Origin of the sequence: Streptomyces sp. NPDC052107, assembly GCF_040680215.1 — a bacterium.
GTDB lineage: Bacteria > Actinomycetota > Actinomycetes > Streptomycetales > Streptomycetaceae > Streptomyces.
The window spans coordinates 1-55649 of record NZ_JBFAWG010000038.1 but is presented as its reverse complement, the minus strand read 5'-3'; the positions used below and the strand labels follow the sequence as shown (position 1 = coordinate 55649).

The 55649-nt window shown below is 71.6% G+C and carries 50 protein-coding genes and 5 pseudogenes (1 of these 55 running past the window's edge); 32 read left to right on the top strand and 23 right to left on the bottom strand.

Features of this window, described 5'->3' with window-relative positions; genetic code table 11:
* From AB0M27_RS30380 to AB0M27_RS30370, 3 genes and pseudogenes are all read right to left on the bottom strand, one after another.
* A protein-coding gene (locus AB0M27_RS30380; RefSeq protein WP_365726236.1) for a glutamate-cysteine ligase family protein crosses the window boundary here: on the bottom strand, positions 1–851 show its 5' portion. The gene continues 628 nt to the left of window position 1, outside the view; 851 of the gene's 1479 nt are visible here — the first part of the coding sequence; the start codon lies at positions 849–851; its stop codon lies beyond the left edge, outside the window.
* 1123 nt (positions 852–1974) lie between these two features.
* Positions 1975–2775: an SAM-dependent methyltransferase gene (locus tag AB0M27_RS30375; protein WP_365726234.1), complete on the bottom strand. Its 801-nt coding sequence runs from the start codon at positions 2773–2775 to the stop codon at positions 1975–1977.
* A gap of 99 nt (positions 2776–2874) precedes the next feature.
* Positions 2875–3042, bottom strand: a pseudogene (locus AB0M27_RS30370) (hydroxylase); the annotation flags it as partial.
* Between the two features lie 980 nt (positions 3043–4022).
* Between AB0M27_RS30370 and AB0M27_RS30365 the strand changes: the two are divergent.
* The 8 genes and pseudogenes from AB0M27_RS30365 (at position 4023) to AB0M27_RS30330 (ending at position 11921) form a co-directional block, all read left to right on the top strand.
* Positions 4023–4727, top strand: a complete 705-nt coding sequence (locus AB0M27_RS30365; protein ID WP_365726232.1) for an SDR family oxidoreductase — start codon at positions 4023–4025, stop codon at positions 4725–4727.
* A 148-nt stretch (positions 4728–4875) separates the two neighbouring features.
* Positions 4876–5178 (top strand): annotated as a pseudogene (locus AB0M27_RS30360) (ATP-binding cassette domain-containing protein); the annotation flags it as partial.
* A 104-nt stretch (positions 5179–5282) separates the two neighbouring features.
* Positions 5283–6023 carry a VOC family protein gene (locus AB0M27_RS30355; protein ID WP_365726230.1) on the top strand — a complete coding sequence of 247 codons (741 nt, stop codon included), beginning with the start codon at positions 5283–5285 and terminating at the stop codon, positions 6021–6023.
* 236 nt (positions 6024–6259) lie between these two features.
* Positions 6260–6601 (top strand): hypothetical protein, encoded by a 342-nt coding sequence (locus AB0M27_RS30350; RefSeq protein WP_365726266.1) that lies wholly within the window; start codon positions 6260–6262, stop codon positions 6599–6601.
* 126 nt (positions 6602–6727) lie between these two features.
* On the top strand, positions 6728–7714 hold the full coding sequence (locus AB0M27_RS30345) for an aldo/keto reductase (RefSeq protein WP_365726228.1): 987 nt from the start codon (positions 6728–6730) through the stop codon (positions 7712–7714).
* A gap of 119 nt (positions 7715–7833) precedes the next feature.
* Positions 7834–8802, top strand: coding sequence for a threo-3-hydroxy-L-aspartate ammonia-lyase (locus AB0M27_RS30340; protein ID WP_365726226.1), 969 nt, complete (start codon positions 7834–7836; stop codon positions 8800–8802).
* A 226-nt stretch (positions 8803–9028) separates the two neighbouring features.
* A pseudogene (locus AB0M27_RS30335) lies at positions 9029–9577 on the top strand (ATP-binding cassette domain-containing protein); the annotation flags it as partial.
* 97 nt (positions 9578–9674) lie between these two features.
* A complete protein-coding gene (locus AB0M27_RS30330; protein WP_365726224.1) occupies positions 9675–11921 on the top strand; it encodes a VCBS repeat-containing protein in 2247 nt (748 codons plus the stop codon).
* A gap of 557 nt (positions 11922–12478) precedes the next feature.
* Here the strand turns inward: AB0M27_RS30330 and AB0M27_RS30325 are convergent.
* Complete coding sequence (locus AB0M27_RS30325; RefSeq protein ID WP_365726222.1) at positions 12479–12964, bottom strand: SMI1/KNR4 family protein; 486 nt, start codon at positions 12962–12964, stop codon at positions 12479–12481.
* 114 nt (positions 12965–13078) lie between these two features.
* On the opposite strand from AB0M27_RS30325, the gene AB0M27_RS30320 reads away from it, so the two are divergent.
* Complete coding sequence (locus tag AB0M27_RS30320; protein WP_365726221.1) at positions 13079–14530, top strand: WGR domain-containing protein; 1452 nt, start codon at positions 13079–13081, stop codon at positions 14528–14530.
* A 206-nt stretch (positions 14531–14736) separates the two neighbouring features.
* Here AB0M27_RS30320 and AB0M27_RS30315 read toward each other — a convergent pair whose 3' ends face one another.
* Positions 14737–16317, bottom strand: coding sequence for a glycerol-3-phosphate dehydrogenase/oxidase (locus AB0M27_RS30315; RefSeq protein ID WP_365726218.1), 1581 nt, complete (start codon positions 16315–16317; stop codon positions 14737–14739).
* Between the two features lie 152 nt (positions 16318–16469).
* On the opposite strand from AB0M27_RS30315, the gene AB0M27_RS30310 reads away from it, so the two are divergent.
* Positions 16470–17666: an RNA-guided endonuclease TnpB family protein gene (locus AB0M27_RS30310; protein ID WP_365726216.1), complete on the top strand. Its 1197-nt coding sequence runs from the start codon at positions 16470–16472 to the stop codon at positions 17664–17666.
* 32 nt (positions 17667–17698) lie between these two features.
* Here the strand turns inward: AB0M27_RS30310 and AB0M27_RS30305 are convergent, their stop codons facing one another.
* Positions 17699–18298 carry a TetR/AcrR family transcriptional regulator gene (locus AB0M27_RS30305; RefSeq protein WP_365726214.1) on the bottom strand — a complete coding sequence of 200 codons (600 nt, stop codon included), beginning with the start codon at positions 18296–18298 and terminating at the stop codon, positions 17699–17701.
* Between the two features lie 121 nt (positions 18299–18419).
* Here AB0M27_RS30305 and AB0M27_RS30300 point away from each other — a divergent pair, with 121 nt between their 5' ends.
* The 3 genes from AB0M27_RS30300 (at position 18420) to AB0M27_RS30290 (ending at position 21451) form a co-directional block, all read left to right on the top strand.
* Entirely contained in the window at positions 18420–20012 is a 1593-nt protein-coding gene (locus AB0M27_RS30300) for an FAD-binding oxidoreductase (RefSeq protein WP_365726212.1), read from the top strand.
* Positions 20013–20061: 49 nt separating this feature from the next.
* Positions 20062–20943 carry a diacylglycerol kinase family protein gene (locus tag AB0M27_RS30295; protein WP_365726210.1) on the top strand — a complete coding sequence of 294 codons (882 nt, stop codon included), beginning with the start codon at positions 20062–20064 and terminating at the stop codon, positions 20941–20943.
* Between the two features lie 130 nt (positions 20944–21073).
* A complete protein-coding gene (locus AB0M27_RS30290) occupies positions 21074–21451 on the top strand; it encodes an NUDIX domain-containing protein (protein WP_365726208.1) in 378 nt (125 codons plus the stop codon).
* Positions 21452–21463: 12 nt separating this feature from the next.
* On the opposite strand, the gene AB0M27_RS30285 is transcribed toward AB0M27_RS30290, so the two are convergent.
* The gene (locus tag AB0M27_RS30285) at positions 21464–21835 is read right to left on the bottom strand and encodes a hotdog domain-containing protein (RefSeq protein ID WP_365726206.1); all 372 of its coding nucleotides are present in this window, start codon (positions 21833–21835) and stop codon (positions 21464–21466) included.
* A gap of 100 nt (positions 21836–21935) precedes the next feature.
* Positions 21936–23198 (bottom strand): molybdopterin molybdotransferase MoeA, encoded by a 1263-nt coding sequence (locus tag AB0M27_RS30280; RefSeq protein WP_365726204.1) that lies wholly within the window; start codon positions 23196–23198, stop codon positions 21936–21938.
* A gap of 180 nt (positions 23199–23378) precedes the next feature.
* On the opposite strand from AB0M27_RS30280, the gene AB0M27_RS30275 reads away from it, so the two are divergent.
* A complete protein-coding gene (locus tag AB0M27_RS30275) occupies positions 23379–25673 on the top strand; it encodes an FdhF/YdeP family oxidoreductase (RefSeq protein WP_365726201.1) in 2295 nt (764 codons plus the stop codon).
* Between the two features lie 43 nt (positions 25674–25716).
* Positions 25717–26553, top strand: coding sequence for a formate dehydrogenase accessory sulfurtransferase FdhD (fdhD, locus tag AB0M27_RS30270; protein ID WP_365726199.1), 837 nt, complete (start codon positions 25717–25719; stop codon positions 26551–26553).
* 201 nt (positions 26554–26754) lie between these two features.
* On the opposite strand, the gene AB0M27_RS30265 is transcribed toward fdhD, so the two are convergent.
* Entirely contained in the window at positions 26755–27684 is a 930-nt protein-coding gene (locus AB0M27_RS30265) for a LysR family transcriptional regulator (RefSeq protein WP_365726197.1), read from the bottom strand.
* Between the two features lie 492 nt (positions 27685–28176).
* On the opposite strand from AB0M27_RS30265, the gene AB0M27_RS30260 reads away from it, so the two are divergent.
* The 3 genes from AB0M27_RS30260 (at position 28177) to AB0M27_RS30250 (ending at position 32063) form a co-directional block, all read left to right on the top strand.
* A complete protein-coding gene (locus AB0M27_RS30260) occupies positions 28177–29115 on the top strand; it encodes a Dyp-type peroxidase (protein ID WP_365726195.1) in 939 nt (312 codons plus the stop codon).
* A 126-nt stretch (positions 29116–29241) separates the two neighbouring features.
* Positions 29242–31773, top strand: coding sequence for an ATP-dependent Clp protease ATP-binding subunit (locus tag AB0M27_RS30255; RefSeq protein WP_365726193.1), 2532 nt, complete (start codon positions 29242–29244; stop codon positions 31771–31773).
* A gap of 77 nt (positions 31774–31850) precedes the next feature.
* A complete protein-coding gene (locus AB0M27_RS30250; RefSeq protein ID WP_365726191.1) occupies positions 31851–32063 on the top strand; it encodes a hypothetical protein in 213 nt (70 codons plus the stop codon).
* A 9-nt stretch (positions 32064–32072) separates the two neighbouring features.
* On the opposite strand, the gene AB0M27_RS30245 is transcribed toward AB0M27_RS30250, so the two are convergent.
* On the bottom strand, positions 32073–32549 hold the full coding sequence (locus tag AB0M27_RS30245; protein WP_365726189.1) for a GreA/GreB family elongation factor: 477 nt from the start codon (positions 32547–32549) through the stop codon (positions 32073–32075).
* Positions 32550–32948: 399 nt separating this feature from the next.
* On the opposite strand from AB0M27_RS30245, the gene AB0M27_RS30240 reads away from it, so the two are divergent.
* Entirely contained in the window at positions 32949–34379 is a 1431-nt protein-coding gene (locus AB0M27_RS30240) for an NAD(P)/FAD-dependent oxidoreductase (RefSeq protein WP_365726185.1), read from the top strand.
* A gap of 194 nt (positions 34380–34573) precedes the next feature.
* On the opposite strand, the gene AB0M27_RS30235 is transcribed toward AB0M27_RS30240, so the two are convergent.
* Positions 34574–35896, bottom strand: a complete 1323-nt coding sequence (locus AB0M27_RS30235) for a DUF3533 domain-containing protein (RefSeq protein WP_365726183.1) — start codon at positions 35894–35896, stop codon at positions 34574–34576.
* Positions 35897–35961: 65 nt separating this feature from the next.
* Here AB0M27_RS30235 and AB0M27_RS30230 point away from each other — a divergent pair, with 65 nt between their 5' ends.
* Entirely contained in the window at positions 35962–36531 is a 570-nt protein-coding gene (locus AB0M27_RS30230; RefSeq protein ID WP_365726182.1) for a TetR/AcrR family transcriptional regulator, read from the top strand.
* Between the two features lie 220 nt (positions 36532–36751).
* Here AB0M27_RS30230 and AB0M27_RS30225 read toward each other — a convergent pair whose 3' ends face one another.
* The 4 genes and pseudogenes from AB0M27_RS30225 to AB0M27_RS30210 all read right to left on the bottom strand — a co-directional run bounded on the left by AB0M27_RS30225 (position 36752) and on the right by AB0M27_RS30210 (position 38479).
* Positions 36752–37069, bottom strand: a complete 318-nt coding sequence (locus AB0M27_RS30225) for a hypothetical protein (RefSeq protein WP_365726180.1) — start codon at positions 37067–37069, stop codon at positions 36752–36754.
* A gap of 9 nt (positions 37070–37078) precedes the next feature.
* Positions 37079–37264: pseudogene (locus tag AB0M27_RS30220) on the bottom strand (aldo/keto reductase); the annotation flags it as partial.
* Positions 37265–37409: 145 nt separating this feature from the next.
* Positions 37410–38015 (bottom strand): YdeI/OmpD-associated family protein, encoded by a 606-nt coding sequence (locus AB0M27_RS30215; RefSeq protein ID WP_365726178.1) that lies wholly within the window; start codon positions 38013–38015, stop codon positions 37410–37412.
* A 71-nt stretch (positions 38016–38086) separates the two neighbouring features.
* Positions 38087–38479, bottom strand: a complete 393-nt coding sequence (locus AB0M27_RS30210; RefSeq protein ID WP_365726175.1) for a DUF2267 domain-containing protein — start codon at positions 38477–38479, stop codon at positions 38087–38089.
* A gap of 181 nt (positions 38480–38660) precedes the next feature.
* Here AB0M27_RS30210 and AB0M27_RS30205 point away from each other — a divergent pair, with 181 nt between their 5' ends.
* The gene (locus AB0M27_RS30205) at positions 38661–39725 is read left to right on the top strand and encodes a YihY/virulence factor BrkB family protein (RefSeq protein ID WP_365726173.1); all 1065 of its coding nucleotides are present in this window, start codon (positions 38661–38663) and stop codon (positions 39723–39725) included.
* A gap of 48 nt (positions 39726–39773) precedes the next feature.
* Here AB0M27_RS30205 and AB0M27_RS30200 read toward each other — a convergent pair whose 3' ends face one another.
* Positions 39774–40523 carry an SDR family oxidoreductase gene (locus tag AB0M27_RS30200; protein ID WP_365726172.1) on the bottom strand — a complete coding sequence of 250 codons (750 nt, stop codon included), beginning with the start codon at positions 40521–40523 and terminating at the stop codon, positions 39774–39776.
* Positions 40524–40701: 178 nt separating this feature from the next.
* Here AB0M27_RS30200 and AB0M27_RS30195 point away from each other — a divergent pair, with 178 nt between their 5' ends.
* Together AB0M27_RS30195 and AB0M27_RS30190 are read left to right on the top strand one after the other, a co-directional pair.
* On the top strand, positions 40702–42012 hold the full coding sequence (locus tag AB0M27_RS30195) for a hypothetical protein (protein WP_365726170.1): 1311 nt from the start codon (positions 40702–40704) through the stop codon (positions 42010–42012).
* A 122-nt stretch (positions 42013–42134) separates the two neighbouring features.
* A pseudogene (locus AB0M27_RS30190) lies at positions 42135–42266 on the top strand (GNAT family N-acetyltransferase); the annotation flags it as partial.
* Between the two features lie 31 nt (positions 42267–42297).
* Here AB0M27_RS30190 and AB0M27_RS30185 read toward each other — a convergent pair.
* Positions 42298–42819: a CGNR zinc finger domain-containing protein gene (locus AB0M27_RS30185; protein WP_365726264.1), complete on the bottom strand. Its 522-nt coding sequence runs from the start codon at positions 42817–42819 to the stop codon at positions 42298–42300.
* A gap of 113 nt (positions 42820–42932) precedes the next feature.
* On the opposite strand from AB0M27_RS30185, the gene AB0M27_RS30180 reads away from it, so the two are divergent.
* Positions 42933–44138 (top strand): MFS transporter, encoded by a 1206-nt coding sequence (locus AB0M27_RS30180; protein WP_365726168.1) that lies wholly within the window; start codon positions 42933–42935, stop codon positions 44136–44138.
* Between the two features lie 19 nt (positions 44139–44157).
* Here AB0M27_RS30180 and AB0M27_RS30175 read toward each other — a convergent pair whose 3' ends face one another.
* The gene (locus AB0M27_RS30175; RefSeq protein ID WP_365726163.1) at positions 44158–44673 is read right to left on the bottom strand and encodes a GNAT family N-acetyltransferase; all 516 of its coding nucleotides are present in this window, start codon (positions 44671–44673) and stop codon (positions 44158–44160) included.
* A 102-nt stretch (positions 44674–44775) separates the two neighbouring features.
* On the opposite strand from AB0M27_RS30175, the gene AB0M27_RS30170 reads away from it, so the two are divergent.
* Positions 44776–45732 carry a hypothetical protein gene (locus AB0M27_RS30170; protein ID WP_365726161.1) on the top strand — a complete coding sequence of 319 codons (957 nt, stop codon included), beginning with the start codon at positions 44776–44778 and terminating at the stop codon, positions 45730–45732.
* A 138-nt stretch (positions 45733–45870) separates the two neighbouring features.
* On the opposite strand, the gene AB0M27_RS30165 is transcribed toward AB0M27_RS30170, so the two are convergent.
* Complete coding sequence (locus AB0M27_RS30165) at positions 45871–46518, bottom strand: hypothetical protein (protein ID WP_365726160.1); 648 nt, start codon at positions 46516–46518, stop codon at positions 45871–45873.
* A 242-nt stretch (positions 46519–46760) separates the two neighbouring features.
* On the opposite strand from AB0M27_RS30165, the gene AB0M27_RS30160 reads away from it, so the two are divergent.
* On the top strand, positions 46761–47618 hold the full coding sequence (locus tag AB0M27_RS30160; RefSeq protein ID WP_365726158.1) for an alpha/beta hydrolase: 858 nt from the start codon (positions 46761–46763) through the stop codon (positions 47616–47618).
* A gap of 50 nt (positions 47619–47668) precedes the next feature.
* Positions 47669–48157: a GNAT family N-acetyltransferase gene (locus AB0M27_RS30155; protein ID WP_365726156.1), complete on the top strand. Its 489-nt coding sequence runs from the start codon at positions 47669–47671 to the stop codon at positions 48155–48157.
* A gap of 32 nt (positions 48158–48189) precedes the next feature.
* Here the strand turns inward: AB0M27_RS30155 and AB0M27_RS30150 are convergent, their stop codons facing one another.
* Positions 48190–48516, bottom strand: coding sequence for an aldo/keto reductase (locus AB0M27_RS30150; protein ID WP_365726154.1), 327 nt, complete (start codon positions 48514–48516; stop codon positions 48190–48192).
* Positions 48517–48656: 140 nt separating this feature from the next.
* Between AB0M27_RS30150 and AB0M27_RS30145 the strand changes: the two genes are divergently transcribed.
* Together AB0M27_RS30145 and AB0M27_RS30140 are read left to right on the top strand one after the other, a co-directional pair.
* Positions 48657–49193 carry a hypothetical protein gene (locus AB0M27_RS30145; RefSeq protein ID WP_365726152.1) on the top strand — a complete coding sequence of 179 codons (537 nt, stop codon included), beginning with the start codon at positions 48657–48659 and terminating at the stop codon, positions 49191–49193.
* A complete protein-coding gene (locus AB0M27_RS30140; protein ID WP_365726150.1) occupies positions 49177–49305 on the top strand; it encodes a hypothetical protein in 129 nt (42 codons plus the stop codon). Before AB0M27_RS30145 ends, AB0M27_RS30140 begins: the two co-directional genes overlap by 17 nt.
* 39 nt (positions 49306–49344) lie before the next feature.
* On the opposite strand, the gene AB0M27_RS30135 is transcribed toward AB0M27_RS30140, so the two are convergent.
* On the bottom strand, positions 49345–50301 hold the full coding sequence (locus AB0M27_RS30135) for a MerR family transcriptional regulator (RefSeq protein ID WP_365726148.1): 957 nt from the start codon (positions 50299–50301) through the stop codon (positions 49345–49347).
* A 682-nt stretch (positions 50302–50983) separates the two neighbouring features.
* Here AB0M27_RS30135 and AB0M27_RS30130 point away from each other — a divergent pair.
* Positions 50984–52051: an IS110 family transposase gene (locus AB0M27_RS30130; RefSeq protein WP_365726146.1), complete on the top strand. Its 1068-nt coding sequence runs from the start codon at positions 50984–50986 to the stop codon at positions 52049–52051.
* A gap of 144 nt (positions 52052–52195) precedes the next feature.
* Here AB0M27_RS30130 and AB0M27_RS30125 read toward each other — a convergent pair whose 3' ends face one another.
* On the bottom strand, positions 52196–52594 hold the full coding sequence (locus AB0M27_RS30125) for an ACT domain-containing protein (RefSeq protein WP_365726143.1): 399 nt from the start codon (positions 52592–52594) through the stop codon (positions 52196–52198).
* A gap of 84 nt (positions 52595–52678) precedes the next feature.
* Positions 52679–53836, bottom strand: coding sequence for an erythromycin esterase family protein (locus tag AB0M27_RS30120; RefSeq protein WP_365726141.1), 1158 nt, complete (start codon positions 53834–53836; stop codon positions 52679–52681).
* A gap of 102 nt (positions 53837–53938) precedes the next feature.
* On the opposite strand from AB0M27_RS30120, the gene AB0M27_RS30115 reads away from it, so the two are divergent.
* On the top strand, positions 53939–54670 hold the full coding sequence (locus AB0M27_RS30115) for a TioE family transcriptional regulator (protein ID WP_365726139.1): 732 nt from the start codon (positions 53939–53941) through the stop codon (positions 54668–54670).
* Positions 54671–54674: 4 nt separating this feature from the next.
* A complete protein-coding gene (locus AB0M27_RS30110) occupies positions 54675–55490 on the top strand; it encodes an LLM class F420-dependent oxidoreductase (protein ID WP_365726137.1) in 816 nt (271 codons plus the stop codon).
* The last annotated feature ends 159 nt before the right edge of the window (positions 55491–55649 follow it).

Genomic DNA, 55649 nt, shown 5'->3' with positions numbered 1-55649 from the left:
AGGAGGGCGGGGAAGTAGCGCAGATTCTCCTCGAAGAGGTCGAAGACGCTGTTGATCCAGCGCTCCCCGAACCACACCCGGGGCCGTACGCCCTGCACCTTGATCTCCTCCGGGCGGGTGTCCGTGGCCTGTTCGAACAGCGGGATACGCGTCTCGTGCCACAACTCCTTGCCGAACAGGAACGGCGAGTTCGCCGCCAGCGCCACCTGGACCCCGGCGATGGCCTGGGCCGCGTTCCAGTAGGGGGCGAACTCCTCGGGAGACACCTGGAGATGGAACTGCGTACTCGTGCACGCGGCCTCCGGGGTGATGGTGTCCGCGTAGGTGCGCAGCCGGTCCATGCCGTCGACCTCGATGCGCAGGTCCTCGCCGCGGGCCGCGAAGATCTGGTCGTTGAGGATTTGGTAGCGAGGGTTCTCCGACAGGGTCTCCTCGCCGATGTCCTGCTGCCGCAGGGTGGGCAGGATCCCGATCATGATCAGCCGGGTGCCGATCGACCTGGCCCGGTCGTCCGCGTGGTTCAGCGCGGCGCGGATCTCCGACTCCCACGCGTCGGGTCCGCCCGCGGTCAGCCGCCTGGGCGGCACGTTGATCTCCAGGTTGAACCGGCCCAGCTCGGTGGACCAGGCGGGGTCGGAGATCGCCTTCAGCGCATCGGTGTTGCGCATCGCCGGCTCGGCGTCGTCGCCGACCAGGTTCAGCTCGATCTCCAGGCCGACCTGCGGCCGCTCGGACTCGAAGCGTGCCTCGCGCAGCATCTGCGCCAGCGTGTCCAGGCACGCGTGCATCTTGATCCGGTACCGGCGGCGGTCCTCGCGGGTGAAGACGAGCGCCGGGACGTCGCGTCCCATCGGCCCTCCAGGATGCCCCTCGTCGCAACCTCCATCACCCAGCGTCGCACCAACGCGCGAGCCTCACCAGGCGCCGCCCGCGGCACCACCGCCGGGTACGAGCATGGGCGCACGGGCCCGCCGACCGGTTGGGTGCGTCCGGCCGGTCCGTCAGCGCCGTCGCCTCTCCAGGATGAGCGGTCCTCAGATGCGGCCGGGGACGGGGGCCGTGCGGTCGCGCGCCCCTGGGTCTCCGGGTGAGCCAGATCGTAGTCCGGGTACGCGGCCGTGCACGGTGCGTGGCGATTCCGGATGCGGTCCGTGAGCGGAGCTTTGCTGTTGAAGTGGGCGGCGATCGTCACCCTGGCGTCCGGATCCGCCAGGACCGGGCGGGCGTGCCTCCGGTGTGGCCGAAGGCGCGCGGTGAGCGGTGCCGGCATCAGCTCCAAGCCGCACCACACGGGCACGCCCATGGCAGAGGAGGAGGGCGCAGGTCTCCTCGCCGAGCAGCCGTCCGCCGTCGTGGAGACCACCGGTGCGGTGCCGCTGCGGCGGACGATGATCTCGGCGATAGGCAGATACCCGGCATGGCCGAGACAGCCCGCCACTCGCACCGGAACCCAGCCGGGATCGGCGTCCGTGGCACAGATCAGTGCGAGCACCGTGGCCCAGCCCCGGTCGAAGGCGCCCTCCGCGGCCGGTCGGCGGCCCACGGCGCCGCGGTGCGGCTCCACAGGTGCCGGACGCAGATCCGGAGCGTGGCCGGCAGTCCGGACGCCGACAATTACGGCATCACCGAACCCGTCGTCAGCGGAACGCCCGGCGCCTCCTGACCGATGGAGACGTCCATGACCGTCCGGCCCTGGGCAACACCCGCACCCGCGCCCCCGCACAGGTGCCGGCATGTGACCGCTTCCCCGGCGACAGCACGTGTATCCGGCATGGACCCGATCCCAAGGCCGACCGTGCGTCGACCGGGCCGTGAGTATGAAGGCGCCGGCCGGGGGGAAGTTCAAGGGGTTGGGCGGGCAAACACAACACCGCGCCCTGCGCGACCGGCCCCGGAGGCCGGGTGCGCGGGGCGCGGTGGCGGGGTGAGGGAAGGGGCAGGTACCGGGGGAGGCCTCTGCCCCAGATCCCGGCTTCAGGCCTTCTTGCGGGCCACGCCACCGTAGAAGCCGATCGCTTCGGAGCCGGGCGGCGGGGTGGAATCCGGGCGCCAGAACGGAACCTGGGTCAGGCCGGGCTCGACCAGTTCGAACCCGTCGAAGAACCGCTCGACCCGGTCGCGGGACCGCAGGTTCATGGTGGCGGTCGCGCTGTTGTAGACGGCCTCGGCCTCGCTGCGGTCGTCGGCGAAGTCGCCCGTCGCATGCGAGAGCACCAGGAAGCTGCCGGCCGGAAGCGCGTCGCGCAGGGTGGCCACGATCCGCTCGGGCTCGTCCGCGTCGCGGATGAAGTGAAGAATGGCGACGAGGAACAGGGCGACCGGCTGTTCGAAATCGATGATCCGGCGCACCTCGGGATGATCGACGACGGACTGCGGATCGCGCAGATCGGCGAGCACGATGCTGGTCGTGCCGGTCCGGCTGAGCAGCGCGTCGGCGTGCGCCTTCACGATCGGGTCGTTGTCGACATAGGCGACGCGCACGTCCGGAGCCACCTCCTGGGCGACCTCGTGCACATTCGGCGAGGTGGGCAGCCCGGTGCCGATGTCGAGGATCTGGCGGACGCCGCTGCCTGTGACGTACCGGACCGCACGGTGCAGGAAGGCGCGGTTGGCCCGTACGGAGATCCACACCTCGGGCGCGGCCTCGGCCAGTTGGTCGCCCGCCAGTTGGTCCACCTCGTAGTTGTCCTTGCCGCCCAGGAGGTAGTCGTAGATCCGTGCGGGATGCGGTTTGCTGGTGTCGATGTGCACGGCCCGGCCGCCGTCCTGAGTCACACTGTGCTCCTCTCCACGACCGTCACGGCCTCGGTCCGCAAACGGTTGGCCAAAGCTTGCCACATCAACTATCAGGTGTGCGTGTGGAGTTCCCGGAGCTCAGGAGGCCGCGATGCGGCGCCTGGCGGGGAGCGGCCGCGGATCGGGTCCCGGTGCCACGGTGTTGGACACCTGGCCGATGCCGTCGACCGTGAGGGTCACGGTGTCACCGGGGCCGGTGCCCGAGCCCAGGACGTCCCAGGGACGGACCCAGGTGCCGTGCGCGGCCTCGTGCACCGGGCGCGTTCGGCCCGGCCGTGCTCGCCCGGTCTCCGGGCGTGTCTCATTCGGCGGGCCCGAACCATGCGCCCGGGCCCACGCGTCACTCGGTCGGTCTCCCCCCTGCACATCGGACGCACTTCACGGGTCGGGCGTACCTCCGCGCACCGGACTCATCTCACGGGCCGGGCCCGCCCCGCCCCGCACACCGGGCGCCCGTCACCCGGCCGGCTCGCCTCCGCTGGCCTTTGCGTCTTCGGCGTCGGATGGTCGGAACAAGATCGGTGAGTCGAAGCTTCGTCCGACCGGTCGCGGGTCGTCCCTCCGTGTCCGTGACGAGGCGGGCCGACGCGCCGGGGGCGGGGAACGGTTAATCCATGCGCTCGGGTCGTTCCCCGCCTCTCCCGCCTGTCCTGCTCTCCAGCCCCCTTGCTCCGGCGCAGCCGGGCCTCGCCGCTGTCGCCCCGTGCGAGCCGGACCCGCCCATGAACTCCCGGTAGTTGTGGGTCGTGCGGGCCAGGGCGTCGATGTCGAACCGGGGGTGTCTTGTGGGCCACCACCCCGACGCGGCCCGGGAAGCGCTCCATCTCGTGGGGAAAGCCGGCCGACGGGTTGAGGGCGCGACAGCCGGCGTCTTCCAGTGCCCGCGCCACCGTACGGGCGGCTCGCGCTCCCCGGCGAGGTCGGGGTGGTGCAGGCTCACCGCCGCGGCGTCGTCCGCTCCCGCCTCCAGTCGCACCGCACGCCGCCACTCCGCGTCGATGCTGGGCAGCTTCCGGTCTGCTGCTTCCCCGGCGGTGTCCTAGTCGGCCGTGCCGCCCCTCCCCGTCGGAGTTGGAATTCCAAACTCGCTACGCCGTTCGGTCTGGGCGTCCGGGCAAGGGATGTCTTCACGGGGTGGGCCGGACCCGGCCGGTGCGCGCTTGAAGTTTGAAACCGATCGGTTTACGGTGCTGTAAACCGATCGGTTTCCTACTCTGGAGATGACCATGACCTCGATCAAGGACGCTGTCGTACTGGTCACCGGCGGCAGCCGTGGCCTGGGCAAGGCGCTGGTGGAGGAGCTGTACGCGCGTGGCGCCGCCAAGGTGTACGCCACGGCCCGCGACCCGCGTACCGTGACCCACCCCGATGCCGTGCCCCTCGCCCTGGAGGTCACCGACCCCGCATCGGTCGAGGCCGCCGCGGCGCAGGCCCAGGACGTCACGATCCTGATCAACAACGCGGGCGTCTCGCTGGGCGCGCGCTCCTTCCTCGACGCCCCCGTCGACGACGTACGCCGCGAATTCGAGATCAACTTCTACGGGCCGCTGCTGGTCACCCGTGCCTTCGTCCCCGTCATCGAGCGCAACGGCGGCGGACACCTCCTCAACGTCCATTCCCTGCTCTCCTGGCTCGGCGTGGCCGGCTCCTACAGCGCCACCAAGGCCGCCCTGTGGTCCCAGACCAACTCCCTGCGCCTTGAACTGCGTTCGCACGGCATCGGGGTCACCGGACTGCACGTCGGTTACATCGACACCGACATGACCTCGAACATCGACGCGCCCAAGTCCACGGCGGGTGACATCGCCGCCCTGGCACTGGACGGAATCGAGACCGGGGCGTACGAGGTGCTGGCGGACGACCGAACCCGGGATGTGAAGGCGGCACTCTCCGGGGATCTGGCGGTGCTGTATCCGCAGCTGACCGAGTAGGTGCCCGCGGGGGCGGCCGACCAGTGAGACCTCACTGGTCACAGCCGTCGCGAGCACCGGCGTTTCGGCCACGCACCGCCGCCGCGGAAGCCTTGTGCCCCTGCGACCGAGCGTTCCCCGGTTCGACTCCGCCTGGAGCCGGAACGTACTCGTCCCGCAGGACCTCGCCTGCCGGCCCCTGCGCGCCAGGGAGAGCATCACGCTCGGCCGCCGCGCGCCCGTGACGACGGCCCGGTGTGGGAGGCCATCGACGCGGTCGGCAGGCGTGAGGCGGTCGAGCGGCTGCCCCACGGACTCGACACCCTGCTCGCGCGCGAGATCTATGGCGGCGCCGAGCTGTCCGGCGGACAGTGGAAGCGCCTGGCCTGTGGGCGTGCCCCTGTACCGCCGTACACCCCTGCTCATCCTGGACGGGCCGCCGTCACAGGTGGATCCGCGCGGCGAGGCTGAGCGCTCTGGTCGGGCGAGCTGAGCAGTGCGGCTGGTGAGCGAGTTGATCTCTGTTTGGGCGTCGGTGCGGATGTCGTTGCAGAGCGGGTGCATAGGATCGCCGGCATGGCACTGCGACCTGTGATGGCGAACATAAAGGCTCTTGATCACTCGGCGGTCGGCCGGTTCTGGGCGGAGGCGCTCGGCTGGAGTGCTTACAGCCCCGGCGTGACCACCTACGTGGGACCCGCCGGCGGCCTCGTTTGGCCGGACCCGGTCGCCGTCGGCGTCGACGTCGTTCCCGTCCCGGAACCCAAGACGACGACAAAGAACCGTGTGCACCTCGATCTCGCCACCACCTCTGCGGCCCATCAGTCGGAGTTGGTCGCGCGCCTCCAGGCTCTCGGTGCGACGCCCGCAGACGTGGGCCAGGGCGACGTGCCGTGGACGGTCCTCGCCGACCCGGAGGGCAACGAGTTCTGCGTGCTGCAGCCTCGGGAGATCTACCGGGACACCGGGCCGATCGCCGCGGTGGTGGTCGACTGTGCGGATCCGCGGGCCATGGCGCGGTTCTGGGGCGAGGCGATGGACTGGACCCTGCACGAGGTGACCGACGATCATGCGGTGTTGCGCTCCGCCAAGGGTGTCGGCCCGTATCTCGAGTTCCTCCGCACGCCCGACGTGAAGACCGTGCCGGACCGCGTCCATCTTGACCTGCTGCCGTACCCCGGTGACGACAAAGAAGCGGAGGTGGCGCGGCTGCGGGCCCTCGGGGCCACCGACCTCGACCTCGGCCAGGGCGACGTCCCGTGGACGTGCCTGGCCGACCCGGAGGGCCACGAGTTCTGCGTCCTCGCCCCGTCCTGACGCGGAGCCTTGACGACACCCCCGAAACGTGAGCCTTGTGTGCTCGTGCGCCGTGACCCGGGTGGGGTGGGCTGCGGCGCCTCGGGCGTCTCGGGCCCATGGAGCCGGGGGCGGGCCCGCATCCGACAACGCATGGCGCCGCTCTCGCCGCGAGCCTCCTGGGGCAGGTCGCGATCGTCGCCGGGCTCGCAGATCTTCTCCGACACCCATGCCGGCGCAGCCTTGTTCACCACGGCGTGCACCAAAGACATCCGGACGGCAGTCAGCACTTTGTCGATCCGACGCTCGCCCCGCACCGGCTTCGTGCCCGGCCCGGGCACCACCACCCGCCGCTGACCGCCAAGTCCCGGGGTCCAACGGCCTCGGCGTACGCCTTCGTCGTCGGCTGCGCCCGCGCCGGGCCAAGCTCAACTCTCGTAGGAAACGGTCGGTCCTCGATCCCCCCGGAGAACATCCGCCTCGCGGACCGGATCGTCGTCCTGCGGAGTGGCCGCGTCGTCGAGCAGGGCAGTTACGACGACCTCGTGCACACCGGCGGCCTCTTCGCCGAACTCGTCGCCCTGGCCGAAGACCGGTGACGGCGGCGGGGGCGTCGTACGACGGCTCGATACGATCATGATCAGGCTGACGGACAAGGCCCGCCCGGCGCCCGGGCCATTGCCGTGCTCACCGGGCGGGACCACACCGACGAGGGGAATCGAACCATGGAGTACGTCAAGCTCGGCACGAGCGGCCTGGAGGTCTCCCGGCTGGCGCTGGGCTGCATGAGCTACGGCGTTCCCGACCGGGGGCCGCACCCGTGGACCCTGGACGAGGACGCCGCCCGTCCGCTCATCCGCCAGGCGCTGGACGCGGGAATCACGTTCTTCGACACCGCCAACAGCTACTCCGCCGGCACCAGCGAGGAGATCGTCGGCAAGGCACTCGGGGAGATGGTCCGGCGCGAGGACGTCGTGATCGCCACGAAGGTCTACTTCGCGGTGGCGGACGGCGCGGCGCGCGGCGACCGTCCCAACCGGTCGGGGCTGTCCCGCAAGGCGATCATGACCGAGATCGACCACAGCCTGCGCCGGCTCGGTACCGACCATGTCGACCTCTACCAGATCCACCGCTACGACCCGCACACTCCGGTCGAGGAGACGATGGAGGCGCTGCACGACGTGGTCAGGGCGGGCAAGGCCCGCTACATCGGGGCGAGTTCGATGTACGCCTGGCAGTTCGCCAAGCTGCAGCACACCGCCGAACGGCACGGCTGGACCAAGTTCGTGTCCATGCAGAACCACTACAACCTCCTCTACCGGGAGGAGGAACGGGAGATGCTGCCGTTCTGCGCCGACCAGGGCGCCGGCGTGATCCCCTGGAGCCCGCTCGCCCGTGGCCGGCTCACCCGCGACTGGGAGACCGCCAGCGTCCGCAGCGAGACGGACGCCTACGGCCGCACCCTGTACCAGCCGGACGACAAACGGATCGTCGACGCCGTCGCCGCGATCGCCGAACGCCGTGGCGTCCCGCGGGCCCAGGTGGCCCTGGCCTGGGTCGCCTCCCGCCCCGGCGTCACCGCACCGATCGTCGGCGCCACCAAGCCCATCCACATCCCGGACGCGCTCGCCGCACTCGAACTCCGGCTCACCGAGGACGAGATCCGGGAACTGGAGGAGCCGTACACGCCCAGGGGGATCGCCGGCCACTGAGGCCGACCGCGCGCCATACCCTCGCGAACGCCCGTCTGGCCCTTTCCTGGACAGACGGGCGTCACGGTATCTAGGGTTCTTGTCCAACAATGGAAAATCAGTCCACGTTGGAGACCGTCATGGCCGCCGCTTCGCCCGTAACGTTCGACGACGTCCGTGCCGCCGCCGTACGCCTCGAAGGCGTCGCCCATCGCACCCCGGTCGTCACCTCGCGCACCCTGAACGCCCTCGTCGGCGCCGAGGTGTTCATCAAGTGCGAGAACTTCCAGCGCGTCGGCGCCTTCAAGTTCCGCGGCGCCTACAACGCCGCCGCCCAGCTCTCCCCGGACCAACTGGCCAAGGGCATCGCCGCCTACTCCTCCGGCAACCACGCCCAGGCCACCGCCCTGGCCGCCCGCGAACTCGGCACCAGCGCCGTCATCCTGATGCCCGAGGACGCCCCGCGACTCAAGCGGGAGGCGACCGCCGGATACGGCGCCGAGATCGTCACCTACGACCGCTACACCGAGGACCGCACCGCGCTCGGCACGGCCCTGGCCGAGGACCGCGGCCTGGCCCTCATCCCGCCCTACGACCACCCCCATGTCATCGCCGGGCAGGGCACCGCGACCCTGGAACTCCTCGACGAGACCGGCCCGCTCGACGCCCTCCTCGTGCCCGTCGGGGGCGGCGGCCTGATCGCCGGCAGCGCCACCGCCGCCAAGGCCCTGCACCCCGGTATCCGGATCGTCGGCGTGGAGCCGGAGGAAGGGGACGACACCAAGCGCTCCCTGGAGAGCGGCACCCGCGTCACCCTGCCCGTCCCCCGGACCATCGCCGACGGGCAGGCCCTGCCCACGCCCGGCGAGCTCACCTTCGAGATCAACCGGCGCCTGGTCGACGCCATCGCCCTCGTCAGCGACGCGGAGATCGTCGCCGCCATGCGGTTCGCCTTCGAACGCATGAAGATCGTCCTCGAACCCAGCGGCGCCACCGGCCTGGCCGCGCTCCTGGCCGGCCGCGTCGACAACCTCCCGCCCCGCATCGGCATCATCGCCTCCGGCGGCAACATCGACACCGGGCGGTTCGCCGAACTCATCGGCGGATGAGGGGAGTCGTGGTGCGGCGTGACAAGGCACATGCGCCGTTGCGAGCCCGTCGGATAGCGTGAGCGCATGTCTACGCCCCGAATTTCCTAGCTGAGGACCCGCTTCCACACCAGAAGTGCGTCCTCTTGCTATTTCGGAGCGTTACATCATGATCACCGCTCGCGATGTCGAGCTGCGCGCCGGTGCGCGCCTGCTGCTGTCCGGCATCTCCTTCACCGTCTCCCCCGGCGACCGCATCGGTCTCGTCGGCCGCAACGGCGCCGGCAAGACCACCCTGCTGCGGATCCTCGCCGGTGCCGAACGGCCGGACACGGGACGCGTGGTGCCCGGACACGGGCTGCGCCTCGGCTACTTCGCCCAGGAGCACGACACGCTCGACACCGGCCGCACGGTCCTGGAGAACCTGAGGGCGGCGGCACCGCACCTGGACACCGGTGAGGCGCGGCGGGTGCTGGGCGCGTTCCTGTTCGGCGGGGACGACGCCGACAAGCCCGCGGGTGTCCTCTTCGGCGGCGAGCGGACCCGGCTGGGGCTGGCCGGCCTGGTCTACTCCGGGGCGAACGTCCTGCTGCTGGACGAGCCGACCAACAACCTCGACCCGGCCTCCCGCGGCGAGGTGCTGGCCGCGGTCGACTCGTATCCCGGCGCGATCGTCATGGTCACCCACGACGAGGGCGCCCTCGACGCCCTCCGCCCCGACCGCGTCCTGCTGCTTCCCGGCGCGGACGAGGACCTGTGGAGCGAGGACTACCGCGGCCTGGTCGCCCTCGCCTGAGGGCTGCTGTCCTTAAACTCCCCATCCGGGTTTCACCATGGTCATATAAGATCCACGCAATTTGATCACCAAATCTTGATTGTGGGGGGAGCTGATCGTGAACTCGCATGTCGTCAAGGGGGCTTTCGCGCTCGTACTGAGCGGGACCATGGTGGGGGCGCTGTCCACCGAGGCGGTCTCCGCGCCGACCACGGGCGCCGCGGCGGGGACGGCTGCGGTGACCAACGACCCCGTACAGCCCGGCGTCTGGGGTACGGCCACCGAACTCGCCCCCTCCGCCCAGCATCGCGTCCTGGACCTGCAGGCCCGCGCCGACGGCGCCCTCGTCGCCCTGCGCGACCAGCCCCAGGACCCCACGCAGACCGCTGAGGTCCGCCGGCTCACCGTCCAGGTCCGTCCGGCGGGCTCCACCACCTGGGCCGCGCCCCAGACGTTGTCCACCGCCGCCGACTACATCCTCGACGCCAGCACCCTCGCCCCACAGGCCGACGGCTCCTTCCTCGCCTACTGGCGCGAGCGCGTACCCGGGGGCACGTTCCTGCTGAAGGCCGCCACCCTGGCCCCCGGCGCCACCCGCTGGTCCGCCCCGACCACCGTCGCCACCACCGACTGGGCCGACTGCCCTCCAGTGGTCTTCGGCAACGCCACCGGCCGCCTCACCGCCGTCTGGGCCACCCCGGTCTTCGGCGGCCGTGAGCTGCGCATGTCCGAGCGGCCGGCCCCCGGCGAGGACTGGTCCGAGCCCACCGTGTTCGACACCGTCAAGAGCGACACCGAGGAAGGGGAGTGGTACCTGACCGGGCTGCACGCCACGGTCGACAAGGCGGGCAACGCGGCCATCGCGTGGAACCTCGACGACGCCTTCCGTGACGGCGGCCTCACCGGCGCGACCGGGACCGAGGTCTCGTACCACTCCCGGATCATGGAGCGGAAGGCCGGCGCGACCACGTGGGGCGACGCCGAGGACCTGACCCCCCTCGCCGGCACCCATCCGGGTGCCCTCCGCCTCGACGCCGACCCGGCCGGCGGCCTCACCCTCCTGTGGGCGAGCGCCGGCAACGGACCCGTCCGCTTCGCCCGCAAGAGTGCCCCCGGTGAGGCCTGGAGCGCCCCCGAGCAGACCCCGCTCACCGGCTGGTACGCCCCCCGCACCCTGCCCCGTCCGCTGACCGGCCCGAACGGCGACGTCACCCTCGTGGAGGACACGAGTAAGGCGGTGGTCTCCACCACTCGCTCCGCCCGCACCGGCGTCTGGGGCGCCGTCGAACAGGCCGACGACCGCCGTCCCTTCGGCTCCACCCACTATGCCGTCAGTTCCGGCATCGCCACCGACGGCACCGTGTTCGCGGGCTGGGCCGTGTCCATCGGCGGCGGCAAGTACCGGTTCGTCTCCGGCTTCCGCACCCGCGGCGGCTGGTCGGCGCCCAAGACGCTGGGCACCACCACCGACTACCGGGGCATCGGCGGCGCCGTCACGGTCGCGGGCAGCCGCCCCACCGCACTCTGGTACGACGACTCCGCCTCCGGCGGGCCGCTGTACACCGTCTCCGGCACCAGCCGCCCGCTGCCCCGCGCCCGGGACTACGGCGACGACGGCCACGCCGACGTGCTCGCCCTGACCGGTACCACCCTGACCCGGTACGACGGCGACGCCGCGGGGCATCTCGCCGCGGGCTCCGTGCACAGCGGCGCGGTCACCGGCGGCTGGCCCTCCGGCACCCGGTTCGCCGGGTTCGGCGACCTGAACGGGGACCGCGTCAACGACGTCCTCGCCGTGCTGCCCGCGGGCGAGGCGCGCATGTACGAGACCCCGGCGGGCCGGCTGCCCGTGCCGACGTCCCCGTACAAGAAGACCAGCAGCGACTGGCGCGGCTACAACGTCCTGACCACCCCCGGCGACCTGACCGGCGACGGCCGCGCCGACCTGCTGGCCCGGTCCGCCTCCACCGGTGACATCTACCTGTACGCGGGCAACGGCAGCGCGGGATTCGCCCCGCGCGTCAAGATCCGGTCCGCCTGGAAGGGGTACACCCGGGTGATCGGCGCCGGGGACCTCAACGGTGACGGCCGCGGGGACGTGCTGGCCCTCGACGGCTCCGGCGAGCTGTGGCGCTACAACGGCACCGGCACCGGCAAGCTCGCCGACCGGGTGCTGGTCTTCCGCGACTGGGGCAAGAGCTACCGGCAGGTGCTCGGCGCCGGTGACCTGAACGGCGACGGCAAGGCCGACCTGCTCTCGGTCGACTCCGACGGCGTGGCCTGGCTCAACCCGGGCACCGGCCACGGCACCTTCGGCAGCCGGGTCCGCCTCGGCTCGGGCTGGACCGGCCGCACCCTTTCCTGACCTGCGGCGTCCTCCCCGACCGGCAGCACCCCCTGCTGACCGGCGGCCCGCACCGGGGGGCACCCCCTGGGTGCGGGCCCTCCTTCCCGGGGCGCCTGGAGAGGAAACCCCGACCGGCCCCGCGGGCAGGTCGGGGCCCGGGCGAGCATGTCTTCGCCTGCTGAAAGGCCCGGACGAACCCAGGCGACCGCAGCCCACTGCTCGCCGCCTGAGCCGACCGACGGCGAGCCCTGCTGGGGGCGGCGGAACCGGGCGCCGACCTGACCCGGGCGTTGGGGACGGCGGTGGAGCGGTCCTTGGCGGCACCGGACGAGGGGGCCGCCACGGCGCTGCTGCGCACCCGCGGAACTGCTGCGGGCGGGCCGGCGGTTCGGAGCGGTACAGGTGCGACTCGTCGCGGCGGCGGCCACGGACGCGATCCGGATCGCGCTGCGGACCTGGGCGGACACGGAAGCGGGAGTCCCCGGTGAGGACTCAGCGGCCGCCCTGACGATCCACTGCCTGCGGCAACTGGTGGGCGGGATAAGCGCGTTGGTGCCGGGCGGCGGCAGCGGGGGTCAGTCGGCCCGTGTCTGCTGGGCGGGATGCGTCTCCAGGAGTTCTTCCACCCTCGGAGTTCCGGTGACCGTGCCGAGAAGCCGTTCCGCGAGGGTGATGCCCTGGGGCCAGATTTCTCCCTCGTGGGCGCACCACATGGGGGCGGCGGGGTCGCGGAGGTCGGCGATCGACCAGATGGTGCAGCCCCAGTCGTAGAGCAGGACGAAACCGGCCGGGATCTCGCCGGTCGGGTCCGGGCCGTCCTGGTACAGCTCTGCGATGTCGTAGAAGTTGCCCTGGGGACACCCTCCGCGTACGCCGAGGATGCCCTCGCCGGGGCCGAACCCTCCGTTGGCCACCTCGCTGTACAGGCGCGGCAGCAGCGAGGGCAGCGGGAACCCGATGGCCGCCTCCGCCTCGGCGAGGGCCTGCGGCGTCGCCGGCGGCGGCATGACCCGTCCGCGCACGTGCCGTCGCACCGCCTCCACGACTTCGTCATTCGTCACCGCGGAACAGTAACCGCTGGGCGCGGCGGCCCGATTGTCAGTGGTCGCCCTTACGGTTCGATCAGTGAGGACCCGCTGGAACGGCCGCGGGTCCGTCCTGGGGAGGGGTCTGCCATGACCACGGCGTCCGCGGTGTCGACGACGTATCTGGAGCTGTCGCAGGAGGGCGGCGGAGCCCACAAGTTCTACGAGGTGAGCGTCGACGGAACCGTGGTGACGGTGCGGTACGGCCGGATCGGCGCCGCCGGGCAGACCCAGACGACGACCTTCCCGACCATCGAGAAGGCGAGGGCGGCCGCCGCGAAGAAGGTGGGGGAGAAGGTCCGCAAGGGATACGCCCCGGCGGTCCAGGGGCAGCGCGCCCCACGTGCGGTGACTCGGCGTCAGGTCAGTTCGGCCCCGTCCACCGCGCGGGCGGTGGCACCCGTGCTGTGGCGGTTCCGCACCGGCTCGGCCGCCTTCGGCATCCATGTCGACGACGAGCACTGCTGGGTCGGCAATCAGGCGGGTGACGTCTACACCCTCGGCCACGACGGCGCCGTCCTCGCCCGGTTCAGCCTGCCGGACGGGGTGAAGTGCCTGGTCGCCGACGACTTCTGGATCTACGCGGGCTGTGACGACGGCAAGGTCTACGACCTCTCCTCCAAGCTGCCGTTCGCCGCGTACGACATCGCCGCCGACGTCGACATCTTCTGGCTCGACATCCACGAGGGCATCCTGAACGTGTCGGACCGCGACGGCCGGCTCACCGTCATCGACCACGAGGACGAACACCAGTGGGCCCGCCGCAGCCAGGGCGAACACGCCTGGATGGTGCGCGCCGACGACCGCGCCGTCTACCACGGCCACCACCGGGGCGTCACCGCCTACGCGCCCGACGGCAGCGGCGAGTTGTGGCACACGGCCACCCGGGGCAGCGTGCTGTTCGGCTGGCAGGAGGACGACGCCGTGTACGCGGGTACCGGTCACCGCGTGGTCCAGCGGCTGTCGAAGGCGACCGGCGCCGTCGAGGCGACGTACGCCTGCGACAGCGCGGTCTACTCGTGCGCCACGTCCCCGGGCGGGCGGTTCGTCTTCGCCGGGGACGCCGCGTCCTCCGTCTACTGCTTCGACCAGGACGGCACGCGCCTGTGGAAGCTCGGCACGGGCGACGGCTCGGCGCTGTCGATGCAGTACCGAGACGAGCGGCTGTACCTGGTGACCACCGACGGCTCGCTGGTGTGCGTCGACGCGAGCGAGACGGCCGTCGCCGCGGCCCAGCAGGGCACGGTGCCGGTCGCGCGGGACGTCAAGCTCGCCGCGGCCCTTCCGACCTACCAGCCCGCCACCGCGGTCACCGCCGTGGCCACCGTCACGCAGGCTCCCGCCAGAGCCGTCGTGGTCGAGTGCGTGCAGGAGAGCGGACGCCTCCGGGTGCATGTCGTGTCCGAGGGCTACGACACCTCCTGGAAGGTCCAGTTCCCGCGGGCGATACGGGAGCCGGGCGCCCGCTACGTCGTGGACGCCCTGCACCCGGCCGCCGGCGGCTTCTACCGCGTCCGCGGCGACATCCGCCGCCTGCTCTGACGCTCCCGCTCTCCTGCGCCGTTCGGTCCAGCCGGCCGGCACCTCAAGGCCGCACGGCCTGCGCCTCAGCGAGCCCTGCCCGGGTGCGGAGGGGCGCCTCCGCCGCGCTGCCCGCCCGGCTGCGTCGGGGACGTGACCAGGCCGCCTCCATCGGAGATCACCACCGACAACAGGCACCGCCTCGCCCGGGTAACGCGGTCGGCGCGTCAGCGTCGCGCGGCCGCTTCGTCCAGTACTTCCCGTGCCACGGCCAGCGCCTCGGCGCGATCTTCGGGTACGAGCCCGATGCGGGTGCGCCGGTCCAGGAGGTCGGACTCGTCCAGGGCGCCCTCGTGCCGTACGGCCCACAGCAGCTCCGCACGGGTCACCGGGTGGCCCGGCAGCACGGGCTCGGCCAGGGCCGGATCCCCGGTCCCGAGGGCGTGGACGGCCCCGGCCTCCGTGCCGTAGCGGCGGACCAGGCGCCGGGGTGCCGACAGGGTGCGCAGCCGGCCGGGTGCGGCGGCGCCGACCAGCGGCAGCGCGGCGGTGGGGGAGGGCGCGGCGGGAAGGCCCCGCGCGGCGGTCGCGGCGTCCACGGCGTCCTGGGCCATCCGCCGGTAGGTGGTGAGCTTGCCGCCGACGATCGTCGTGATGCCGTCGGGGGACGTCAGCACGGCGTGCCGGCGGGAGATGTCGGAGGTGCGGGCGGGGGCTCCGTCTCGGGCGTCGTGGCCGGAGGTGTCCAGCAGGGGGCGCAGTCCGGCGAAGGCGCCGACGACCTCGTCCCGGGCCACCGGCGTGTCCAGGACCGAGCCGAGCACGTCCAGCAGGAAGCCGATGTCGGTCTCGGGAACCTCAGGGACGTCCGGGATCCCGCCGTCGACCGGCTCGTCGGTGAGACCGACGTACACCCGGCCGTCGCCCTGGGGCAGGACCAGGACGAAGCGGCTGGTCTCGCCGGGGATGGGGATGTGCAGGCCGGCCGGCAGGGTGCCGAGCCGCTCCGAGCGCAGGACCAGATGGGTGCCGCGGGAGGGCCGGATCCGGATGCCCTCGACAAGGCCGCCCGCCCACACGCCGGCCGCGTTGACGACCGCGCGTGCCTTGATCTCGCCCTCCTCGCCGGTGAGTTCGTCGCGGATCCGGGCGCCGGTGCCGGTCAGCTCCAGCACCCTGACCCGGGTCAGCACCCGGGCGCCCCGCGCGGCGGCCGTCCTGGCCAGGGCCGTGACCAGCCGGGCGTCGTCGGTCACCTTGCCGTCCCAGGACAGCAGTCCGCCGCGCAGTCCGGCCGAGCGCACCGAGGGCGCCAGATGCCGGGCCTCCGTCGCCGACAGCCGGCGCGGGGCGGGCAGCACCTGGCGCGGGGTCCGGGCGGCCAGCCGCAGCATGTCCCCGGCCCGGAACCCGGCCCACGCCAGCGAGGCCTGGGCCCGGGACACCAGGGGGGTCAGCGGCAGGACGAAGGGCTGGGCGGCCACGAGGTGCGGGGCGGTGCAGGTCATCAGCACCCCACGCTCGACCGCGCTCTCGTGCGCCACGTCGAACTGCGCAGAGGCCAGATAGCGCAGCCCGCCGTGGATGAGCTTCGAACTCCAGCGGGAGGTGCCGAAGGCCATGTCGTGGGCGTCCACCGCGACGACGTCGAGACCGCGGGCCGCCGCGTCCAGCGCGGCTCCGGCCCCGGTGGCGCCGAGCCCGACGACCAGGACGTCGGCGACCCTGCCGTCGGCGGCCTCGGCCAGTTCCCGGCGACGGCGGTGTGCGCTGAGGGACGAGCCGACGTCGGCCCGGGTGTGACTCATCAGATCTCCTTCGAGGAAACCCCGTCGTTCAGGGCGGGGAGGAATCGAGCCCCTGAGCAGGGGAAGGAAAGCAGGTTCGTCGCCGGGGCGGGCTGGTACTTGTGCCCAACTACCGGGCAGCGTTCACAAACTGATGGGCTAGTATGTGAGCCGTGAGGGCCACCGGCGTGAAGCGGGCGTTCAAGTACCGCTTCTATCCGACCGATGCGCAGGCAGCCGAGCTGTCGCGCACGTTCGGTTGCGTGCGGAAGGTCTACAACCTGGCCCTTGCGGTGCGCACCGAGGCGTGGGCGCGACAGGAGCGGGTGAACTACAGCCAGACGTCGGCGATGTTGACGGCCTGGAAGCAGACCGTGGAACTGGCGTATCTCAACGACGTCTCCTCCGTCCCGCTCCAGCAGGCACTGCGCCACCTTCAGACGGCGTTCACCAATTTCTTCGCCAAGCGCGCGAAGTACCCTCGTTTCAAGTCGCGGAAGAAGTCGCGGAAGTCGGCGGAGTACACCACCAGCGCGTTCCGGTTCCGGGACGGGAAGCTGACGCTGGCGAAGATGGCGGAGCCGCTGGACATCGTGTGGTCCCGTCCGCTTCCCGAAGACGCTTCGCCGTCCACGGTGACCGTCTCCCAGGACACGGCCGGACGCTGGTACGTGTCCCTGCTGTGCGAAGACCCCTCCGTCCAGCCACTTCCGGCAACTGACACGGCGATCGGCATAGACGCCGGCCTCGACCACCTTCTGACCCTCTCCACCGGAGAGAAGATCGCCAACCCCCGGCACGAGCGGCGAGAACGCGCCCGCCTTGCCACGGCCCAGCGGCAGCTTGCCCGCAAGGCCAAGGGTGACGGAGTGAACCGGGCCAAGGCCCGCCGGAAGGTCGCCAAGGTCTATGCCCGCATCGCCGACCGGCGACGCGACCACCTGCACACGATCACCACTCGGCTCGTTCGTGAGAACCAAACGATCGTGATCGAGGACCTGGCCGTTGGGAACATGGTGAAGAACGGCCGCCTCGCCCGCGCCATCAGCGACGCGGCGTGGAGCGAGTTCCGGAGCATGCTGGAGTACAAGGCCCGCTGGTACGGCCGGGAAGTGATCGCGGTCGACCGCTGGTTCCCCTCCTCCAGGCTGTGCTCCACCTGCGGCAGCTTGCAGGGCGCGATGGCGCTGCACGTCCGTTCCTGGACGTGCGACTGCGGCACGACCCACGACCGGGACGTGAACGCGGCGAAGAACATCCTGGCGGCCGGGCTGGCCGTGTCTGTCTGTGGAGCTGGTGTAAGACCTCAACGGAGAACTCCGGGCGGGCAGTCGGCGACGAAGCAGAAACCCCCACGGCGCGAGCCGTAGGAATCCCCCCTCCTTCAGGAGAGGGGAGGATGTCAAGGCGTGAGGGTCCTCTCCAGGAGGGTGCGCAGCTCGTCGAGGAAGGCGGCGGAGTCGAGCTCCGGATCGTCCTCGTCGGTCATCGTGCGCAGGGACAGGGTGAAGGACTGCACGGTCAACAGCAGGGCGCGGGCCTGCCGTTCGACATGCCCGGGGCGTACGGAGCCGTCCGCGTGGCCGTCGCGCAGCCCTTCGGCCAGCAGCGCCAGCAGCGCCTCCTGGCTGGCTCCGCGCCGGTCGAGCACGTAGGGGAGGAGCAGTTCCGGATCGACGTCGACGATCTTGCGGAACAGCGGGTGCGCCCGGAAGGCCTCGACACCCGCCACGAGTCCGTCCACGATCCGGGTGCGGGTGTCCGTGCCGGAGGCGGGCTCGGGGATCGCCCGGGTGGCCACGCCGATCCACTCGCGGGTCATCAGATCGCCCACCAGGGTGCGCAGATCCGGCCAGCGACGGTACAGCGTCATCCGTGAGACACCGGCGCGGCGGGCCACGTCGGCGAGGGTGGTACGGCGGACGCCGACGGCCAGCACACAGTCGCGTACCGCGTCGAGCACATGATCGTTGTCCGAACCGTTGTGACGAATAGGCGTCATGTGTCACAGTGTAACGCCCCGGGCGTCGGGCGAAGCAGACACCGTCGCCCCGGGCACGGCCCGCCGGCCGTCGCGCGAACCGAGCACACCGAGCACACCGACCTGTGAGGACGACCGTTCAATGGACATGCTGTGGAACGGCTGGGGCGACCCGGCCAAGGCGGCACCGCTGCCCGACTCGGTGACCGGACTGCTCCGCGACCTGCTCGGCGTCAAGCCCCGCACCACCCCCGCCCTCGCCCTCGAGGACATCGAGCTGCCCGCCACCACGGCCGCCCCCGCCGCGCTCAAGGCGCTCGCCGAGGCCGTCGGCGGCGAGGACCACGTCCGTACCGACGGCGAGAGCCGCATCCGCCACACCCGCGGCAAGTCCACCCCGGACCTGCTGCGCATCCGCGCCGGCGACTTCGCCGACGTCCCGCAGGCCGTCGTCCTGCCCGCCTCCCACGACGAGGTCCTCGCCGTACTGCGCGCCTGCGCCGCCCACGGCCTCGCCGTCGTCCCCTTCGGCGGCGGCACCTCGGTGGTCGGCGGACTCGCCCCCCAGCGCACCGCGTTCATCGCCCTGGACCTTCGCCGCATGAACGGCCTGCTCGACCTGGACACCGTCTCGCGCACCGCCGTGCTCCAGCCGGGTCTGCGCGCCCCCGAGGCCGAGGCCCAGCTCGCCGAACACGGCTTCACCCTCGGCCACTTCCCGCAGTCCTTCGAGTGGGCCACCATCGGCGGCTTCGCCGCCGCCCGGTCCAGCGGACAGGCCTCCGCCGGCTACGGCCGCTTCGACGAGATGGTCCTCGGCCTGACCCTCGCCACCCCCGAGGGCACCATCGAGACCGGCCGCGCCCCCCGCTCCGCCGCCGGACCCGACCTGCGCCAGCTCGTCCTCGGCTCCGAGGGCGCCTTCGGCGTCATCACCTCCGTCACCCTACGGATCCGCCCGGTGCCGCAGGTGCGGATCTACGAGGGCTGGCGGTTCGCCTCCTTCGAGGAGGGCGCCGCCGCGCTGCGCAGGCTCGCCCAGGACGGACCCCGGCCGACCGTGCTTCGGCTGTCCGACGAGACCGAGACCCTCATCGGCCTGGCCCAACCGGACGCCATCGGCGGCGACTTGTCCCAGAGCGGAGCGGGCTGCCTGGCCATCACCGGCTACGAGGGCGCGGCCGAGGACACCGCACAGCGCCGGGAGCAGGCGGCAGCCGTCCTCACCGCCTTCGGCGGCACCCTCCTCGGCGCCGAACCGGGCGAACGCTGGGCCCACGGCCGCTTCTCGGCACCGTACCTGCGCGACGCGCTCCTCGACGTCGGCGCCTTCGCCGAAACGCTTGAGACCGCGGCCTTCTGGTCCCGCATCCCCGACCTCTACACGGCCGTACGCACCGCGCTCACCGACACCCTCACCGAAGCCGGCACCCCGCCCCTGGTCATGTGCCACATCTCCCATGTCTACGAGAACGGCGCCTCGCTGTACTTCACGGTCGTCAGCGCCCAGGGCGAGGACCCGGTGGCGCACTGGACGCCCGCCAAGCACGCGGCCAACGAGGCCGTACTGGCGGCCGGCGGCACCATCTCGCACCACCACGGGGTCGGCATCGACCACCGCGACTGGTACGTCCGCGAGGCCGGACCGCTCGGCATCTCGGCCCTGCGCGCCGTCAAGCGCCGCCTGGACCCCGAGTGCCTGCTCAACCCCGGCGTGCTGCTCCCCACCGACTGACCCGCTCCGTCCGACCCCCACCCGATCCGCCTGCTTCGGAGGCACACCGATGCGACAGTTCACCGCCGTCGTCAACCCCACCGCGGGCGGCTCCACCGGGGCGGCGACACTGCTGCACCTGGCCCGGCTGCTGCGCGAGGCCGGGGCCGAGCTGGAGACGGAGTACAGCCACAGCCTCGCCCATGCCCAGGACATCGCCCGCCGCGCCGGTGAGCGCGGCCGGATCGTCCTGGCCGTCGGCGGCGACGGCATCGCCGGCGGTATCGGCGGCGCACTCAGCGGCACCGGAACCGTCCTCGGTCTGGTGCCCGCGGGACGCGGCAACGACTTCGCCCGCGCGCTGAAGCTGCCCGCCGACCCCGCCGCACTCGCCGACATCCTGCTGACCGCCGAGCCACGGCCGGTCGACACCATCGAGGTGGAGTCGGCGGTCCACCCGCGCACGGTCGTGCTGGGCAGCGTCTACGCCGGCGTGGACGCGGTGGCCAACCGGCACGCCAACCACGCCCGGCTGCTGCGCGGGTCCGCCTCCTACTACGCGGGCGGCCTGCGCGCCGTCACCACCTGGCGCGCGGCCGACTACCGCGTCACCGTCGACGGCGAGGAGCACACCCACCGCGGCTACACTGTCGTCGCCGCCAACTCCCCCTACTACGGCTCCGGTCGGCTCATCGCCCCCGACGCACGCGTCGACGACGGCCTGCTGGACGTGGTCATGATCCGGGAGGCACCGCGCCGGCTGTTCTTCACCCTCATGAACGAGCTGAAGACGGGCGGCCATCTGCACCGCCCCGAGGTGCGCGTGCTGCGTGGCAGGGAACTGCGCATCGAGGCGAACAGGCCCGTCCCCTACGGCGCGGACGGCGAGGTCGACGCCACCCTGCCGGTCACGGTGCGGGTGCGACCCGGAGACCTGCCGGTGCTGTACTGACCCACGCCCTGGTCAAGGCGCCGACGAGGCGGGCAGTTCGAGAACTGACGCGGCGTCGGTGCATGACCGGCCGGCCATGGGTAGGGGAGGAGCACCTGGCCGAGCGCGCCGGGGGAGGGGTTGGTCGGTCATGACGCTGGAACCCGCCGAGGGCGTGGCGCAGGCGGTCGTGCTGTACGACGGACGGCTGCTGCTCGTGGACGACGGCGACGGTTGGGCACTGCCGTCCGGTACGCCCGGACCGGCCGAGCCGGCCGAGGCCACCGCAGCGCGCGTCGTCTACGAGCTCACCGGTTACCTCGTCGACGGCACGGAGCCCCTGATCCCGCACGACGGGACACCTGCGGACGAGGTGCCGGCGGTGGTGTGCCAGCTGCTGAGCGAGACTCCGTCGGACGGAGCGAGCCTCGCGCCGGAGCAGGTGCGCTGGGCGCCGATACCCGAGACCATCGAAGTGGCGCTCCCGGCGGTCGTACACGAGTACCTTCAGGGGCACACGCCCGTGTGACGGTCCTGCCGGTCAGCGGTCCTCCGCAGCGTCCGCCGTGCGCGCCAGGAATCGCTGCCGGTCGACGACCGCCCGGTCGATCTCGCCCGTGGCCACCAGCCGGCCCGAGCCGTCGACGGCCCGCACCATGAAGGTGAGCCGCCCGCCCGTGACGGAGGCGGAAGGTTCGGCGCTCACCTCCACCCGGCCGCCGACCGGCGTGGCCCGCAGATGCCGGACCCGCACCTCGGTGCCGACGGTGGTCTGGCCGGACCCGGTGAAGGACGCGGCGGCCCGCAGGGTGGCCGCCTCCATCCACGCGATCAGCCGTGGCGTGGCGAGAACGGGCACGTCACCGCTGCCCACCCGCACCGCGGTGTCGGCGTCGGTCACCTCGTGGCGCATGCCCTCACGCTAGCCCCCGCGGGACCGGCACACCGCACGACTCTGCCGTGGGGGAGGGCCGGGCGTGCTCCCGTTCGTCGGCCGTGCCGGCAGGACCGGCTCAGCGGCCCGACAGTTCCACCACGTCCACTTTGGTGCCGGCCGGCACACCTCCCGGTGGAACCACCGCGAGGCCGTCCGCCAGGGCCAGGCCGCGCAGCATCGCCGGACCGTCGAAGGGCAGCGGTGTCACCTCCTGCCCCGCGGTGAACACCGGCAGCAGCCGGGTGTCGCGCGGATGCCCGGCCAGGGCGGAACCGGCCACCAGCCGGACCGGCTCGGCGGCGCAGTGCCCGCCGAGCCGGCGCAGCAGCGGCTCGGCCAGCGTGACCATGCCGGCCACCGCGGCGAGCGGGTTGCCGGGCAGCCCGACCAGCCGGCGCGCCCGGCCGTCGGCTGTGGCGGGCAGCTCGGCGAGCAGCATCGGGTGACCCGGCCGCACCGCCACGGAGTCCACGAGCAGCCGGGCGCCCACCGCCCGGAGCGTGTCGTGCAGGAAGTCCACCGGTCCGGCGGCGGTACTCCCCGTCGTGACCACGACGTCGGCGGGCGAGCGGCCCACGGCCTCCCGGAGCGCGGCGAGGTCGTCGGCGAGCAGATGATGGCCGATCAGCTCGGCGCCGCACGCGTGCAGCCACGGCGGCAGCAGCGGCCCGAGCGCGTCACGGACCCGCCCGCCGCGCGGCACGCCCTGCTGGAGCAACTCGTCGCCGAGGACCAGCAGTTCGACGCTTGGCCGGCGGTGCACCGTCAGCCGGTCGTACCCGGCGGCGGCCGCCAGGCCCAGCACCCGCTCGGTCACCGTGGTGCCGGAGGGCAGCAGCGGCTCACCGGAGCGGCACTCCTGGCCGCGCGGCCGGACGTCGCGGCCTTGGGGCACCGGCGTGGGGGAGCGGTCGTGCAGCAGGCCCCGCCCGGGGTCCGGCTCGCCGTGCTCGCGCCGCAGTACGGCGGTCGCGCCGGGCGGCACGGGGGCGCCGGTGGCGATGGGAACTGCCGAGTCCGGCGCGAGCGGCCCGGGCTCCCGGCCGGCCAGGACGCCGGCGTCGCCGAGCCGCCACGGGCCCGGTCCGGCCACGGCCCAGCCGTCCATCGCGGCGGTCGCGAACGGCGGCAGGTCGGTGAGCGCGACGAGCGGTTCGGCCAGCGCGTGGCCCAGCGCGTCGGTGAGGGTGCGGGGGACCGCGGGCAGCGGCCGCTCGGCGCAGGACCGGGCGATCGAGCGGGCCCGTTCCCAGGACCGCGCGGCCCGGAGCGAGTCGGGCTCGGCCCGCGGTCCGTGCGCTGCCGTGCCGTCGGCCGGGCGCGTCCGGGATGCCGTCATGCGGGTCATCGTTGGTGAGCCGTCCGAGGAAGTCAAAGAGGCACCGCTTGTCTGCCGATAGGCGGCGCTTATCTGATAACCCGCGCTTATCACGCCATCGAAAACACCTCTTTGACGTGCCTCGGGAAAGAGGCGGATGCTGCCCCGCAGTGTCCATCGGAGAAAGAGGCGGACCGGAAAATGAGCGGTATCGAGGACCCCGGCGACGATCTGTCGGTCACCCCGCCCAAGCGCTGGGCGACGGGTGTCCCGGCGGTGACGCACGCACTGGAGTACTCGCTGGGGCAGACGACCGTACGACGCACCGCGCTGACGCTGCTGAACATCAACCAGGTCAAGGGATTCGACTGCCCGGGATGCGCCTGGCCCGAGCCCGCGCCGGGCAAGCGGCACCTCAACGAATACTGCGAGAACGGCGCCAAGCACATCAGCGACGAAGCCACCTCGCGCCGGGTCACCGCCGAGTTCTTCCGCCGGCACTCGATCGCCGAACTGGGCGCCAAGTCGGACTACTGGCTCAACCAGCAGGGCCGGCTGACCGAACCCATGATCAAGCGGCCCGGCGCCGATCACTACGAACCGATCGGCTGGGACGAGGCGCTCGACGTGCTGGCCGGAGAGCTCCGCCGGCTGGACTCCCCGGACGAGGCCCTCTTCTACACCTCCGGCCGGCTGAACAACGAGGCCGCCTTCCTGCTGCAGCTCTTCGTCCGCGCCTACGGCACCAACAACCTGCCCGACTGCTCCAACATGTGCCACGAGTCCAGCGGTTCCGCGCTGATGGAGACCCTGGGCATCGGCAAGGGCAGCGTCTCGCTGGACGACATCCACACCGCGGACCTCGTCTTCGTCGTCGGACAGAACCCGGGCACCAACCATCCGCGGATGCTGACCGCGCTGGAGGAGACCAAGCGCAACGGCGGCAAGGTCATCGCGGTGAACCCGCTGCCGGAGGCCGGGCTCATCCGCTTCAAGCACCCGCAGAAGGCACGCGGAGTGATCGGCCGGGGCACCGCCATCGCCGACCAGTTCCTGCAGATCCGCCCCGGCGGGGACCTCGCCCTGTTCCAGGCGCTCAACCGGCTGCTGCTGGAGGCCGAGGACGAGCGCCCGGGCACCGTGCTCGACCACGCCTTCATCAGCGCCCACACCACCGGCTTCGCCGACTTCGCCGAGCACGCCAGGAAGGTTCCGTGGGAGGACATCCTCACCGCGACCGGGCTCACCCGCGAGGAGATCGAGCGCGTCCACGACCGGGTGCTGCAGAGCGGGAAGATCATCGTGTGCTGGGCCATGGGCCTCACCCAGCACAAGCACGGCGTCCCCACCATCCGCGAGGTGGTCAACTTCCTGCTGCTGCGCGGCAACATCGGCAGGCCCGGCGCCGGGGTCTGCCCGGTGCGCGGCCACAGCAACGTCCAGGGCGACCGCACGATGGGCATCTGGGAACGCATGCCCCAGACGTTCCTCGACGCCCTGGGCCGGGAGTTCGGGTTCACCCCGCCCGCGAAGCACGGACTGGACTCGGTCGACGGCATCCGTGCGATGCGCGACGGCACCGCGAAGCTCTTTCTCGGCGTGGCCGGCAACTTCGTCCGGGCCACCCCCGACAGCCATGTCACCGAGGAGGCGATGCGGCGGTGCCGGCTCACCGCGCACATCTCCACCAAGCTCAACCGCTCCCACGCGGTCTGCGGTGACACCGCCCTCATCCTGCCCACCCTCGGCCGCAGCGACCGCGACGTCCAGGCGTCGGGCGAGCAGTTCATCACCGTCGAGGACTCCATGAGCGAGGTGCACGCCTCCCGCGGTCGCCTGGCACCGGCCTCCCCGCACCTGCTCAGCGAGGTAGCGATCGTCAGCCGGCTGGCCCGCCGCACCCTCGGTGACGCACCCGCCATCCCGTGGGAGGAGTTCGAGGCGGACTACGCCACCGTCCGCGACCGCATCTCCCACGTCGTACCGGGCTTCGAGGACTTCAACGCCCGGGTGGCCGGGCCGGGCGGTTTCCGGCTGCCCAACCCGGTCAACCAGCGCGTCTTCCGCACCCCGAGCGGCAAGGCGGTCTTCACCGCCAACGAGTTCACGATGCCCGACATCCCCGAGGGACATCTGCTGCTGCAGACACTGCGCTCCCACGACCAGTGGAACACCATCCCGTATGCGACGAACGACCGCTACCGCGGCATCCACAACGCCCGCCGGGTGGTGCTCGTCAACCCCGCCGACCTGGCCGCCCTCGGGTTCGCCGACCGTGACCGGGTGGACCTGGTCGCTGTCTGGCACGACGGGCTGGAGCGCCGGGCGGAGGACTTCCGCGTCGTCGCCTACCCCACCAGCCGTGGCTCCGCCGCCTCCTACTACCCCGAGACCAACGTCCTGGTACCGCTGGACAGCGTCGCCGACATCAGCAACACCCCCACATCCAAAGGCGTGTTGATCCGCCTGGAGCCCACGCGGGCCGACGCCGGCTGAAAGACCGCCGGAGCGTGGCTCCGGACGGGAGAGGAGCAGGACCATGGGACGAGTCACGGTGCGCCGGCGGGTGCTGCGGATCCGCGACGGAGCGCCCTCAGCGCGGCCGGACACCCTGGCCGCCGAGGAACCGATGGAGATCCGGGTCGGCGGGCGCCCTCTCACCGTGACCATGCGCACCCCGGGCGACGACTTCGACCTCGCGGCCGGCTTCCTCGCCGGCGAGGGCGTCGTCCACGCCGCCGAGGATGTGACCGGGATCCGCTACTGCGCCGGCGCCACGGCGGACGGTGGCAACACCTACAACGTGGTGGACGTCGCCCTGGCCTCCGGCGTGGCCCTGCCCGACGCGTCGCTGGAGCGGAACTTCTACACCACCTCCTCGTGCGGCCTGTGCGGCAAGGCCAGCCTGGACGCGGTGCGCATGGCCACGAGGTGGTCCGTGGCCGAGGACCCGCTGAGCGTGGGCCCGGAGCTGCTGGCCTCCCTGCCCGGAAAGCTGCGTGCGGCGCAGAAGGTGTTCGACAGCACCGGCGGCCTGCACGCGGCCGGACTGTTCACGGCGGACGGCGAGCTGCTGTGCCTGCGGGAGGACGTGGGCCGGCACAACGCCGTGGACAAGGTCGTCGGACACGCCCTGCGCTCGGGCCTGCTGCCGTTGCGCGGCACTGTGCTGATGGTCAGCGGCCGCGCCTCCTTCGAGCTGGTACAGAAGGCCGTACTCGCCGGGATTCCCCTGCTGGCGGCGGTCTCGGCCCCCTCCTCGCTGGCCGTGGACCTTGCGGCCGAGAGCGGGCTGACCCTGGTCGGCTTTCTGCGCGGCACGTCGATGAACGTGTACGCCGGTGCGGAGCGGCTCCAGCCGCAGCCGGTGGGCTGACGCGGTCTGACCGGGCCCGCGGTCGCCGGAGCCGGGTCGCCGCCCTCGGCGGTCGCGGGGCCGAGCAGCCGCGCCCGGCGACCGCAAGGACGGTCGGAATGGCCGACGGCTCCGTGGGGTCGGGCGGCGGACACCGGGCCGGCCGTGCCAGGGCGACGGCAGTGCGCACCGGTGAGCCGCATCCGCGCCCGGCGCCGTCGGCTACCGCCCGGGATCCCCCGGCATGTGCTCCAGGGCCGAGGCCACGTCCGTGGTGCGGGCGATGTCCGTCAGCGCCCTCGCCATCACCGAACCCGGCTCCCGGGCGGCGATGACCAGACCCACCGGCACCGCCGCGGCGGGCTCGACCAGCGGCACCGCCCGCATCCCGTGCGGGACACCGAACACATGGAGCCAGGCATGCGGCACGATGGCCGCCCACTGGCCCGTCCTGACGTGCGCGAACAGCGCCGCCACGGAGTCGGTCTCCAACCGTGGCGAGGGTTGCGTCCCCGCCTGAGCGAACAGTTCGTCCAGCACCCGGCGGCCCTGCATCGCCGGGGTCAGCATGCACAGCGGCAGCCGTGACGCCTCCGCCCAGGTGGCCGACGTACGCCGGGCCAGGCCGTCGGCGGCCGTGAGCAGCAGGACGTACCGCTCCTGGTACAGGGGAACCGTGTGGAAGCCACCCTCTGACACGTCCTCGCGCAGATAGGTCACCCCGGCGTCGAGCTCGAAGTTCTGCAGCTGCCGCAGGATGTCCACCGACTGCATGTCCGCTATGACCTCGACCGTGACCAGCGGGTGCGCCGCGCAGAACGGGCCGGTCAGCTGGGCGACGGCACCGGACGCGGTCGGCACCGTACCGATCCGCATCCTGCCGCTCAGCCCGTCGCGCAGGACGTCGACCTCGTCCTTGAGGGCATCACGGTCGGCGAGGATCCGCTGCGCCCATACGACGATGCGCTCCCCCTCCGGGGTGAGGCCCTCGTACTTGCGGCCGCGTCGCACCAGCGGCACGTCGAGTTCCTCCTCCAGCTTGCGCAGCGCCTCCGACAGGGCGGGCTGGGAGACGTAGCAGGCCTGGGCGGCACGGGCGAAATGCCGCTCCCGGGAGAGGGCGACGAGGTATTCCAGCTGACGAAAGAGCACGACACGGGTGTACCCGACCGCTCCCCGCAAAGCCAATCCCGCCCGCCAGTCGGTCGGCTGGTCCGCTCGTGGGCGGGTCCGCGTTCCTTGGCAGTCCGCTCCTTGTCCGGTCCGCTCCTTGTCCGGTCCGCTCCTTGTCCGGTCGGCTCCTTGTCCGGTCCGCCCCTGGCCCGTCCGCCCCCTGGCCGGTCCGTCTCTCGGCCGGTCGGCCGGTCCGCCTCTCGGCCCGTCGGCCGGTCGGCCCCTCCGCCCCCGGTCCGGCGGCCGGTCCGCCCCCGGTCCGGCGGCCGGTCCGCCCGTTCGCCCGACCGTCCCGGCCCGCGGCCCGTCCACACGACCGTCCCGGCCCGTCCCTTCCCCGCACCCGTCCGTCGGCCGGTCCGCTTGTCGGCCCGCCTACGACCTGCCGAGTCGGCCCGGCCGGGCCATGCTGGAACGGCTTGGTCTCCGAGGACCCCATGTCTCCAGAACCTCATGAGGAGGCGGACTCCCGTGGTCGAACCGCAGCCCGTCATCGTCCCGCCGGCCAGGGCGGCACTGTTCCTCGTGGTCATCATCGTGCCGGGCGGGGAGGACACGGTCCGCGACCTGCTCGAGGACGTCTCGGGGCTGCGCCGCTCGGTGGCCTTCCGCGAGCCGGCCGAGGAACTCAGCTGTGTCGTCGGCATCGGATCGCACGCATGGGACCGGCTGTTCAGCGGCCCGCGCCCACGGCAGCTGCATCCCTTCAAGGACCTGGTCGGCCCACGCCATCGAGCGCTCGGCACACCGGGCGACCTCCTTTTCCATGTCCGCTCCCACCGTATGGATCTCTGCTTCGAACTGGCCCGGCTGCTGGGCGAGCGACTCGGGGGAGCGGCCACCGTGGTCGACGAGGTGCATGGCTTCAAATTCTTCGACGAACGCGACCTGCTCGGCTTCGTGGACGGCAGTGAGAACCCCGAGGGAAAGGTCGCGGACGACGCCGTTTTCATCGGCGAGGAGGACGTGGAATTCGCGGGCGGCAGCTATGTGATCGTGCAGAAGTACCTGCACGACATGACCGCCTGGAACGCCCTGTCGGTCGAGGAACAGAACCTGGTCATCGGGCGCACCAAACTGGCCAACATCGAACTCCCCGACGATGTGAAGCCCACCGACTCCCATGTCGCGCTCACCACGATCACCGACGAGAACGGCGACGAACGCAAGATCGTGCGGGAGAACATGCCTTTCGGCAACATCGCCCAAGGCGAGTTCGGCACCTATTTCATCGGATATGCCCGTACCCCGGACGTGACGGAGGAAATGCTGAGGAACATGTTCCTCGGCAGGGATCCGGGCCGGAACGACCGGATTCTCGAATTCTCGGTGGCGGTCACGGGCTGCCTCTTCCACGTGCCCACCGTCACTTTTCTCGACGACCTGCCCGCCGCCCCGCATGGCTCGTAACCCAGCGTTAGCGGGAGGGGCGCGCGTGTCCTCCGTTTGCGGTGCCGTGCGCTGCGGGGTTCAGTGAGTACGGACCCCGGAACAACCACCCCGCGGTTATCGACTCCCCCGCGCTCAGGAGCTGTCATGTCGATGTCGTTCGGTGCACCGTTCGGTTCGTCGGACCCCTTCAGCGAGTTGTTCAATCGCTTCTTCGGGATGTCGCCGGCGTCATCGCCTCCCGCGGTACAGCGGGTTCCCATCGGCCGCCTGCTGACGGAGTCGTCGCAGGAACTGCTCAACCTGGCCGCGCGGCGGGCGCTGGAGGACGGCACGTCCGACCTGGACACCGAGCATCTGCTGTGGGCGGCCACCAAGGTCGAACCGTCCCGGAGACTGCTGTCCCAGCTGGACGTCGATCCCGACACGCTGGCGGCCGAGCTCGCCAAGATCCTGCCCCGGGAGTCCGGTGAGCCGTCCGCGCAACCGGGCCTCACCCCGGCGGCCAAACGGACGCTCGGCGCCGCGTACGCCCAGTCGCAAGCGGCCGGTGTGTCGTACATCGGCCCCGAGCACATCCTCGGCGCGCTGCTGGGCGACAGCGACACGGGAGCTGCCAAGGTGCTGCGTGCCGAAGGCATGGACACGCGGAAACTGGCCGGTCTGACCGAGCAGGCCGCTCGGAGCGAGGGGCTTCCCGCCGAACGGAAGAAGGCGCCGGCGACGACGCTGGACGAATTCGGGCGGGATCTGACGGAGGAGGCGAAGGCGGGGAAGCTGGATCCCGTGGTGGGGCGTGGGGAGGAGATCGAGCAGACGGTCGAGATCCTCTCGCGGCGGTCGAAGAACAATCCGGTGCTGATCGGTGAGCCGGGCGTGGGCAAGACGGCGATCGTGGAGGGGCTGGCGCAGCGGATCGTGGCGGGTGAGGTGCCCGACAGCCTCAAGGACAAGAGGGTCGTGGCCCTGGACCTGTCGGGGATGGTCGCGGGGGCACAGTACCGGGGCCAGTTCGAGGAGCGGTTGAAGAAGGTCATCGAGGACGTCCAGGCCGCCAAGGGCCAGATCATTCTGTTCATCGACGAACTCCACACCGTCGTGGGTGCCGGCGCGACGGGGGAGGGGTCGATGGACGCGGGCAACATGCTCAAGCCCGCCCTCGCGCGCGGTGAACTCCATGTCGTGGGCGCCACGACGATCGACGAGTACCGCAAGTACGTGGAGAAGGACGCGGCGTTGGAGCGGCGGTTCCAGCCGGTGATGGTGCCCGAGCCGACAGTGGAGGAGACGGTGCAGATCCTGGAGGGTCTGCGGGACTCCTACGAGGCGCACCATCAGGTCCGGTTCCACGATGGCGCGTTGGTGGCCGCGGCCGAACTGTCCGACCGCTACATCACCGACCGTTTCCTGCCCGACAAGGCGATCGATGTGATGGACCAGGCCGGTGCGCGGGTCCGGCTGCGCAGCGTGGGCCGGTCCACGGAGGTGATCAGCCGCGAGGACCGCATCGCCCAGCTCCGCCGCGAACTCGACCAGGCCGTCTCCGGGGAGGACTTCGAGAAGGCGTCGGAACTGAAGCGGCAGATCTCCGAGGTGGAGGGCGAACTCGCCGGCATCGAGGAACGCCGCGAGGGTGTGGTGTCGGTGACGGCCTCCGATATCGCCGACGTGGTCTCCCGCCGTACGGGGATCCCGGTGTCGCAGCTGACGGCGAGCGAGAAGGAGAAGCTGCTCAGGCTCGAGGAGGAGATGCACGCCCGGATCGTCGGCCAGGACGAGGCCGTCACCGCCGTCTCGCAGGCGGTCCGGCGCAACCGGGCGGGGATGGGGGATCCGAACCGGCCGGTGGGATCCTTCCTGTTCCTCGGGCCCACGGGTGTCGGCAAGACCGAACTCGCCAAGACCCTCGCGGCGTTGCTGTTCGGGGACGAGGACCGGATGATCCGGTTCGACATGAGCGAGTTCCAGGAGAAGCACACCGTCGCCCGGTTGGTGGGTGCCCCTCCCGGATACGTGGGTTATGAGGAAGCGGGTCAGCTGACGGAGAAGGTGCGCCGCCGGCCCTACAGCGTGGTGCTGTTCGACGAGGTGGAAAAGGCACACCCGGACGTCTTCAACACCCTGCTGCAGATTCTGGACGACGGCCGGCTCACCGACGCTCAGGGCCGCACCGTCGACTTCCGGCACTGCGTGATCATCATGACGTCCAACATCGGCGCGCACCGGATCCTGGACCACAAGGGTGATGTGTCGGAGCTGAAGGACGAGTTGATGGAGGACCTGCGGACCAGATTCCTGCCGGAGTTCCTCAACCGGATCGACGACATCATCATCTTCCACGGGCTGACGCAGGGGGATCTCGGAGAGATCGTGGACCATCTGCTGGACCAGAGCAAGCGCCGCGTCCACGCCCAGGGGATGACGCTGGAGGTGACCGACGCGGCGAAGAAGCTGCTCATCGCACACGGCCACCAGCCGGAGTTCGGTGCCCGCCCGCTGCGCCGCACCATCCAGGCGGAACTCGACAATCGGATCGCCACCCTCCTGCTCAGCGGCGACGCCGAACCCGGCGACACCATCGTCGCCGACGTCGAACACGACTCCCTCCATTGCAGGGTGCGCAAGAGCAGCGGCTCCGGCGAGCCTGGCGAGGCGGGCGCCGCGTCAGCGGAGAAGTGACGGCGGGGGAGGGACAGCCCGCCGGCGGACACACCCGGGCGTGACGTACGCCCGGGTGTTCATCTCAGGAGGACGCCATGGCGCACCACCATCACAAGTCCAACGAGAGGGTCGAGGGAAACCCGGACACCGGCCACGGCCGCGGGATGCCGCGCCGGCCCGACGAGGCGCGAGTCGAGCGGCGCACCCGTGAGGACCGCCGGGAGGCGGGGCTGCCGGTCGGGAAGTGGGAGGACACCGAGACCCCGTACGAGGAGGAACGCGCCGAGGCCGACCGCGAGGAGGACTGACTCCGCGGTTCAGCCCTGCGCGCTCTGTTCCCCGATCGACACCACGACCACGCTAGACGGGCCGTCCGGCGTGTCGAAGTGGACCGCGTCACCGGGGCGGTGTCCGAGCAGCGCACGGCCGAGCGGGCTGTCGGAGGTGACCAGGTTCTGGTCCAGGGCCTCGGCGAGTTCGCCGATCTGGAGCGTCTCCACCGAGCCGTCCGGGAAGCGGACGGTGACCGTGCTGCCCACGCCGACCACGTCCGTGGGGGCGGGCCCGGCCACGTCCGCTTGGCGCAGCCGCTCGGTGATGGTCTCGATACGACGGTCCAGGCGGTCGAGCTGATTGGCGCGCTGCAATTGTTCTGCCTGGTCTGCCTGGTCGCCCACGTCCGTGCGGTCCTGCAGGATTCCGGCGACGAGTCGCCGCTCGTCACGCAGGTCGGCCAGCTCTTGCTCCAGCGCGCGGCGGGCAGCGGAACCGATCGGCTCCGGGTCACCGGTCATTTCCGGCTCCTCTGGTCCAGGGGAGAATATTCATTAGTCGGGCATTTTTCGCATCGTATCAACGAGAGCCCCGGGGTCGTGCCGCCCCGCAGTCGTGGTCGGGGCAGCGGCTGCGGTGGAGATGGCGAGTCTCCCGATATACGGTGTTTTTCTGGTGTTTTCTTCGCCGGTCTCCCTCTCTCTCCAGGAGGTTTCCATGTCCTCGAAGCGACGCCGTAAGAAGAAGTCGCGGCGCGGCCATCGCGCCAATCACGGCAAGCGGCCCCAGTGCTGACGACCCTCAGACGCGAGAGACTGATGCCAGACTCAGACGCATGAGACCGATGCCGGACTCAGACGTATGAGGCCGACGACGTCACCGCTCGCCCCCGCGGCCGCGATCACGTCGAGGTGCGCCGCATGACCTCGGCCGTGGTGGTCGGCGGCGGGCCCAACGGCCTCGCCGCCGCTGCTCTCCTCGCCAAGGCGGGACTTCAGGTCACGCTCCTGGAGGCGGCGGACGAGGTCGGCGGAGGCGTCCGCAGCCACGAGGCGATCCTGCCGGGACTCGTGCACGACCACTGCTCGGCCATCCATCCCATGGCCGTCAGCTCCCCGGCGCTGCGCGCGCTGGGCCTCGAACGGCACGGGCTGCGCTGGCTGTTGCCCGACGTCGACTGCGTGCACCCGCTGGACGACGCAAGCGCCGGGGTCCTGCTGTGTTCCGTGCCGGACACCGCCCGCATGCTCGGTCCGGACGGCGACCGGTATCGCGCACTCCTCACCACCCCGGTACGTCACTGGGACGCCCTGGCAGGCGATGTGATGGGCCCTCTGCTGCGCATCCCCTCGCACCCGCTGCTGCTCGCCCGCTTCGGCCTGCCGACCGCCCTTCCCGCCTCCTTCCTCGCCCGCCTTTTCACCACCCCGCAGGCGCGGGCCCTGTGGGCGGGCGTCGCGGCACACGCCTTCCGCCCGCTGTCGCACCCGTTCACCTCGGCCATCGGGCTCGGCATCCTCACCGCGGGCCACGCCGCCGGCTGGGCCGTGGCCGAAGGCGGCTCACAGTCCATCACCCGGAGCATGGAACGCGTGCTGCGCCTGCACGGAGGCACTGTGCACACCGGTGTCCGGGTCACCGACCACCGGCAGCTGCCGCCCGCCGAGGTGACGCTCCTCGATCTCGACCCCGGCCAGGTCGTCGCCCTCTACGGCGACCGGCTCCCGGCCCGGGTGCGCGGTGCCTATCGGCGGTTCCGGCGAGCGCCCGCCGTCTTCAAGCTCGACCTGGCCGTCGAAGGCGGCGTGCCCTGGACGAACGAGCACGCGCGCCGGGCCGGCACCGTGCACCTCGGCGGCCCGCTGGCCGAGGTGGCCGGCGCGGAGCGGGCCGTGGTGGCCGGCCACATGCCGGAACGCCCCTTCGTACTGGTCGGCCAGCAGTACCTGGCGGACCCCTCCCGTTCGGTGGGCGACGTCCACCCCGTCTACACGTACGCCCATGTCCCGTACGGCTACGACGAGGACGCGACTGAAGCGATACTCCGTCAGCTGGAGCGGTTCGCCCCCGGTGTCCGCGACCGCATCGTGGGCCGCCGGGCCACCTCACCGACACGGTTCGCCGCCGCCAATCCCAACTTCGCCGGCGGCGACATCATCACCGGCGCCAGGACGACCCCCCAGCTCCTCCTGGGTCCCCGCCCGGCCACCGAGCCGTACTCGACCGGCCTGCCGGGTGTGTTCCTGTGCTCGGCGGCGACCCCGCCCGGTCCCGGCGCGCACGGCATGTGCGGCGCCGGCGCGGTGGCGGCCGCACTGCGCCACCTGGGGGTCCGGGCCGCAGCCCGCTGACACCGATCCGCCGTCGGCGTGTCTCAGCGGCTACGGCGTCTGCGTGCCGGGTCCGGACAGCCGGTCTGTACCGTCCCGGCGGTCCGCACGCATGAAAACGGCCGGCGGCACCGCCTGGGGGACGGTGTCACCGGCCTGGGCCGACTCGGGTGGAGCCGGTTCGCAGGCGCCGGCCGGGGGCGGCGGTTACGCGCTCAGGCCGCTGCGGGCAGCTCCATGGAAGGCGCGCCGTGGTGCCGCGCCAGGCCCTTGCGGTCGTAGGCGAGGGTACCGAGGACGCCGGCCCCGAGGCCGAGGACAAGGGCTGCCGCGGCGGCGGTCACCGCGCGCCCGAGGCCGGCGTCCCAGACGGCGCCGAAGTACAGGACCGAGCGGACGCCGACGTAGATCTGGTGCAGCGGCTCGAAGGTGCCGAGGAAGCGGACGACGGACGGCGTGGCCTCCAGCGGGGCCGCACCGCCGGCGCTCGGGACCGAGAGGACGATGAACAGGAAGAGGTTGACCACCATACCCAGGCTGCCGAGCAGGGCGAGGATGCTCTGGACGACCACGGCGACGGCGGTGATCGCGAGCACGCTGAGTCCCCACAGCTGCCACGGGTGGTCCAAAGGCATGCCGAGCCCGTCCGCGATGGCCAGGTAGACCGTGGCGACGACCACCGCGACGCCCGTCATGATCCCCCATTTCAGGGCGAGGGTGGCCAGGCGGCTGCGTCCCGAGTGCGGCTCCATGCGGTAGCGCGGGCCGAACTCCTTCGGTGCGAAGCCGAGTTGGGCGTCGACCAGGTTGGCGACAATCAGGGACCCGGTGAACCCGGCGAGCACGAGCAGCAGGGCGTAGTAGAAGGCCGACAGGCCGTTCCCGGTGCCGTCCGGAACATGCTGGAACGGCGTGACCCGCACGTCCATCGGTGCGGACAGGACGAGTCGTGTGGTGCCGGGCACGGCCCGGCCATGCGCCGGAGCCGCCTTGGCCCGGGCCGCCGTCACCTTGGCGAGAAGCTCCTTGCCGACGGCATGGTCGGCCCGCGTGAGCGCCCGGTTCGCGAGCGTGTTCACGACGGAGGCGCTGGAGGTGTTCGCGAGCGGGTTGGTGTAGACGGTGATCTCCGGCCGCTCCACGGCGGCACCGGACACCGCGCCCGAGGCCAGTGCCGTCAGCTTTCTGCTGAGGTTCGGGGGCAGCACGATCGCGCCGTAGAGCTTCGCCCGGCCGAGCTCGTGCTTCGCCTCGGCGAGGCTGAGCGAGCGCAGGTCGAACTTGTCGTGGTCGATGCCCTCCCGCAGGCTCCCGGCGATCTGCCGGCCGACGTCGGCGCGCTGCCCGGAGGCGGTGGTGACCCCGGTGTCGGCGTCGACGATCGCCACGGGGAAGGCCGAGAGGTGGTCCGAGGAATTGACCGTGCCGCCCAGGTACAGCGCCGCCAGCACCGCCATCACGACGGAGACGATGACGGCCGGAGCCAGCCACAGTCGCGGCGTCGCCTTCCTGCCCCCGAGGCCCGTGCCGTTCGTCATGATGTCGCATCCCTTCGAGGGTGACCATTTTGGTTACTGAGTGACCAGGATGGTAACCTCAGGTCGTGAAGTCAACCGTGAAGCTCACGAGTGAGGAAATCGACCGCGCACTGCTCGACGTGGCCGCCTTCGTGTTCGCCCGGCACGGATTCGCACAGGGGCCCGTCCAGGCCATCGCCGACGCCGCCGGCTACTCGAAAGCCGCGGTACTGAAGCGCTTCGGGTCCAAGGAACGGATCCAGACCGCCGTCGTCGCCCGCACCGAGGAACACATCACACGCGTGGCCGCCGCGGCCGACGGACTCCCGGTCGGACCGCGACGCGACGCGGCCCTGCTCAACGCGCTCGTCGCACTGATCGAGGAGTGGCCGGGCACGGGCGCGCTGATCGTGGGCGCCTTCTGGCTCACCCGCGACCCCGAGATCCTCGAACGCCTCGCACAGGCCCAGCACACGCTCCTGGAGGCCTTCGATCCGCAGATCTGGACCGACGAGGAGCGGCATGTACGGGTGGTGTCGGCGATCGGCGCGGTGACCGCCACGATGATGGCCAATCGCGACACCCCCTGGACGGAGCGGACGGACGTCGTGGTGGCCGCGGGACTGGGTGCCCTGGGCCACGCATCCGCCATCTGACGGCCGCCGTACGGCGCCCGGGGGGGCGGGCGGAGTGCCCCTGCCGGATACCGCGCAGTTTGTGCAGTGCGCCGACCTACCGCGGCCGGTGGAGCCAGGAGTCAACTCCCGGGTTGGCGACGGCGGAAGCGTCGCCCCATACCTTGTTGTGGCGTGCCGCAAGGCACTCGACCACCAGGGGGAACCACCATGCGAACGAACATCCTGACCAGGGCCCTTGTCACCGCCACGACCGCCGTCGCCCTGGCAGCCGGCAGCCTCGCAGCCGCGGGCACCGGCGTCGCAGCTCCCGCGTCCGCCCGGCCCGGCCCCAGAGCAGGTCACGGACTTCCGGGTAGCCGATCGAGTCGACGATCCAGCGAGGTCCGGCCGCGACACGGGACACCTCTTCGGCGAAGCCGGAGTTCACGGCCCACCCGGGCCCGGTGAAGTAGAGCGCGTCCATCTCGTGGTAGGGGAGGCCCAGCACTCCGCTCACACTGCGGGCCGGCGTCGACTCGCCGGCACCGCTGATCCCCGCCACCAAGACCCGCTCCATGGGCGCAGGTTACGCCTGTGACTCCAGGGCAGCGCATGTGAGGGACATCTCCGCACAGCGTTCGCCCGCCACCTGCCCGGCGACCGGATCCAGTACCGCCAGTTCGTCGGCGCTCAGCCTGATCCGGGTGGCCCCGGCGTTCTCCAGCAGGCGGCTTCGCTTGCGAGTTCCGGGGATCGGCACCACGGTCAGGCCGAATTCCGGTCAGCCGCAGGCAGCTTGCTCACACAGGGCGCCGCTCCAGGTCCCGGTTGTCGAACCGGCGTCGGCCGGCGTGCGACCGCTCACCGCCTCTTCGGCACCGCGGCGACCGGAGCGACGCGGGCCCGAGGCCCGGAGGTCAGGGATGGAGCTTCTGCTGGGCGGCGAGCATGGCGACGAACTTCTCGATGCGCGCCGCCCGGGTCTGCGCCTTCTTCGCGTCCTGGACGCGGTAGAGGATCGCGTACCGGTTACGGCTGTCCAGCGTCGCGAAGAAGTCCCGAGCCTCCGGAGAGGCCTCCAGAGCCGCCTGGAGGTCCTCGGGTACCGTCGCCGTACGCTGGCCCTCGTACGCAGCCTCCCAGCGGCCGTCCGCCTTGGCCTTCTCCACCTCACGCAGACCGGCGGGCCGCATCCGGCCCCGCTCGATGAGTTCGGTGGCCTTGTGCCTGTTGACCTTCGACCACTTGCTGCCCGGCCGCCGCGGGGTGAAGCGCTGCAGCCAGTGCTGCTCGTCCAGCTTCTTCTTCTGCCCGTCGATCCAGCCGTAGCAGAGCGCCGACTCCAGCGCCTCCGCGTAGCCGACGCCGTCCAGCCCGGAGTCCGTCTTCGGGATCTTCAGCCAGATGCCCCGCACGTCGGCGTGATGCTCCTCCAGCCACTTCTCCCACGCCTCCTGCGTGGCGAAGGCGATGACCGGATCGGCCCCATCCCGTGCTCCACTCGTCCGCGCTGCATCCGGCATGCGTCACATCAAAACCCACCCTCGTGACACGGTCAATCAGGAGGCACCGCCCCGATGCCGGCGCAGGGTGCTCAGTCCGCCAGGTCCGTCCAGCCGAACAGGGCGGCATAGCTCGACGGGAGTTGGCTGAAGACCTGATTCAGCTCCCCGCCGCTGACGCTGTCGGCGACCGTGGTCAGGACCGCGCCGGAGTCCCACTGCGCCGTGCGCGGCCTGCTTCCGATCCGCTCGGCGACCCGGCGGTGGAACTCCTCGATCCCGAACCGCTCCGGTCGGGGCTGCTTCGCGTCGGCCAGACTCGGGCCCAGTGGCCCGGGCAGCTGGGAGGCGAGGTCGTCGATCTCCCCAGGGCTGATCCGCTGCGCCAGCACACTCAGCACGGCCTCTGTGACCTGCGCCGCCTCGTCCTGGCTGGCGTACTCGCCGCGCTCGCGTACACGGGCGAGGAACTCGTCGTACCTCATGGTCACCTCCACTTCGGTGCCGTCTCACCGCTGTGCCGTCCCCACGGCACAACGAGCCGTGCCGGGGCGTCCGGCCCATACGCCTGGCCTCTCGCTCCCAGTACCCAGCCCGCCGGGGATGCACGGCCGAACCCGACGGGCGCGCCCGCCTGAGACCGCGGGCCCGGGTTACCCGAGGGGCATGCCGAAGCCGCACCTTCCCGGGCACGACCACCGCCACGGCGTCGGCGACGCCCCGGGGCCGCGGGTGCCGGCGCCGGAGGACGCCGGGTCCGACCAGCAGGTCGAGCGGGCCGCGCCCGACACACCGGCGCAGCTGCCCAAGCGGGCCTGGGGCGCGGTGCTGAAGGGCTCCCTGCGGGAGTTCCAGGACGATGAGCTGACCGACCGGGCCGCCGCCCTGACCTACTACGGGCTCCTCGCCCTCTTCCCGGCGCTGCTGGTACAGGTGTCACTGCTGGGCATCGCCGGCAGGTCGGTCACCGACAAGTTGCTGGCCAACCTCAGGCACCTCGCGCCCGGCTCCGCCCGGGACATCCTCACCAGGGCCGTGGAGTGGTTGCAGAACCACGCCGGCATCGGCTCGGTCATGGCCGTCGTCGGCATCGTCCTGGCGGTCTGGTCGGCCTCCGGGTACGTGGCCGCCTTCATCCGCGCCGCCAACGCCGTCTACGACATGCCGGAGGGCCGCCCGGTGTGGAAGATCCTGCCGGTGCGGATCGGCGTCACCGTCGTCCTGATGGGGCTCGCCGTGGCCGGCGCGCTGATCGTCGTCCTCACCGGCAGCCTCGCCCGGCACGCGGGCCGGGCGCTGGGTGTCGGCGACACGGCCCTGACGGTGTGGTCGATCGCGAAGTGGCCGGTGCTGGTCCTGCTGGTCACCATGATGATCGCGATCCTGTACTGGGCGACACCGAACGCCAGGGTCAAGGGCTTCAGGTGGATCACTCCGGGCAGCGTCCTCGCCCTGTCGATCTGGCTGGTCGCCTCCGCCGGGTTCGCCTTCTACGTCGCGAACTTCGCCTCCTACAACAAGACCTACGGCACCATGGCCGGCGTGATCGTCTTCCTGGTCTGGCTGTGGCTCAGCAATCTGGCGATCCTGCTCGGCCTGGAATTCGACGCGGAGACCGTGCGCCAGCGGGCCCTCGCCGGGGGACATCCGCCCGGGGCCGAGCCCTACACCCAGCCGCGCGACACCAGGAAGTGGGACGAGGACGACGTACGCCGACTCAACGGGACCTGACCCGGGCCGGGCGCACCGGGGCCCGGGAGCCCGGTGTGCCCCGCCCGCTCACGCCGCGTACCCGCCGTCCACGAAGAGCTCCGCTCCCGTCACGTACACCGCCTCCGGCCCCGCCAGATAGGACACCGCGGACGCCACCTCCTCGGCCGTGCCGAAGCGGCCGAGGGCGGTCATGGCCGCCTGGCCGGACGCGAAGGGGCCGTCCGCGGGGTTCATGTCGGTGTCGGTCGGGCCGGGATGCACGACGTTCGCCGTGATCCCGCGCTCGCCCAGCTCGCGGGCCAGTGCCTTCGTCAGCCCGATGACGGCCGACTTGCTCATCGCATACAGGGTGGCGCCGGGGCCCGGCGTGTGGTGGGTGATACAGCTGCCGACGGTGATGATCCGGCCGCCCGGCGCCATGAATGCGGCAGCGGCCTGGGCGGCCAGGAACATCCCGCGGATGTTCACGGCGATCAGGAGGTCCACATCGGCGAGCGACAGGCTCTCCAGCGGCTGCATCAGCCCGACTCCCGCGTTGTTCACGAGGATATCCAGGCCGCCGAGCGCCTCGGCCGCACGTCCCACCGAGCCCGCCGCCTCCTCCGCGTCCGCGGCGTCGGCGCGCAGGGCCACCGCCCGCCGCCCCAGGGCCTGGGCGGCCCGCACCACGTCCTCCGCTGCCTCCTTCGCGTGCACATAGGTCACGGCCACGTCCGCGCCCTGCTGCGCCAGTCGCAGTGCCGCCGCCGCACCGATGCCCCGGCTGCCTCCGGTGACCAGGGCCTTCTTACCGTCAAGGGTTGCCTGTGAAGTCATGCCTCCATCTCACCGGCGAGGCTGGAGGAAGGCTGGCGGCGAACGGACCTCGACCTGATGTCTGAGAAGACGATCTTTCATTGCGGGTGTGAGTGCGGCGATGTGCGTGGACCGGTGCGTTGTCAGTGGCGGGACGTAGTGTGCCGAGCAAGGCCAGTTCCTGGAGGCGATGGGGGTCATGGTGGTGCGCAGGCCGGTCGAAGGCGAAGTCTTTGTCCACTACGGCCAGCTCTACGTCGAGAGCGATCCGGACAGCTACGGCCCGGACCTCGCCGAGGCGTTCGCCGGCCAGTGTTCCGGGCTGTGCGGTGCGGCGATCCCCGGGACCCTGTGGCTGACGACCGGACTTCACACGGGTGACGTCGGCTTCACCGTCGAAGTGCACGACGAGGCCCCGTCGTTGGACCCGGACTGGGAGGATGTCGTGGAGGTGTCCTTCCGGCCGGTCTCGGACAGTACCGCGCTCGTGCTGTGGGGAGGCGAAGGTTCCTGGGAGCTGGACCTGGAGGAGACCGACTACCGGGTCCGCTACAGCGCCAAGGGCATGGACGCGGCACACGAGGAGGACACCCGCCTCGACGACGAGCCACAACTGGACTCTTATCTCCTGCAGTTCTGGCCGGCGCCGCTCGCGCCGGACCGTGTCCTGAAGCAGACATCGAGGATGGCGGCGTACTGGCACGACTGCGCCCGCCGGCTGCCACCGCCTCCCACACCGGCTGAACGCGCCGAGACCCTGCGCCAGGCCCGCCTCAAGCAGGAACAGGCGGACAGAGAACGTGAACTCGCCTACGAACGCTGGGAGTGGGGCGGGCGGTCGCCGAGCCAGGCGCTGCGCGACGTCGACGGAAACGTGCGCGGCCTGCTCGACTTCGACCCGGCGCTCGTGCACGCCATAGACGCGGCGGGCCCCGCCACACAGCGGGCGGTGGCCCTGCTGGCCGCGCGCCGCGCGTGCGAGGCGGCGGGTCTCGCGGAGCTGGACTGGATCGCCGCGGGACTCACCGCCGTCGTCGAGGGGCGGCCGCTGCCCCCGCCGCTCGACGACTGGGACCAGGTGTGGCGGGCCCTCGACGCCGACCCGCGGGTCCCGGACCGGACCGTCGGCCAGGCCGTGCCGCCCGGGCGCCCGCCCTTCGAAGCTGCGGAGCCGGCCTGGGACGAGGTGTCCCTGCCGATTCCCGTGGCCGAGCCGACAGCGTGCGGTCCCGCGGCCGACTGGGCAACGGCGACGACGCCGCCCGAACCGCCGCTACCCGAGCCCACGGGAGCGACGCAGTACACCGTGTGGGTCATGATCGGCGAGCCGAGACCGTCCCTTCCCGTCTCACAGCCGCACATGGCCGTTCCCGCGCTGCTCGGCGCCGCCGAGCCCGACCCGCTGCGGGCGGCCCTCGACGCGGTGTACGCGGGCGTCGCCACGTACGGCGAGGACTACCCGGCCCTGCTGCGGGAGGTCTGGTCGGTGTACGAGGTCAGCCGCTCGTAGCAGCCGGGCCGTGGTGTCCGTGGCCTCAGGCCGGGTGCAGGGCTGCGTGCAGGGTGCGGACGACCATGGTGATGGCGGCCTCGGCCGCGTGGGTCTCACGCAGGGTGCCGAGCATGGCGAATCGGCTGTGGGCGACGGTGCGGAGCTGGAACGCGCCCTCGCTCCGCGTGCTGGAGAAGTTCGGCTTCGCTCGTGACCGCGTCCGTACGGACGAACGCGGCGAGTTGGTGTGGCTCACCCGCGCGCTGCCGTGAGGAACGGGAGCCGTGTGCCCGGGGGGTTCGGTCACCCGGGCGGTTCCGTGGAGCGGGCGCGCCGGTGGGCGGCGACGCGCTCGCGGGTCGCGCAGCGTCGGGAGCAGTAGCGGCGTTCGGGGCCGGGGCCCTGGGTGACGAAGACGTTCCGGCAGGCGGCCGACGCACAGATCCTGCCGGGCGGGAGCTGGCGGTCCCAGATGAGCACGGTGAGTGCCAGGCAGGACGAGGCGAGGAACCACTCACCCCAGGGAGCGTCGTCGTCGCGATCGAGGTGGGGATGCCAGGGCGCGCCGCCACCGTGTGAGGTGAGACGGAGTGGCCCGGTGTGTTCTCCCAGCAGGCGGTTGAGGACGACGGCGGCCTCGTCGGTGTGCTCGGCGGCGAAGACCTCGCGCAGCCGGCCCGCGGCCGCACACATCTGCGCGACATCCCGGGGGGTGAGGTCCACGGGGCCCTGTTCCCCGTGGGTGAGGAGGACCTCCGCCACCTGGCCCGGGTCGGGGCGGTCCTCGGCGAGGGCGTTGACGAGAGCGGCGGTGCGCCTGGCCATGGTCAGGACGGAATGCCGGGTGGACCAGTCGCCGTCGCCATCGTTGCTGGGGGACACCAGCGCACTGTAACGCATATTGCGGAGTTCTGAGTTACCTACGTAACGTGTTTCGTGTGATTGGGCGTTACACGATGGTTCGCTACGTCGCGGGGGCGACGGCGGCCCGCGTCGGGGACGAGATGTCGGGACCGGCGCTGATGCTGGCGGGATACGCCCTCGCGGGCTCGGCCTCCGAAGCGGCGGCACTGCTCGCGGGCATCACGGTCGCGGCGGCGGCAGGCGGCCCCGTACTCGGGGCGGTGCTCGACCGGCAACGGCGGCCGGGACGGCTGCTGGCCGCGGCGCTCGGCCTGTACGCGACCGGCCTCGCGGTGATCCTCGTGGGGCTCGGCCGGCTTCCGTTCCCCGTCACCGTGCTGATCGCCGTCCTGACCGGGCTGCTGGGGCCGGCGCTGTCGGGTGGCTGGACGGGGCAGCTGCCGAGTGTGGCGGCAGGGGACCGGCTGCCACGGGCCAACGCGCTCGACGCCATGACCTTCGGCGTGGCGAGCCTGTCCGGCCCGGTCCTCGCCGGTGGCCTGGCCGAGGTGCTGGGGGCGTCGACGGCCGTGGTGGTGTCGGCGGCGCTCATCGGCGCGGCGGCGCCGGCGGCGTGGACCCTGCCGGCGGGTTCCACACGGGTGCGGGAAGAGCGGCCCGGTGCGCTGATCGGTGATCTCGCCGCCGGAACGCGGGTCATCGTGGGGAAGCCCCGGCTGGCCCGGGCGACCCTGGCCTCGGTCGTGTGCTGTGCCGCGCAGGGCATGCTGACGGCCTGCGTCCCGCTGCTGGGGGAACGCGCCCTCGGCGGAGCCGGGCGCGGCGCGCTGCTGCTGTCCTGTGCGGCCGTCTCGGCCCTGGCGGCCAACGCCGTCCTGGCACGGTTCGCGCGGCGGGTCGCCCCCGACTCGATCATCTGGGCCGGCGCCTTGATCCAGGCCGGCGCGTTCGCCCTGGCGGCGACGGGCCGCCCGGCCGTGCTCGTGCCGGCCCTGCTGCTGGCCGGGATCGGTGAAGGGCCGCAGCTCACCGCCCTGTTCGCGGTACGCCATCGGGAGGCTCCGGACCGTCTGCGCGGCCAGATCTTCACCACCGGCGCCAGCCTGAAGATCACCGCCTTCGCGGCTGGCGCGGCGCTCGCCGGCCCGCTGGCGACCTGGTCCCTTCCCGGCACACTGGCAGCGGCGGCGGGCGTGGCGGCCTGCGCGGCGCCGGCCTTCTTCGCCGTACCACCGCACACCGGCGAAGCCTGCGAGCACTCCGTGCGGCGGCCCGGGTGATCCTGTTCCCGTTCCGCGACTAGACGGCCGTTGCGCCCGGCGGAGCCGTGAAATCAGCAAGACTGCGCAGATACGACAGACCGGGACGACCGGAGAGCCGGGTCTCGCCGACGACGCCGAAGCCCGAACGGGCCAGTACGGCCCGCGATGCCGCGTTGTCGAGGGTGGTCGCGGCACGGAGCGCCGTCAGCCCGTAGCGGTTGGCGGCGAGGCCGCAGATCTCCCGCACGCCCCAGGTTGCGAGCCCCCGGCCCGCGGCGCGCTGTGCGATCCGGTACCCGAGTTCGGCGGCGCCATCCGCGACATCGACGAGATTCATCCGGCCCAGCACCTCGCCTCCGGTGCCCACCAGCACATGGAAATAGCAGTGACCGGCCTCCTGCTCGGCGAGCAACGCACGGTGCCGCTCGTCGAACCGGGCGAAGTAGTCGTCACCCCGGTCAGGGATCGACGCGGCGAAGTAGGCCCGGTTCTGCTGTTCGAAGGCGAACAGCGCGGGAGCATGAGCCGGGCGCAGCAGCTGTATCTCGGGCATGGACGGCAATATAGGCAAGTTGTATAAGCAAGTTGTACGTGTAAACCATAACGATCTCGGCCCAGCCCTTGCGCGCCCGGCGATCCCGCCTAGCCTCCCGACATGGCATTTCTTTCCAGTCGCCGCAGACGGGTCCGTCTGGCTCCCGAGCTCGACGACCAGGACCTGGGCAAGCTGCTGAAGTCACTTGTGGCGACCACCAGGACCGGCACCATCGCGACCACCGAGCTGTGCGTGGCGCAGATGTCCCGTCTCCTGGAGCAGGACCCCGAGGACTGGGACCGCCGGACGCATCGTCTGGACGTCTTGGCGGGATACCTCGTCGGATCGCATCTGCCACGAGCCTGGAGCACGCGCGAGCCCCGCAACGTGAACGCACTCGTCCTGCAGGCCTGGACCCAGGTCGCGCGGGCCCGCGCCCAGGGGGTCCTGGAAGATGCCGCAGCCGCCGTCGAGGCCTGTCTGCGCGCCGCGGAGCTCGCCCCGGAAGACCCCACTCCCTGGGTCGCCCTCCTTGCCGTGGCACGCCTGGAACGCCGGGAGCAGCCGCAGGTCTTCGGGGTGTGGAACGAGGTGCTCGCACGCGATCGCTGGAACCGCGAGGCCTATCTGAACATGCTGGCCTACCTCAGCCCGGACGAGGCCGGGTCGCGCATCCAGGTCCTGGAGTTCGTGGACACCCTGCGCGCCCGTATGCCCGCCAACGCGCCGTGCGTGGCGACCGAACTCACCGCTCAGATCCACCAGTACCACGCCATCCTCGACCGCGGCGGGCTGGAGGCGCTGGTCGCACGGAACCACTGGTCCCAGCACATGGCCGCGCAGGCCCTGGACCGCGCGGCGCACACCTGGATCCAGCCGGGGTTCTTCCGCCACGCCAAGGCGCTTGCCGACCTCAACCTCCTCGCCTACGCACTGGTCGCCGCGGACCGGCGCGCCGAGGCGCGTGCCGTCTTCGAGCAGATCGGTGGTGTCGTCACCGCGTGGCCCTGGCAGACCGGCGGTGATCCGGTGGCCGAGTTCGACCAGACCCGACAGAAGGCCACGGCCGGTTCGTGAGCCGTGGAAGTGACATCTGACTGATCGTCGGTCCACCGGACTCCAAGCGGTGACCGGAGGGAAGTCAGGTGCGCTGGATCGCCCCGTCCGAAACTCGTCGACACCTGTCGACACTGGACGGGGCGATGCGGCCACGGCTCATTCGGCAGCGTCGGACCGGGACTCCTCCGCGTCCGCCGCCGACTCGGACGCGGTGGCGAGGGTGTAGAAGACGGACGAGCCCTGCTTGGTGCGCTGGGCGTTGTTGCGGGCCACGAGGTTCTCCAGAGTGGTGCGGATGACCTTGGTCTGGATCTCCCGGTCGGGATGTGCCTTGTCGAGCGCGTCGGTGACCTCCGCCGCGGAGCGGGGCTCCTGCTGCTCGGCGAGATGGCGGCGGACCAGTTCGATGAGGGTGGGCTGGGCGGACGGGCCGGTCGCCTTCTGCGCCGAGGATTTCGTCGCCGCAGGCTTCTTGGCGGGCTGCTTCTTGCGCCCGGACTGCTCCGGGGCCGCCTTCTTCGGCGCGCGGCGCGTCTCGGACGCGGTGGTGGAGTTCTTGCGCGGCGCGGGCACCACGGCGCCCTCGGTCGGGGCGGGTGTGCTCAGCGAGGTCGCGACACCGAGCGCCTGCCGCATGTTCACCAGAATGGTCTGGTCGTGCTGCAGGGCGGCCAACTGCTCCTGAAGCGCCGCGATTTCGGCGGTGATGCGTTCCTGTTCCTTGACGTTGTGCTCGAGGTCGTTGGTCACCTGGCTGACGTACTGGGAGGTCAACTCGGTGACGGGGGCGGTGGGCTCAGGCATCTGTGGCTCCTATCGTGACTCTGGTGCGCTCCGGCGCCTGCGGTTGCGGCAGGAGGGGAGCGGGAGTTGTCCTGCGGGTCCCCCGACACATGGATGATACGGATGGACCGGCGGGTTTCTACTGAGTGAACCCCGTGCGTCGCGCGGCGGTGTGCCGTTCCTCCCGTCCGCCATCCCTCCCGTGTGTCCTGCCGAGCGCGGACGGGATGCGGGAACGGCCGTGGTCCCGGCAGAATGCCGTGATGGGATCCTTCATCGCGTACGACGGTGCCGAACTCGCCTACCACGTCTCCGGGGACGGCGTACCCGTGGTGTGCCTGCCGGGCGGACCGCAGCAGTCGTCGTACCTGGGCGACCTGGGCGGACTGTCCGCACACCGGAAGCTGATCAGGCTGGACCTGCGGGGCACCGGGCGGTCGGCAGTGCCCCGGGACCTCGCGGCCTGCCGCTGTGACCGGCTCGTCGACGACGTGGAAGCCCTGCGCCGGCACCTGGGCCTGGAGCGGATGGACCTCCTCGCACACAGCGCCGGAACCAATCTGGCCGTGCAGTACCTCGCCCGACACCCCGAACGCATCGGCGAACTCGCGCTCATCACACCGAGCGTTCGGGCCGTCGGCCTGACCATCGCCGATCAGCTCCGGCGTGAGACCGTCATGCCCCGCCGGGACGAGCCGTGGTTCCCGGAGGCCTTCGCGGCCCTGCAGGCGATCGGGGCGGGCGCGGCCACTGCCGAGAACTTCCGGGCCATCGCGCCGTTCTCCTACGGCCGTTGGGACGAGGTCGCCCAGGCGCACAAGGCCGCGGAGGACGAACAGCTGAACCGGGACGTGGTGGCCGCGTTCGGCGCCGAGGGCGCGTTCGATCCCGAAGCCACCCGCGCCGCGCTCGCCCGCTTCCAGTCACCGGTGCTGCTGCTGGCGGGTGAGGTCGACCCGGGCGCCCCTCCGCCCGCGATGGCCGAGTTCGCGGCGCTCTTCCCGAAGGCGGAACTCGTCGTGCAGCCCGGAGCGGGGCACTTCCCCTGGCTGGACGACGCCGACCGGTTCGTGGCGACCAGCGCAGCGTTCCTGCGAGAAGCGGCCACACAGGGGCCGTGAAGCAGTGGGTCGACGGCGCCGGGGCATCTCGCCGCACTAGCATCACGATCATGGCGGACTGGGAGATGCGTCCCGCTTCGGCGGCGGACGTCGAGGCGGTGGCCGAGCTGCGGGCCGTGGTACTCAGAGCGGACCTGGAGCGTCTCGGGCGGTACGACGAGCACCGGGTGCGGCAGCGGCTGCGGGAGGGGTTCGCACCCGACCACACCTGGGTGATCGAGGTGGGCGGCGTCCTGGCCGGCTGCGTGGCGCTGCGGCAGGCTGACGACGCGCACTGGCTGGAGCATTTCTACCTGGACCCGACCCTGCAGGGCAGGGGCATCGGAGCGGCCGTGCTGCGCCTGCTGCTGGAGCGGTGCGACCGCGACGGCACCCGCGTCCGGCTGAACGTGCTCCGGGGCAGCCGGGCGCAACGGCTCTACGAGCGGCACGGATTCGGTGTCGAGGCCGAGGACCCGGTGGATGTGTTCATGGTCCGCGAGCCGGCTTCCGCCCAGGTGCCCGCACGCCGCGTGGTGACCGCGGACGAAGAGCGGTAGCCGCCGCAGGCGAACGACGTGTCACCCGGCGCTCAGGCGTGCACCGGTGCCCGCTCGTCGAGGAGGTCCGCCGCGACCAGGTCGGCCCACACCTGATCCGGGACGTTCGCCTGGAACGCGGCGATGTTGTCCCGCACCTCCTTGGGTGAGCGCATCCCGACCACGATGCCGGCGACCGCCGGATGCAGCAGGGGGAACGCCATGGCCGCCTGGGGGAGAGTCACACCATGTGCCTCGCACACGGCCGCGATCTCCCGTGCCCGCCGGAGGACCTCCGGTGCCACGAGGGCGCCCCAGGTCGAACTGCGCCTGGGCCCGAAGGTGCAGCAGGGCCGCCCGCGGTCCTCCCTGTACGGCATCCACGCACGACCTGCAGAGTGTCGCGTCGCCGGGCCCGGCACTCCAACGGTTTTCCAGTCCGGCACAGGCATGAGTCCGCAACTGAAGACGACCTGGATCGCCGTGAGTTCCCGCTGACAAGGGCCGTAACCTGCTGCCCGTGACCACACCGACAGCACCGACGACCGCGTCGATCCTCGAGCAGTTCGACCTCTGTGCGGACGCGGCCGAGTTCCCCGATCCGCAGAACGGCTACTACTACCCCGTCGACACGCGCATCCACCTGTTCGGCGACGGCACGCGCTGGGCGATGGTCGCCGAGTTGCTGGGCTACAACCCACGCGTCGGGAACCTCACCGATGTCCTGCACTGCTTCGGCAACTGCCTGACCCGCGACAAGCCCGGTTTCGGGAACTTCCTCGACCGGGTCGACAACATGGACGACATCGATCCCGACGGCGACGAGGCCTACGCGGGGGAAGGCCCGGTGGTCGTCCGGGGCAGGCCGCTGACGGTCGACGCCGACGCCGGTACGCCGCTGGAGGACGTGTTCCGCAGCCTCGTGCCCCCGCACAGGGAACTGCTGCTCGCGGACACGGCGGAGGTCCGCCGTCCCCTCCGACCTGCCGGTGCTGCTGAGCCTGGACCAGTGGAACCAGCCGGAATACCTCGGGGACATCATGCCGAGCGGCCATGAGACCTTCCGGCTGATCGCCGAGGTCCTGTCCCACGGCGATCCGGACCGCTACCGGCCCACGCTCCCGGCGAACACCCACTGGTCCCACTGGCCCGACGCGGGCACGCTGTAGTCCGGCCGCCGGACCGACCTCGGCAGGTCGCCCCGGTGTCTACAGAGGGTTCCCGCGCAGCCAGGTCAGCACCTGCTGGGCGTGCTCGTTCGGCGGGAAGACCGGGTAGAAGACACGCTCGATGACACCGGCTCGGAGCACGAGCGTCAGGCGCCTGAACAGCCGCATCCCCTCGACCTCGAACGTGGGCAGCCCGAGCGTGTCGGCCAGGCCGAGGGCGGGGTCGGAGAGCATGTCGAAGGGCAGTCCCAGACGCTCCACGACCTCGCTCTGGTAGTCGGTGTCCTGGCTGGACAGCCCGTAGACGCGGCCCGCGCCGGCTTCGAGCAGGTCGTGGAAGTGGTCGCGGAAGCCGCATGACTCGGGTGTGCAGCCACGGGCTCCGGGAATCGAGTTCCAGCCTTCCGGGAGGTCGGTGCCGGGGCGGCCGGTGAGGGGGTAGACGTAGACGACCGTGCGCCGTGGGCCGAGCGCGTCCAGGCGGACCGTTCGGCCCGCCGTGTCGAGCAGGGCGAGGCTCGGCACCTTCACGCCGGGGAGGTGGTCCACCGCGCCGTCGTCCTCGGGGACGGGCAGGTCCGCGGGCAGTGTCAGATAGTCCATGCGTCCGGTACCTCTTCCCTCGGCCGGGACGACGCCGCTGCCCCGGTGGGCGGCCGCGTTCAGGTTGGCGATCAGCGTCGCGCGGCGGGCGGTCAGGGACTCGATGCGCCCGGTGAGTTCGTCGATGGCCTCGCGGTAGCTCGCGAGGGAGGCGGGACAGTCGTCCGCGTGCGCGCGTCCGGCCGCCAGGCACTCGAGGAAAGGCCGGGTGCGCTCGACGGGGATGCCGAGCCGGTGGAGCGTCCTGATCTCCCGCACGAGGCGTACGTCGTCCTCGCCGTAGTCCCGGTAGCCGTTGGCCAGGCGCTCGGGTGTGATCAGCCCCAGCGACTCGTAGTACCGCACCGCTTTGGTCGTCGTACCGGCCTGCCGCGCCAGCTCACTGATCCTCATGCCGCTCACCTCGCTCACACGCTAAACCCTGCCCCCGGTGGCAAGGTCAAGGCGTTCCGAGGCGGGGTTCGGCGACCGACGACGGCTGAACCGGGGCGGCCGTGATCCGGTGCGTCGGCCAACCGGCCGAATTCACTGACCTGTTGAAACGCGGCCTCGGCGGCGTGGGCTTCCCGCGAAGGAGCGTGGGGCTTCCCGGAGAAGCGCGGTACGTTCAAGCCACTTCCCGTACGACAGCGACTTTGTGAAGCCGATGGTTGACGAGGATCCGTCGGCCGTCGCCGTGCGGCCGGGGCACCGCCCACAGCGTGGCCATCCCGAGTCGGTGCTCCGGGTGCGCCTCGAACGGAGTGCCGGAGCATCGCCGTCCCGTGGCCGCCTGCCACCACGCCCGCAGATCGACACGGGCACCGCCGCTCGCCCGCCGCAGCGACGCCCAGCGGCAGTGATGATGGTGCCGTGGTCCTCCGCCGGGTCTGACCCACATCGAAGCTGACGCCCAAGGGCTGTCATGTCGGAGAACTGTCGACTCGCTGCGGGGGGCCACCACGCACACAGCCGATCGGGCGCTCGTGACCTGATAGGAGCTTGGGCTAGAAGCCCCCGTCACTGCTTTGTCCGCCCGCCCGACCGGCGTGTGCTGCCCCTCTTATTAGCAACCCGGAAGGACAGCACTTCCATCATGGCCGATCAGCGCCCGGACGTCTTCGGAGGCGTGGACACCCACGCCGACACCCACCACGCCGCCGCCGTCGACCCCATTGGCCGGCACTTGGGCGACGCTCAGTTCCCGACCACGAGCGACGGCTACCGCGCCCTGCTGGCCTGGCTGCGCTCTTTCGGGACCGTACTCGCCGTCGGCGTCGAGGGCACCGGATCCTACGGCACCCAGCTCGCACGCGTCCTGGCCGCTTCCGGCCTGCAAGTGTTCGACATCAACCGGCCTGACCGGCGCATGCGTCGCCAGCTGGGCAAGTCCGATCCCATCGACGCCTATGCCGCCGCCGAGGCAGTCGCCTCCGGACGCGCGGGCGTCATCCCCAAGACCCACACCGGTGCCGCTGAGGGGCTGCGGGTCCTGCACAACGCCCGCACCTCGGCCATGAAGGCCCGCACCCAGGCCATAAACCAGATCCGCAGTCTCCTGGTCACCGCGCCCGACACCCTGCGCGGCCAACTGCGCGGTCTGGCAGCACCAGATCTGATCAGTGTGTGCGCCAGGCTCCGACCAACACCGGACCTGGCCGACCCCACCGCCGCGGCCAAGTTCACCCTACGTCGCCTTGCCCGCCGTTACCAGGACCTCGGGCGTGAAATCGGCGAGTACGACGCCGAGTTGACCGCACTGGCGGCTCAGGCCGCGCCGATGCTACTGGCCGTGAACGGCGTCGGGCCCGAGACCGCCGCCCGCCTCCTGGCGGCAGTCGGCGACAATCCCGAGCGCCTGCGCTCCGAGGCAGCCTTCGCCCATCTGTGCGGCGTCGCACCTCTGCCGGCCTCCTCCGGCCGCCGGGACCGCCACCGGCTGAACCGGGGAGGCAACCGGTCAGCCAACGCGGCCCTTTACCGCATCGCGGTCGTCCGCATGCAGCACGACCGCCGCACCCGTGAGTACGTGGCCCGACGCACTGCGCAGGGACTGCAGAAGAAGGACATCATCCGCTGCCTCAAGCGCTACATAGCCCGCGAGGTCTTTAGGGCATTGACCTGCACAAACATCACGAAGGCCGACCTTGCACAGGCCGCTTGACAGGAGATAGGAGCTTCCGAGGGTTCCTCGGCGGAGCGGTGGGCCCGTTGTTCGCTGTACTGATCGCGGCGCAGGCAGCGCCGCGCGCGTGGCTGCCCGGCCTCGGGCTGCGTCGAAGCCGTCCTCGACGGGGCAGGAGACGGGTCAGGAGGAGTCGCGGGCCAGGCGCCGCAAGACGTCCACGGCTTCCTCGGCGCGGTCGTAGGGCACGAAGAGGTGGTCGTGGTGGAACCCGGCGACGACGTTGCAGCTCAGCTCCGCGTCGGCGAGGGCGCGGGAGACCGCGGCCGTCAGCCCGACCGCGGCCAGCGCTGAGTGGACCCGCAGGGTGATCCATGCGGCCACATAGTCGTACGCCATCCCCGCCGCGTCCGCCTCCGCCTGCGGCACGACGAGGGTCAGGCCCTCCGGTTCGGCCACCGTCACCACCGGGGTGACACCGGACGGCACGCCGCCCTCCGCCATGGTGAAGACATAGCGACCCGGATTCAGCTCCGGACGCATGCCGCTGAGCAGTGTCTGCAGATCAGTCTCGCCGGTCACGGTTCCACCCTACGGGCCGACCGGCCGCTCGCCCCGGAGGCGAGCGGTGCCGGTCATGGCGTCGCCACCGCCTCCCGGTCGCGGTCAGATGTGTGCCGGTGTGCCGGCGGTCGCGCCGTCGCTGATGTGCAGGACCGCGTCCACCGCGTCGAGCGTCGCCCGGTCGAGGGGGAAGTAGCCCTGCCTGGGGTGTGTGTCCGTCCGCGTGGCGGCGGACGGGGGAGCGGTGGCCGCCTCCAGTCCCCAGGCGGGGATACGGCTCTGGAGGAGACCCTCGTAGGTGTCGGGGGCGGGATCCTCAAGCCCGAGGGCCTCGCTGCGCCCCAGGCTGCCGGCGACACAGACGTACCGTTCGCCCAGCAGGGACGCCACGATGGCGCCGGCGCAGAACCACTCGGCGCCCCGGTCCTCCAGCTGCCAGATGCTGAGGTTCCGCTGCAGATGGAGGTTGTGCGCGAAGACCAGGGTCGCCCCTCTCTCTTCCTCGGTGCTCCGGATGTCCAGGAGGTTCTGGGCCATGAGCGCGTCCCGGGTGGCGAGCAGGCCGGCGATCCGGGGACTCGGTTCCAGAGGCCGTGCCGACTGCCTGTGGTAACGCAGCAGGCCGAGGCCGGCGGTGAGATGGGTCCTGGCCCTGAACCACTCGTCGCCGGAGGTGGCCGCGATCAGTTCCGGGGCGCGTGCGTGAAGCGTGATGAGCATGTCGTCCGCGATCGACCGCAGCCGCTCGGCCTCAGCCGTGGCGCCGGGTGACATGGCGGCGTCCAGGACGGCCTCCGGACGGCTCCACCGTGTGTCGTCGCCGGTGAGGCCGGCGATGTCGAGGTCGATTCGCAGGTAGTCGCGGGCGTGTTCGAGGTAGGTCCGGGGGCTGGGTGCGCAGGTGTTCTCCAACGGCGCGTCGAAGCCGTGGAAGACCAGGCGTTCCGCCGGCGGCCGGTGCCGGTTGTAGTCGCGCATCCAGCTGACCAGCCGCCTGTTGGTGTCCTGCTCTCCGAACCGGTGGGAGAAGCCTTCGCGCAGGAGTGCGTCGAGGTTTCCGGCTCCCCCCTGGACGTAGTCGTTCACGGCGAGCGCCGCCACGCGGTCGGTCTCGAGGGCGATCGACCGGAAGCCGAGGTCGGCCAGCTGGGCGAAGAGTTCGTTCCGGATCCGCCCGAAGGCCGGTTCCTGGTGTGTGGGCTCACCCAGCGCCAAGAGGTGGCATGACGGGGTGACGAAGTCTCGGATGTCCTGACTCATGAGCCTCAATCGTATCCTTGAAAGATCCGTTGAGACTTTGGGAAGCTCTGGCGGTCAGATCGCCCGTATCAGCGGTCGGGGCCTGCGGTAAAGTCTCAACCGGTGAGCCCCCTGCGACCGACCGACCTCGCGCACGAGCACGGCATCTCGACCCAGGCCGTACGCAACTACGAGCGGCACGGATTCATCCCGCCCGCCGAGCGCACCCCCAGCGGCTACCGGATCTACACCGAGGTGCACGCGGCGGCGCTCCGCGCCTACCTCTCGCTCGTCCCGGCGTACGGGTACGCGGCCGGCGGGCAGATCATGAACGCCCTCCACCGGGACGCACTCGACGACGCCCTGACGATCATCGACCGCGGCCACAGTCAGCTGCTCCGCGACCGGGACACCCTCGCCGCGGTACGCACTGCGGTGTCCCACCTGACGGCGGAGCCCGAGGCCGCTCCGGCGCCCTCCCGGGATCCCGGTACCCGCACGGTCGGTGAACTCGCGCACCGACTCGGCGTCACACCGGCGACCCTGCGCAACTGGGAGGACGCCGGCATCCTCGCCCCCGCCCGGGATCCGGCCACCGGATACCGCCTCTTCCATGCCGAGGACATCCGCGACGCCGAGCTCGCCCATCTCCTGCGACGCGGGGGCCATCCGCTCGACCACATCGCCACCGTGGTCCACCAGATCCGCACCGCAGGCGGCACGGACGCACTCGCCTCCTCCCTGGAGGCCTGGCAGGACAAACTCACCGCACAGGGTCTCGCCATGCTGCACGCGGCCACGCGGCTCAACGCCTACCTGACGCACCTCGACAGCCCTACGCCTGGGCTCAGTTGAGACGATGCGCTTCGCTTTCAAGACATCGCCGCAGGGCACCTCGTGGGAGGCCATGCTCGACGTATGGCGCGTGGCCGACGAGATCGACATCTTCGAGTCCGGATGGACCTCCGATCACTTCCAGGCCATGCACGGCACCAGCCCGGCCACCCCTCGCCTGGAGGGCTGGATCACCCTGGCGGCACTGGCCCAGGCCACCCGGAGGCTACGGCTGGGCACCCTGGTGACCGGGATCCACTACCGCCACCCGGCGATCCTCGCCAACATGGCCGCCACCCTCGATGTCATCTCCCACGGGAGGCTGGAACTCGGCGTCGGAACGGGGTGGAACGAGGAGGAGTCCCGCGCGTACGGCATCGAGCTGGGCACACCGCGACAGCGGAGCGACCGCTTCGAGGAGGCCTGCGAGGTGCTCACCGGCCTCCTGGGCCCCGGGCAGACCACCACCTTCAAGGGCGCCTACTACGAGCTGTCGGACGCACGCTGCAACCCCAAGCCCGTTCAGCGCCCTCATCCGCCGCTGTGCATCGGTGGCAGCGGGGAGAAGCGCACGCTGCGGACGGTGGCGAGGTTCGCCCAGCACTGGAACTTCGACACCGGGACCCCGGCGCAGTTCCGCAGGGCACGCGAGGTGCTGTTCGAGCACTGTGGCCGCATCGGACGCGACCCTGCGGCGGTCCGCCTCTCGGCCCAGGTCCGCCTCACCGGCGATCCGGCCGAAGCCGCCGCGAGCGCCGCCGGGTTCGCCGCCGAGGGCGCCGAACTCGCGATCGTCTACCTCCCGTTGCCCTACTCGCCACACGTACTGGAGCGTCTCTAATCAGCTAAGCGATCCCATGGGAACCGTAGGGTCCGGTGCGGGTTCTTCCCACCTGGGCGGGGCTGCGTGAGCGTGGAGATGGAATCCCGCGCCCAGTGCTGCTCCGCGTGGCCGGTGTCGGCGGGTGGTGGGTGTGCTGATCGTGGTCACGTCCTGGTG

Bases quoted from the DNA above. Each gene is read 5' to 3' on its own strand.
- AB0M27_RS30300 (WP_365726212.1), top strand. From the start codon at position 18,420: ATGGACATGCTGTGGAACGGCTGGGGCGACCCGGCCAAGGCGGCACCG.
- AB0M27_RS30320 (WP_365726221.1), top strand. From the start codon at position 13,079: ATGACCACGGCGTCCGCGGTGTCGACGACGTATCTGGAGCTGTCGCAG.
- AB0M27_RS30225 (WP_365726180.1), bottom strand. From the start codon at position 37,069: ATGGAGCGGGTCTTGGTGGCGGGGATCAGCGGTGCCGGCGAGTCGACG.
- AB0M27_RS30315 (WP_365726218.1), bottom strand. From the start codon at position 16,317: ATGAGTCACACCCGGGCCGACGTCGGCTCGTCCCTCAGCGCACACCGC.
- AB0M27_RS30365 (WP_365726232.1), top strand. From the start codon at position 4,023: ATGACCTCGATCAAGGACGCTGTCGTACTGGTCACCGGCGGCAGCCGT.
- AB0M27_RS30160 (WP_365726158.1), top strand. From the start codon at position 46,761: ATGGGATCCTTCATCGCGTACGACGGTGCCGAACTCGCCTACCACGTC.
- AB0M27_RS30275 (WP_365726201.1), top strand. From the start codon at position 23,379: ATGAGCGGTATCGAGGACCCCGGCGACGATCTGTCGGTCACCCCGCCC.
- AB0M27_RS30290 (WP_365726208.1), top strand. From the start codon at position 21,074: ATGACGCTGGAACCCGCCGAGGGCGTGGCGCAGGCGGTCGTGCTGTAC.
- AB0M27_RS30170 (WP_365726161.1), top strand. From the start codon at position 44,776: ATGGCATTTCTTTCCAGTCGCCGCAGACGGGTCCGTCTGGCTCCCGAG.
- AB0M27_RS30245 (WP_365726189.1), bottom strand. From the start codon at position 32,549: ATGACCGGTGACCCGGAGCCGATCGGTTCCGCTGCCCGCCGCGCGCTG.
- AB0M27_RS30240 (WP_365726185.1), top strand. From the start codon at position 32,949: ATGACCTCGGCCGTGGTGGTCGGCGGCGGGCCCAACGGCCTCGCCGCC.
- AB0M27_RS30200 (WP_365726172.1), bottom strand. From the start codon at position 40,523: ATGACTTCACAGGCAACCCTTGACGGTAAGAAGGCCCTGGTCACCGGA.
- AB0M27_RS30280 (WP_365726204.1), bottom strand. From the start codon at position 23,198: ATGACGGCATCCCGGACGCGCCCGGCCGACGGCACGGCAGCGCACGGA.
- AB0M27_RS30235 (WP_365726183.1), bottom strand. From the start codon at position 35,896: ATGACGAACGGCACGGGCCTCGGGGGCAGGAAGGCGACGCCGCGACTG.
- AB0M27_RS30210 (WP_365726175.1), bottom strand. From the start codon at position 38,479: ATGAGGTACGACGAGTTCCTCGCCCGTGTACGCGAGCGCGGCGAGTAC.
- AB0M27_RS30215 (WP_365726178.1), bottom strand. From the start codon at position 38,015: ATGCCGGATGCAGCGCGGACGAGTGGAGCACGGGATGGGGCCGATCCG.
- AB0M27_RS30120 (WP_365726141.1), bottom strand. From the start codon at position 53,836: ATGAGTCAGGACATCCGAGACTTCGTCACCCCGTCATGCCACCTCTTG.
- AB0M27_RS30305 (WP_365726214.1), bottom strand. From the start codon at position 18,298: ATGACGCCTATTCGTCACAACGGTTCGGACAACGATCATGTGCTCGAC.
- AB0M27_RS30165 (WP_365726160.1), bottom strand. From the start codon at position 46,518: ATGCCTGAGCCCACCGCCCCCGTCACCGAGTTGACCTCCCAGTACGTC.
- fdhD (WP_365726199.1), top strand. From the start codon at position 25,717: ATGGGACGAGTCACGGTGCGCCGGCGGGTGCTGCGGATCCGCGACGGA.
- AB0M27_RS30285 (WP_365726206.1), bottom strand. From the start codon at position 21,835: ATGCGCCACGAGGTGACCGACGCCGACACCGCGGTGCGGGTGGGCAGC.
- AB0M27_RS30140 (WP_365726150.1), top strand. From the start codon at position 49,177: ATGCCGAGCGGCCATGAGACCTTCCGGCTGATCGCCGAGGTCCTGTCC.
- AB0M27_RS30295 (WP_365726210.1), top strand. From the start codon at position 20,062: ATGCGACAGTTCACCGCCGTCGTCAACCCCACCGCGGGCGGCTCCACC.
- AB0M27_RS30150 (WP_365726154.1), bottom strand. From the start codon at position 48,516: ATGCCGTACAGGGAGGACCGCGGGCGGCCCTGCTGCACCTTCGGGCCC.
- AB0M27_RS30345 (WP_365726228.1), top strand. From the start codon at position 6,728: ATGGAGTACGTCAAGCTCGGCACGAGCGGCCTGGAGGTCTCCCGGCTG.
- AB0M27_RS30355 (WP_365726230.1), top strand. From the start codon at position 5,283: ATGGCACTGCGACCTGTGATGGCGAACATAAAGGCTCTTGATCACTCG.
- AB0M27_RS30250 (WP_365726191.1), top strand. From the start codon at position 31,851: ATGGCGCACCACCATCACAAGTCCAACGAGAGGGTCGAGGGAAACCCG.
- AB0M27_RS30155 (WP_365726156.1), top strand. From the start codon at position 47,669: ATGGCGGACTGGGAGATGCGTCCCGCTTCGGCGGCGGACGTCGAGGCG.
- AB0M27_RS30135 (WP_365726148.1), bottom strand. From the start codon at position 50,301: ATGAGGATCAGTGAGCTGGCGCGGCAGGCCGGTACGACGACCAAAGCG.
- AB0M27_RS30205 (WP_365726173.1), top strand. From the start codon at position 38,661: ATGCCGAAGCCGCACCTTCCCGGGCACGACCACCGCCACGGCGTCGGC.
- AB0M27_RS30175 (WP_365726163.1), bottom strand. From the start codon at position 44,673: ATGCCCGAGATACAGCTGCTGCGCCCGGCTCATGCTCCCGCGCTGTTC.
- AB0M27_RS30110 (WP_365726137.1), top strand. From the start codon at position 54,675: ATGCGCTTCGCTTTCAAGACATCGCCGCAGGGCACCTCGTGGGAGGCC.
- AB0M27_RS30185 (WP_365726264.1), bottom strand. From the start codon at position 42,819: ATGGCCAGGCGCACCGCCGCTCTCGTCAACGCCCTCGCCGAGGACCGC.
- AB0M27_RS30340 (WP_365726226.1), top strand. From the start codon at position 7,834: ATGGCCGCCGCTTCGCCCGTAACGTTCGACGACGTCCGTGCCGCCGCC.
- AB0M27_RS30255 (WP_365726193.1), top strand. From the start codon at position 29,242: ATGTCGATGTCGTTCGGTGCACCGTTCGGTTCGTCGGACCCCTTCAGC.
- AB0M27_RS30130 (WP_365726146.1), top strand. From the start codon at position 50,984: ATGGCCGATCAGCGCCCGGACGTCTTCGGAGGCGTGGACACCCACGCC.
- AB0M27_RS30195 (WP_365726170.1), top strand. From the start codon at position 40,702: ATGGTGGTGCGCAGGCCGGTCGAAGGCGAAGTCTTTGTCCACTACGGC.